The following is a 57,671-nucleotide window of genomic DNA, read 5'->3' on the forward strand; positions in this document are numbered from 1 at the left end:
GAAATCTTCAGCATGTGTTTGAGCGTGAAGTTTCAATTTCGGTAGCGAATTTTCTTTTGCATACGCTTCAAGCGAATCCATAATAATTTTTCCGATGCCTTTTTTACGATGGGAATTTAGCACGCAAATGCGTTCCATTTTTCCTATACCATCAAGGGTGCGAAAACGTCCAGCACCAACTGGAACATCATTGTCATATATAACAACGTGTGTTGAAGTTTCTTCAAACTCATCGTACTCTTCTTCAGCAGAGACACGTTGTTCATTTACAAACACTTGTTTACGTACAGAGAATGCATCTCTTAGTTGTTCGTCCGTTTGTACAATCTGTGCGTGCAAATTAGTTGTTCCCCTTTCCAAGACGGAATGTTTCGTGTACAGTCCATGTTCCATTTTCTAATTGATATAGAAGATGGAAACGATCAATTGGTTGTTCGTAATAGAAATCTTTCATACGTAATCGGCCCAACACATCAGCATGCTCTGCATCTGATAAGCCTTGTCCGATTGTTAAATGAGGTACGAAAGCATATTCGCGTTCTTGCGTGAATAACCCGCTATGCATTTCTTCATTTAAGAAAGTAAGTTCAGGTGTTTTTTCTACTTTAAAGTAAAGGACGTTATTAACAGGTGCGAATGAACCAACTTTCCCAACATGAAGGGTGAAAGGGTTCGTTTTACTTGCGATTGTATGTAACTCGTTTACAATCGACTCTAATTGTTCATCTTGCGCCTCAAAGGGTGTTTTCAATGTAATATGTGGCGGAACTAATGCGTAGTGCGGGTCATAACGTTTACGCAATCCGTTCGCTTTATCTTGAATCATTTTAGATGGAAAAATTACAATGCCTAATTTCATGTTCCAATTCCTCCCTTTGTAAGTCTAGTTAGATTTTGAGATAAATAAATCTCTTTATCTATTATATCAAATTATTCTGAATACTGCTCTCTATTATTTCATTGATAGAATATGAGAGAAGGCTTTCGGTAAATCAGTCTGCCAATATTTCCAAGTATGATTGCCTTCAAATTCCTCATAATGCGTGATGAAGTTTCTATCTGTAAGAAGCGTATTTAACTCACGGTTCGGCCCTACGAAATCAGATACTTGTCCATCAGTACGCTTTACAGCCGTTTCTTCTGTACCGATGACGTGATACAGTTCTAACGCCTGTGGATCTTTGAATTCTTTTGCTAAGTTCATCACTGTCTCATCCACAAATGGTGATTGCATAACGACTTTACCGAATGTATGCGGATACATAAGTGCAGTCATAAAGGAAACTGTTCCGCCAAGAGAATCACCAATTAAAACACGACCTTTTCCCATTTGGTACGTTGGATAATTTTCATCAATATATGGTGCAAGTTCATGAGCAAGGAAACGAATATATGCAGCATTTTTTACTTCATTTGGGAAATATTTTTCTTTACGATCATGTACATTTTTATATGGAATACCGACAATAATTGTACGGTCAATTTCTTCGGTTTCACGAAGGCGCTCAATTACACGGTGCGCTTTACCAAGCTGAAAATAATCTCTACCATCTTGTGCAATTACAACTGTATGTTTGTGCAGTGGTGTGTAATTTACTGGTAAATAAACGAGAAGTGTAACATCTTCTTGAAGTGATGCGCTATAAAATGAAATTTCTTCAATTCTCCCTATTGTTTGACTCATGTAGATCCCCCTAAATAAAAATTTACTGTAACGATTGTAAGAGCGACGCTTGTAGTGAAAAGGAAAGAAATATTCACTAATTGGTGCCTTAATTTCTATTTTACCATAATGGTACGAAGAATCTAAAAAATTAGTATTTAAGTTGCGAAAGAAAACGGATATAATGAAGTGGGATTTTTGACAGGTGAGAGGGGAGACAGGATTTGAAACAAGAAAAATCAATCGCACTACCATTAGCAATTTCTATAATTGCCATTTCCTTTGCAGCAGTTTTTGTAAAGATGTCCTCAGCACCATCTTCAATATTAAGTATGTACCGCTTATGGATTATCGTACTTATTATGCTGCCTATCGTATGGAAAAAAAGAGAGGAATTTAATAGGATTCAAATGAAAGATTGGGGCTTTTTAATTGGATCTGGTTTCTTTTTAGCACTGCATTTTCTTTTATGGTTTGAATCTTTAAAGCATACAACAGTTGCTAGTTCAACAATTATTTTGGCACTTCAACCAATCGTATCTTTAGTTGGAGGTTTTTTTCTATTTAAAGAAAGAACAACATATTCAGCCATTGCAACGATGGGAATCGCTATTTTAGGAGTAATGTGCATTGGTTGGGGAGATTTAGGTTTAAGTAAGCAAGCAATTTATGGTGACATATTATCCTTTCTAAGTGTAATAGCGGTTGTCGGTTATTTATTTATCGGGCAAACGACAGTGAAGAAAGTATCGCACTGGATTTATAGCTTTACAGTCTTTGCGTTCGCAGGTCTTTTTATGGGGATTTATAATGTTATATTACAAGTACCCTTTACAGGTTATACGAAGTGGGATTGGACTGTTTTTCTTTTACTTGCGGTTGTGCCGACAGTGTCACATGTAATTAATAACTGGCTATTAAATTATGTAAATGCAACGACAATTTCAATGAGTATTTTAGGAGAACCTGTTGGAGCATCTATACTTGCGTTCTTCTTACTTGGAGAAAAATTAAATGCAATGCAAATGATCGGTAGCATGCTCGTATTGTTTGGTGTACCTGTTTTCTTAATGCAGCAACAAAAGCGAACAGCAAAAAATGTCGTAAACGAGCCAGTGTATACACAGGAATTATAGTGTTAGGGGAGAAAAGAGAAGTTATGATACTTCTCTTTTTGTTTTATAGAAATGCGGGCGTAGAAGGGGGAGGAAAATGGAAGAGATATTAAAGAAGTATATGAATAGATTTACAACACTAAGTGAAGAAGAGCAGCAAATGATCCTCAGGGAATTACAAATTGAAGAATATAAAAAAGGAACAGTGCTCCTAAGACAAGGAAATGTTCCGTTAAAATGTTATTTTGTATTAAAAGGATGCGTTAGGCAACATAGTATAGATGAAGCAGGGAAAGAAGTTACATCAAATTTTTATACAGAAGAACAGGCAATTTCGAATTTCAACCATCATAAACAAGATAAATCTTCATCATATACGTTAACGTGTTTAGAAGATTGTACTGTAGTTGTTGGTGATCTACATAGTGAAAAGGACATGTATAATAAGTATTCACAATTAGAAGAAATGACGCGTAAAATGATCGAGTACAATTTCGGTGAAGTACAAGATGAACTTGCTGTATTTATCTCATCGACACCAGAAGAGCGATATAAAACATTGTTACGAAAACGCCCGTATTTAATTCATCGCGTTCCACAATATCAGCTAGCAAGCTATCTTGGCATGACACCAGAATCATTAAGTAGAATTAAGAAACGGCTTAATTAGAGTGTTTACCACCTTTCAATAGTAGCCATATCACAAGTCCTAATTCACCTGCAATCATAGGTAATTGGAATAGTGATTGTATGAGTGAAATCATTGTATCGTATTGTGTAAACATTGTATTCATGACGTGAATTAGCATATAACCGGTAGCAGCAATGAACAGCAGTATACTAATAAACTTTGGTATCTGTTTAGAGAGAAAAGCTACATAGCCTAAAACGAAAAGATGCAATCCAAAAATGATCAATCCTACAGACCAAATGTATTCGAATGCACTGAGAAACAACATTGTATATGTTTCTGGATTTGCAATTGTATTTTTTGAAAGTAATAATGCCAATATTAGATTGAATATAGCAATCCCAAGTATAGCTGTATACATAAGACGAAGCAAAGCGGCTAGTAATGAGAGGCTAGTATGAATTGGTTTTAGAAAGAAATAAAGAGCCCACGCAGCGACAATATCAGTGATAAAAATGATAATCCACCCAAAAACTTCCGCTTTGAAAAGTGAATTTGAAGTTTGGATATTATGGAATGTTGTACTCGCATCTCCTTGTATAACGAGGTTTCCATGAACAAAACCGTAAGAGAAAAATGCAATGAATGCCATAACAAGAAGAGATGTGCTAGCAAATAAGGCGTACTTTCGTTCAGTCATAATATGTCCTCCTTTTCTAATATTGTTTTCATTGTAATAGGGAAGAGAAGGAGATTCATTGACTTAAATCAAGACGGGGAAAGTTTAGTAGAATTTCCATCAAAAAAAATGTATGGTTATATCCAATTTTTTATTAACCTTGTAAAAAGTAAAAACTAAAATATTGAAATCAAGTAAAAGAGTGGCTACGAAGCCACTCTTTTACTTTGGATTTGTCATATAAGGTTGTACATGAATGACACATAGGTCACGAAATTTGCCTTCAGCAGTTGTGACAATTACGACTGCTTTACCTGCACTTTTTCCAGTAATCGTCACGGTGTCACCTTTTGGATATATGGTGATGATATCAGAATTCATATTTGACCAAATAAGCTCTTTATTCGTTGCTTGTATTGGTAAAATGGAAGCTGATAACACAATGTTTTGTCCCGTTTTTATTTTTAATTTATGTTTTTCCATATGAACACCGATGACTGAAATAACAGAAGGAGCAATTGAAATTTTAGGCGGGTTAGGTTGCATGTTTAAACAAGACGCAGAAGTATTTGTGATAGGTGAAAATTTTCGTGTTTGTTGTTGCTGGAAAGCTGCTAACATGTTGGAGTCCCCTTTCTGTATAAGTGCTGATACTCATACTATAAAGGAGTAGTGTTATGTTAAATTTAACGAAACATAAAGAATTTGTTAAATTTGATAAAAAGATTGTCGAACTGTAAAAAATCTCTGCTGTTATGATAACAGCAGAGATTTTTTTATAAATTATGACGATGTTGTTTTTCGAAATCCTCAAATTGCTCTTTAACTTCTTTTGAAGGTTGTGTTAGTAAACTAACAATTACGATGGCTAGTAAACTAATAGCGAAACCTGGAATCATTTCATATAAGAAATCTTTTAAGAATTTGAATTGAGTCCATATAATAACAGTAGCGGCACCAGAAATCATACCGGCAAGTGCGCCCCACTTCGTCATACGTTTCCAATATAAGCTTAATAAAATAGCAGGTCCGAATGAAGAACCAAATCCAGCCCAAGCGTATCCAACAAGAGCTAAAATCGTATCATTTTGTTTAAACGCTAATGCGCACCCAACTAATGCAATAACAAGTACAGCCATACGACCGACAAATACAAGTTCTTTATCAGATGCAGAACGTTTGAAGAATGTACGATATAAATCTTCAGTTACAGCACTAGAAGTAACGAGTAGCTGTGATGAAATTGTACTCATAATCGCTGCTAGAATGGCTGCTAATAAAAATCCAGTAATAAGTGGATGGAATAAAATTTTCCCAAGTTCAAGGAAAATTGTCTCTGGATTAGATAATGTCAACTCTTGTTGTGAATAGTAAGCAATACCAATAAGACCAGTAAACATAGCTCCAACAACAGAGAAAATCATCCAGCTCATACCAATTCTTCGTGCACTTTTAAGTTCTTTTACAGAAGAAATTGCCATAAAGCGTACGATAATATGAGGTTGTCCGACATAACCAAGGCCCCATGCGAATAGAGAAATCATTCCTAAAGTAGAGGCACCTTTAAAAATATCTAGACGTGTTGGATCTACAGATCGAATTGTATCAAATGCAGGTCCAAGTCCGTTCGAATTCATAATTGTTACGATAGGAACAAGAATAAGAGCGACCACCATAATGATTCCTTGTACGAAGTCTGTCCAACTTACTGCTAAGAAACCACCAAATAATGTGTAAGCGACAACAACGCCTGCAACAATGAATAATCCAACATGATAGTTCATGCCAAATGAATTTTCAAATAATACAGCGCCTGAAACTAATCCTGAAGCTACATAAAAAGTAAAGAAAATCATAATAACAAGTCCGGATACTAAGCGTAGCATATGAGATTTGTCGTGGAAACGGTGTTCCAAAAATTCTGGAATAGTAATAGAGTTATTTGCAATTTCTGAGTAGGTACGTAAGCGAGGAGCGACATAAAGCCAGTTTGCGTATGCGCCTAGTGTTAGGCCGATCGCAATCCAACTACTACTTAATCCAACGCTAAACATTGCACCGGGTAATCCCATTAAAAGCCAACCACTCATATCGGATGCTCCAGCACTTAATGCTGTTACTGCGGGGCCTAGTGTACGCCCGCCAAGCATATAATCTGTTAAGTTGGACGTTCGTTTGTAGGCGAAATAGCCGATTACTAACATCCCGAGCATGTAAATAGAGATAGAAGTTAAAGTTAACATCTGCGTACTCATGTAGTTCCCCTTTCTTTTGTCAGGTCTTTTGATGCGTTATGCATATTTATCCCGCATTAACGGGCAGCAAAACTCCCACCTTAAAATTGGCTGGGCAAGGAAGTTAGGTGGGAGATCAACTGTCCGTTAATGCCCGATTGATTCAACTAATAATCAGTGGGGATGAACACCCTCTACTGATTAAAGTTTCACTTTATAATCTATCATGATTATTCTGAAAAATCCATATAGAAATACGAATTTTCAGAAATGTAAGCGTTTTTTGGTGTCATTTTACTTTTTTAATATATAATATTCATACAAAAAACCTTATTTTTAATAGAGTATTTATTATATTTACATAAAAAGAGGTTGTTTTGTCAATATAATATTGAAAGGAAAGAAAAATAAAATTTTTAAAAAAGTATTGACTTGTGAAAAAAGTCAGGTCTATAATGAGTGCAACTTAAAAAAATGCAAGCGTTGATGAAGAAGAGTACACATGATGAACATGTCAGAGAGCTGATGGTTGGTGCGAATCAGTATGGAGTTGATGTGGAATGGGCTTCGGAGCTTCCAAACCGAAACGAAAGAAGTAGGCTTTGGCGACATGATCTCATCGATACAAGAGACACGTATTGTTTTTGATACGGTAAAGTGCGTTACATTTGTAACGAATTAAGGTGGCACCACGGGAGTACCCGTCCTTTCTATAGGATGAGTACTCCCTTTTTGTGTATAAAAAATTAAATAAATGAAATCGTTTAAGTAAGAAGAGTACGTATATTGGAGACGTTACAGAGAGCCGGGAATAGGTGGGAGCCCGGTACGGTGCCATATACGGAATGGGCTTACGAGAGGTATGCTGAACAATTATTTTTAGTAGGCAACCCGGGTTCCGCCGTTACAAGGATAAGGTATAAAATTTGTACCTGAACAAAGCGGGATGCTTTTGCATCCAACACGAGGTGGTACCGCGGTATATTTATCGTCCTCTACATATTTTCGATATGTAGGGGACTTTTTTATTTTTCAGGGTGAGGTGAAGGACATGATGACGAAAGAAGAATTTATAAAACAAAAAAGAGAGAGAAAGACATTTTTAGTAATCACTGAAGAAGAAGGAGATAGCATTACGCCAATTTCTTTATATAGACGTATGAAAGGGAAGAAGAAATTCTTATTAGAAAGTTCACAGCTTCATCAAGATAAAGGGCGTTATTCTTACTTAGGATGTAATCCTTATGGAGAAGTGAAAAGCGTTGGTACGGAAGTGGAACGAACGATTTACGGCCGGGCAGAAAAGTTACAAGGTAACGTACTGCAAGTGTTAGAAGAAGTAATCGTACCATCACAAGTAGACAGTCCATTTCCATTTTGCGGAGGAGCAGTTGGTTATATTGGATATGATGTCATTCGACAGTATGAAAACATTGGAGCGGATTTACACGACCCATTAAATATTCCGGAAGTACACCTTTTACTATATCGTGAGTTTATCGTTTACGATCATTTACGCCAAAAGTTGTCGTTTGTATATGTATGCAGGGAAGATGATTCAACAGATTATGAGGAAGTATACGAAAGGCTACGAGTATACAAAGAGGAAGTGCTACAAGGAGAAGAAGCTGAAGTAAATGCAATACAATCCACATTATCATTCACTTCTTCTATAACGGAAAAAGAGTTTTGTGAGATGGTAGAAATTGCGAAAGAATATATAAGAGCGGGAGACATATTCCAAGTCGTACTATCACAGCGTTTACAAAGTGAATGTATTGGGGATCCATTCGGGTTATACCGAAAACTTCGAATTGCAAATCCATCACCATATATGTTCTATATCGATTTTCAAGATTATGTTGTACTCGGTTCTTCGCCGGAAAATTTACTATCAGTAAGGGAGGATAAAGTGATGACGAATCCAATTGCTGGTACAAGGCCGAGGGGGAAAACGAAGAGGGAAGACGAGGAAATCGCAAAAGAACTGTTAGGCAATGAGAAAGAGCGAGCAGAGCATATGATGCTTGTAGATCTTGGGCGAAACGATATTGGTAGAGTGAGCGAAATCGGCTCGGTTACGATAGATAAATATATGAAAGTAGAAAAATATTCTCACGTTATGCACATTGTATCTGAAGTTTACGGAACATTGCGAAAACAAATGGGCGGATTTGATGCGTTAGCGTATTGCTTACCAGCAGGGACGGTTTCTGGAGCTCCGAAAATTAGAGCGATGGAAATTATAAATGAACTAGAGAATGAAAAAAGAAATGTATACGCTGGTGCAGTTGGATACGTTAGTTTTTCAGGAAATCTTGATATGGCGCTCGCTATTCGAACGATGGTCGTAAAGGATGAAAAAGCATACGTTCAGGCAGGAGCAGGAGTCGTTTACGATTCAGATCCAGTAGCTGAATATGAAGAAACATTAAATAAAGCGAGAGCGCTTTTGGAGGTAATGAAATGATTGTACTTATCGATAATTACGATTCGTTCACATATAACTTGTATCAACTGTTAGGCGAACATGAAGAAGAAATTGTAGTTGTAAGAAATGATGAAATAACGATAGAACAGTTAGAAGAGATGAATCCAAGAGGAATTGTACTTTCACCAGGACCAGGAAAACCAGAGGATGCTGGCATTTGTATCGACGTCATCCGTCATTTTTATAAGAACGTTCCCATATTAGGGATTTGTCTTGGCCACCAAGCGATCATAGCTGCATTTGGAGGAGACATTGTTAGAGCAGAACGTATTAAACATGGAAAAACATCGCGTGTGAAACATAACGGAATGTCAATCTTTTCATACGCTACACAGCCGCTAACGGCGATGCGCTATCATTCCCTTGTTGCAGAGCAAACGAGCTTGCCAAAGTGTTTTGACATATTAGCGACAGCGATGGACGACGGAGAAATAATGGCAGTCCGTCACAATTATTATCCGCTCTTCGGATTACAGTTTCATCCGGAATCAATCGCAACAGAAGAAGGCGGAAAGTTAATACGTGCCTTTTTAACAGAAGTAAAAGAGGAGGAAAGAGTATGAATAACTATCTTCGTAAATTAGTTGAGGGTCAACATTTAACAGAAGAGGAAATATATAAAGCAGGATTACTTTTATTAAGTGAAAACATATTAGAAAGTGAAATTGCAGCTTTCTTAGTCTTACTGAAAGCGAAAGGTGAAACTGCAGAAGAAATATACGGTCTCGTTCGAGCTCTTCGCGAAAAGGCATTGCCATTTTCGAACCATATACAAGGAGCAATGGATAATTGCGGGACGGGTGGCGATGGTGCTCAAACGTTTAATATTAGCACAACATCAGCATTCGTACTGGCAGGAGCAGGTGTAAAGGTTGCAAAACATGGTAATCGTGCTGTTTCTAGTAAAACAGGAAGTGCAGACTTATTAGAAGAACTAGGTGTAAATATTAGTAGTACGCCAAACGAAATTGATTATTTACTAGAGCATGTAGGTATTGCATTTTTATTTGCACCAGCGATGCATCCAGCACTAAGGCGCATTATGAAAATAAGAAAAGAGTTAAACGTGCCGACGATCTTTAACTTAATTGGCCCTTTAACAAATCCAGTGAATTTAGAAACACAATTTGTCGGTATTTATAAACGAGATATGTTATTACCAGTTGCACAAGTATTACAAAAGTTAGGCCGGAAACAAGCACTTGTCGTAAATGGAAGTGGTTTTTTAGATGAAGCATCATTACAAGGGGAAAATCACGTAGTCCTTTTAAAAGATAATGAAATAGTAGAAATGAGTATTGATCCAGAAAAGTATGGTTTTTCAAGAGTGAAAAATGAAGAAATTAGAGGGGGGAATTCAAAAGAAAATGCAAAGATTACGCTTGAAGTATTGAGCGGAGAAAAGAGTGTTTACCGCGATACCGTTTTATTAAATGCAGGTCTAGCTCTTTTCGCAAATGGAAAAACGGAAACGATTGAAGAAGGAATTAAACTCGCGGCACATAGCATCGACTCTGGAAAAGCATTAACCAAATTAAACTTATTAATTGCAGCAAGCAACGAAAAATTAGAAAGGGTGAACTAAAGTGGGGACGATTTTAGATAAAATTGTAGAACAGAAGAAAAAGGAAGTTGCGGAGTTATATGAAATATATACACCAGTAAAAACAAAAAGAAAGGCACATTCACTTGTAGAAGCGTTACAGCAGTTTACTGTCATTGCAGAAGTAAAGCGAGCATCACCATCAAAAGGAGATATCAATTTACACGTTGACGTACGAAAACAAGTGGGAACATATGAGAAATGTGGTGCAGGAGCAGTTTCTGTTTTAACAGATGGTCAATTTTTTAAAGGATCGTTTCACGATTTACAAACAGCAAGAGAAGAAAGTAACATTCCGCTTTTATGTAAAGATTTCATAATCGATAAGATTCAAATCGATAGAGCGTATGAAGCGGGAGCAGATATTATTTTACTAATTGTAGCAGCGTTAACGAAAGAGAAGTTAAAAGAGTTGTATAGCTACGTGTTAGAAAAAGGATTGGAAGCGATTGTTGAAGTTCATGATGAACAGGAATTAGAAACTGCGATTGTATTAAATCCGCACGTTATTGGTATTAATAATCGTAATTTAAAAACGTTCGAAGTAGATTTAAGCCAAACTGAAAAGCTTGGAAAAAGATTGAATGAGGAGAAACTACTTTGGATTAGTGAAAGCGGGATTCATTTAAAAGAGGATATTATTCGTGTTAAAAAAGCAGGAGCAAAAGGTGTATTAATTGGAGAGGCACTTATGACATCATCTTCTATTAGTAACTTTTTTGAAGACTGTAAGGTGAATATATGAAAGTGAAAATTTGCGGCATCACTGATATGGAAACAGCAAAACGTGCTTGCGAATACGGCGCAGATGCACTCGGATTTGTTTTTGCAGAAAGTAAGCGGAAAATCACTCCAAAGAGAGCGGAAGAAATCATTCAGGAGCTTCCAGCCAACGTGTTAAAAATCGGTGTTTTCGTAAATGAATCAGTAGAAGTGATCCAGAAAATTGCAGATGAGTGCGGGTTAACACATGTACAACTACATGGAGATGAAGATAATTATCAAATTAGAAGATTGAATATTCCGTCTATAAAATCACTAGGAGTAACTTCAGAAAGTGATATGAAAAACGCTCAAGGGTATGAAACGGATTATATATTATTTGATAGCCCGAAAGAAAAGTTTCATGGAGGAAATGGAAAGACATTTTCATGGGAACTACTTGGGCATATGCCAAAAGAATTGCGAAAGAAAACGATATTAGCTGGTGGATTAAACGCTCTTAATATAGAAGAAGCAATTCGAACTGTTCGGCCTTATATGGTCGATGTGAGCAGCGGAGTAGAGACAGAAGGAAAGAAAGATGTAGAGAAAATAAAACAATTTATTATAAAAGCGAAGGAGTGTTCCAAATGAACTACGCATATCCAGATGAAAAAGGACATTACGGTATATACGGAGGACGATACGTTCCAGAAACGTTAATGCAATCTGTACTAGAACTAGAAGAAGCATATAAAGAAGCGATGCAAGATGAGGCATTTCAAAAGGAATTAAATCATTATTTAAAAACGTACGTCGGAAGAGAAACACCGCTTTATTTCGCTGAAAATCTGACGAAGTATTGCGGAGGTGCAAAGATTTATTTAAAACGTGAAGATTTGAATCATACAGGAGCTCATAAAATTAACAATACAATCGGTCAGGCACTACTTGCAGTGCGAATGGGCAAGAAAAAAGTTGTCGCTGAAACAGGAGCTGGACAACACGGAGTTGCAACAGCTACTGTATGTGCTCTTCTCGGATTAGAATGCGTCATTTTTATGGGAGAAGAAGATGTAAGACGTCAAAAATTAAATGTGTTCCGAATGGAATTACTCGGAGCGAAAGTAGAAAGTGTAGCGGCAGGTAGTGGTACATTAAAAGATGCGGTAAACGAGGCGCTTCGTTACTGGGTTTCACATGTGCATGATACGCACTACATTATGGGATCTGTTCTCGGACCACATCCATTCCCGCAAATTGTACGTGATTTCCAAAGTGTAATTGGAAATGAAACGAAAAAACAATATGAGGCGTTAGAAGGAAAGTTACCAGAAGCAGTCGTTGCTTGTATTGGAGGTGGTAGTAATGCAATGGGGATGTTTTATCCGTTCGTACACGATGAAGAAGTTGCTCTTTACGGCGTAGAAGCAGCTGGAAAAGGCGTTCATACAGAAAAGCATGCAGCAACTTTAACGAAAGGAAGTGTCGGTGTTTTACACGGATCGATGATGTATCTTCTGCAAAACGAAGAAGGACAAATTCAAGAAGCACACTCTATTTCAGCAGGACTTGATTATCCAGGTGTTGGTCCAGAACATAGCTTGCTAAAAGATATTGGCCGCGTTTCTTATCATTCGATAACAGACGAAGAAGCATTAGAAGCATTTCAATTATTAACGAAAAAAGAAGGCATTATCCCGGCGCTAGAAAGTTCACATGCTGTCGCATATGCATTAAAATTAGCTCCGAAAATGAAGGAAGATGAAGGACTTGTTATTTGTTTATCTGGCCGTGGTGATAAAGATGTAGAGAGTATAAAACGTTATATGGAAGAGGTGTAAAAAATGGGAGTAGAAAAAATTAAAGCAGCGTTTGAAAATGGCAAGAAAGCATTTATTCCGTACGTAATGGGCGGAGATGGCGGCTTTGAAAAATTAAAAGAAAGAATTCGTTTTTTAGATGAAGCAGGAGCGAGCATCGTTGAAATCGGCATTCCTTTTTCGGATCCAGTCGCAGACGGTCCAACGATTCAAAGAGCAGGGAAACGAGCGCTAGATAGCGGTGTAACAGTAAAAGGTATTTTTCAAGCATTAATAGAGGTAAGGAAAGAAGTGCAAATTCCGTTTGTACTCATGACATATTTAAATCCAGTACTTGCATTCGGAAAAGAACGATTCATCGAAAACTGTATAGAAGCAGGGGTAGACGGCATCATCGTTCCAGACCTACCATATGAAGAACAAGACATTATTGCACCGCTCCTTCGAGAGGCAAACGTTGCGCTAATTCCACTCGTTACCATCACGAGCCCAATTGAGCGAATCGAAAAAATTACGAGTGAATCAAAAGGATTTGTTTACGCAGTTACAGTAGCGGGCGTAACAGGAGTACGTCAAAACTTTAAAGGTGAGATTCATAGTTACTTAGAAAAAGTAAAATCACATACGCATTTACCGGTAGTGGCAGGGTTCGGTATTTCAACAAAAGAACATGTAGAAGAAATGGTTACAATATGCGACGGAGTTGTCGTTGGAAGTAAGATCATTGAGCTTTTAGAAAATGAAAAGCAAGAAGAAATATGTGAATTAATATATGCAACAAAACAAAAAGAAGAGGCGTAGTCTCTTCTTTTTGTTTTGCGTAATAAATGTTAAAATATACAGAAAATACATATAATTTAGAGGGTGAGAAGGCATGCTAAGACGTAAACTACTATATCTATTCTTAACTGTACCGCTATACGCTTGGCTCATTAGCATGACGAAAATAGAGTTAATGGCTCTATTTTTAGGGTATGTATTCATCTTTTCCAACTTAAATCGCATTCAAGAACAGTCTATTTTAGAAATATGTCTATTTTCGATTAGTATAGAATTATTTAGTATCGTTTCGATTGTATTATTAAACGAATTATTTCTACGGATTCATTCATTTACATTAATGAAATTTTGGAATATTATATTGCAAGCAATATGTACTTACATTGTGTTTGTTGTGTTGAAAGAAATAGTCGGAAAGCAGACAGTTTTTCAGGATAATAGAAAATGGGAGTGAATGAAAGGAGCCGTTTGGTTCCTTTTTTGAATCTGTTGTAAAAATAATTGAAAATTATAGTATCTGTTATATAATAGTTAAAAATTGTATTTTAAACGAAATGAGATGATAACATGGCCATATTGTTGGCACTTATCCCAATTATGATGATTTTCATTTGTTTATTTTTATTTAAACAAACGTCATTAAGGTCCTCGTTAATTTCTTATGCTGTGTCTGTTGGAATCGTTTTACTCTCGCCAATGTTTCAATTAGGGATAAGTGAAACTGTGCACGCAACGATTAAAGGATGGTTAATTTGTTTTATTGTAGGGTACGTTTTATTTTTCGGTATTTTTTTATTTCACCTCATGAACAAAATGGGGTACATCGATCAAGTAGCACGTTTTCTAGAAGCAGTTATTCAGGATCGCTTATTACAAATGCTGCTTATGTGTTTTGGCATTTGCCCGCTTATTGAATCAGTAAGTGGATTCGGTATTGGCTTCATGGTTGCAGCACCTATTTTTCTTTCACTAGGATATAAACCATTTCAAGCTGTACTACTCTCATTCATCGGCTTACTAGCTAGTTCATGGGGCGCAATGGCAACTGGTACGATTATCGGTTCGCAGCTAATAAATATGCCTCTTACAACACTTGGCACAAATACAGCGCTATTAAGTATTCCGATGTTTGCTTACTTCGTTATTCTTTCTTTACACGTTGTTGGCGGCTGGCAAGCGGTTATAGAAAAGTGGAAAGAAGGAGTAGGGTTCTTTCTATTATTTTCTCTCGGAATCTATCTTTCTAATGCGTATGTAAGTGTTGAACTAGCCGGGATATTAAGTTCTATCGTTACGATTACCTTTGGCTTTTTTATCATTAAATTAAAAGGAAAAAGTGGGCAAAATCTTATAACAGAACATGCGGCTGCAACGGAGAGAGAAGTATCCATTATAAAAATTATTAGCCCTTATATATTTCTAACAGTTTGTATTTTACTTTCTCGCCTCGTTCCAGCATTACATGATTTGTTCAGATCATATGCGGTTCTTGATTTGAAATCATACTCTTACAAACTAGAGTTACTATATTCACCAGGATTTTGGCTCGGTATGACTTGCTTATTTACTATTATTTTCTTCCGCATCCCGTCTAATATTATTAAACAATCACTCTCACAAACGATTAAACAATGGATTCCATTTGCTATTACGACGACAATGTTTATCGCCATTTCAGAACTAATGGGTGCATCTGGCATGCATTCATTACTCGCAAAGACAGCTGGTGAAACATTTGGAACCTTTTTCGTTTTCGTTGCTCCGTTTATTGGCGCTATTGGTGGATTTTTAACAGGTAGTAACGCAGGATCAAATGCAATGTTTATAAAACTACAAATGCAAACCGCACAAAACGTAGCACTCCCGTGGCAATATGTCACAACACTTCAAAACACCGCATCATCAGTAGCGACAATTGCTTGTCCATCACGGATTACACTAGGTGCTTACTTATGTAATATCCCTTACCGTGAAAATGAACTATTAAAGAAGACGACGTTAATGATCTTTGGTGCGGTTTTGCTTGTAGTGGTAGAAGTTATTGTTTGGTATATGTTGAGAAATTAAAAATCCTCCTAACATAGGAGGATTTTTTTTATGAGTGGATAATGATTTAAATATGAATAGCTTCTACTAAATGAATAGGAGATGAAATGTATGCCCCTAAAAAACTACGGTGTGTTAAAAGGTACAGTTATACAATCAAAGATTGGAAAAGGGAAAACACCTCATTATCAAGTTCATTTACAGGGCGAGACAGGAGTAAATTATCGTATTGCAATTAACGTAAAATCGCAAAGCTATCCGTCAGAAGTTTTATATTTTGCGAGTAACAATATTAAGTCAGAGGCGATTCATATTTTACCGACATTACCATTCGGTTTTACAGAAATAAAAAACAATGAACCGAAAGTAGCTTTAGATTATGTAAGAGGAAATCTATTTGACTCAAATCAAATGATTCCTTTGCCTCCCGAAAAAGCAGGAGCAGATAATGATTTAAATGAAAAAATAGAACGTTATATAAAACGAGCAATAGAAGAAAAAGCAATTATTTACGCGTTTGGTGAAAGATGGGGACCAGAAGAAAATACACCAGATTCCTATTTTCATTTCAAACCAGGAAACGGTATACATGATATTCATATGAATCAAGGGAATGTAGAAAAATGGCAAGGTGATGATGGCATATGGCAAGATGGAGGAATACTCATTCACTTTGAAAAGGAAGAAGAATGGATTGGTATCTTTCTTGCATTCCAATCACAGTCATGGTGTACCGATGAAGAAGGGCATGCTCGTGTGCCTGTTGAGCATTGTGATTATAAGGGGAATAATTAATAAGAAGAGGGCGTTTAAAAAGAACGCCCTCTTCTTATTTTATAAAACGAAAAACTAACAAGTGTAGAAATACAAGAGAAAAGCAGTGCTACACTAGAAAACGCAATGAGATACATATTATATTTCATAACCTGTCCAATTAGCTGGTTACTGTCGTATTGAAACAGTCCCGCGATGATGTTGAATAAAAATAAAACGATAAACATGACGATAACACCGTCTATTGATCCTTTAATGTCTGGTTTACTTAAAGCGATATGTGCGGAAATGCAAATGGAGATAAATAAAAATAACCAAAAGGAAGGATTCAATAAATTGCCGATTGTAAATAAGCTTTTCAATAATACAAACGTCGACAAGAGCATGTTTTGGATCATTTCTACATTAATAGAAGTAGAAGTAATCGTTTTTTCGAGAGTTGTATTAAATAAAAAATATGATTCTGGTACGAAATAGCGCATTAAAAGGATTAGTGCAGTAATACCAGAAATAATAGGCCCAATGCCGATGAAGAAATTCCCAATCCGTTGATACACACTTTTTTGATTGTATTGATGTTGTACGTAACCTAAAGCCCCTTGACTTGTATCTGTCGGGAAGAACTGCGTTGCTACAATCTTATGACGGAACAGCACGCACATAATGGCATGTCCAAGTTCGTGAATAGGAACACCGATCCAAGCCGTTAATAGGAATCCTTTTCGTCCAAAAGCTCTCGACCAATACATCCGTGTGAGAGATTCTAAATAGCCTAATAGAAATCCAATTACAATGATAACGCCAATTAAAGATAATAATTGGATTACGCTTGTAAGGAGTATTTGAAAAATTGAGTTTACCAATTCCATTTTCTTTCATCCAATCTGTTAAAAATATTATTTATTCTGTTTCATAATAGCATTTTTTTTCAAGATTACTAGCACATATATTTTCTTTCGGAAGAAGGATTTCAGAATCTTTTTCTTGTAGTCATGTTTTATGTACAAATTCATATATTGAATTTGTAACACCCTATACGGTATATCCTTAAGGAGGGATAAGAGAATGAAATGTCCGTCATGTCATACAGAAAATGCAGCGGAGGCAAAATTTTGCGGGAATTGTGGACATTCGTTAACGGAAGAAGTAGTGGCAAGTAGTGGCCAAGAAGAAGGGCCGGAACAAGCACGTGCGGCACAAGCAAAGGAAGCTCGGCAAAATGAAACGGTAGAGCAAGCGAAGCGGTTTGCGAGCGGCTATTTTCAATTTTTTAAACATGCATTACAAGCACCGACAGCGATTATGCAAAGCGGCGCTATTGAAGTACGAAATGGAATTGTAAGTCTTGTTCTTATTTGTTTTTTAGGAGCATGTATTTTTTATAGAATGATGGGTGCAGCATCAGCAGTTACGAGAACATTTGCACCAGATATATCTACTCCCACGTTTTTTGTAGAATCTATAACGGTCTTTTTCTTTTTATTAATTTTAACTTTATTTGTCGGATTTATTATTTTTGTAAGTGGTAAGATGATGAAATCATCTTTTTCGTTTCTTGAAGTATTCGGTATATGGGGAACGATAGCGACGCCGGCTATTGTCATATTAGTCCTTTCTTTTCTTTTTAGTTTCTTATTAATCTTTTTCTTACCGATATTATTATCCGTAGCTGCAACTTATATAGGGATTAGTATAACTGTAGCCGTATTAAAGCTAGACAATGGCGGATTAGATCTCGTTTACACACTTATTATTGCAAATGTTTTAATTGGAATTGCAACATTCATTGTACTTTGGTCTTACATTAGCACGATAATTCAAGCCTTAACACAGGGAATAACTGGCTTCTAATGAAAAGGTGGTTGACTGGATGAATGTATGTACAAAGTGCGGAATTCAGTTTGAAGATGGTGTGCAATTTTGTCAAAACTGCGGGATGAAGAGGGGAAGTCCTGTAGTAAAGAAGAACATGAGCGGTGGTACAAAAGTTGGCATTACACTGTTAGCACTATTTGTTATAACGATTATTGGATTGTATTTGTACGGATCATCGTATTATACGCAGGTGGCACAAGTAGACCGGATGATTACGATTTTACAAGAGCGGGACGGAGAGAAATTAGCTGAGATCGTTACGGCAGATGATCCATCGGTTATGATAACGAGAGAGAGTTTAACGCCTCTATTTTCATATATAAAAGAAAATCCATCTTACGTAAATGAATTAAAAGGATATTTGAGACAAGGTGAAAAACAACGGGACGGAATAGAAAGAGCTGATTTTTCATTAACGAAAGACGGAAAGTATTTCTTTATATTTGATCGGTATAAATTGAAAGCGAAGACGTACTATACAACTTTGCTTACAAATGAAAAAGGCGTATCGTTAAAAATGAACGGAAAAGAAATTGATAAGACAGATGACAAAAAATTTGAGAAGCAATATGGGCCATTTCTTCCGGGAAATCAAGTGTTTCAATCAGAATATAAAAATGACTATGTAAAACTATCACGTGAGGAAAAGGTTGTACTTATGAAACAAAGCCAAAATAACGTAACGATAGATTTAACGTTGCAAGGTCAATATATTACAGTTCAAACGAACGCGCCTGGTGCAACATTGTACGTAAATCAAAAAACAGTTACAGCGCTGGCAGGAGAAGAAATTACATGGGGGCCTGTAGCGACTGATGGAAGTGCGACGATTTATTTAGAACGAAATGGAGAAAGTGGACGGGAAACGACAAAAGTAGAGACGGTAACGGCACTTTCGTCTTATAATCTTCCATTTCAAAAGAAAAGTACAGAAAAACCAGTTGTTTATAATGTTACTCCAACGCCCGCGACTGAGTATGTATATAATGGTTTCATCTTTCCTGATAGTGATATTCGAAAATTAACGAGCGCAGATTTAACATATTTATCGAAAGAGCAGTTGAAAATTGCTAGAAATGAAATATATGCAAGGCATGGACATATTTTTCAAACGAAAGATATGCAAGTGTATTTTGCAAAACAGTCTTGGTATAGAGAAAATCCTTATTTTACAGGAAAGTTAACAGATATCGAAACTTATAATATTGAACTAATCAAATCAAGAGAATAGAGCGCGTGAAAAAGGTACAGTGTATATTGCTGTACCTTTTCTATCGTTATTTGGCTGGACGAGGTTCCCTAGAGAAAAAGATATGAAAGAGAAATGTGACTTTACTTGCCCCTCCTGATGTACTGGCTTGCACATCAGATAAAGAACTAGACGTTAAAGCAGCTTCAGAATGAGGAGGGACGATTATTTTAAGAGCATCATCTGATTCTGAGGATGCAGTAACTGTTATTGTATCGTCAGAAAAATTTAAAATTTTAACAGTACCGACTGGAAAGATGGCCTTGCGAGCATGTGATGCAGAAGCGAAGCGGGTAGCTTTCCAAATAGTTTGTGAGAAAGTGTCATTGTCAGATAACCAAGCACGAGCACTGTATAAAGTTACACTAACGGTAAACTCCTGTTCAAGCGGGAGGGCGGGTTTCGGTTCTATCGGTTCCTCTGGAAGCTGGACGAGAAGGCCGGCGCACATGTATGTTTCACCTACTTTCAATAGCTACTGTTATAGCATATTAAACATGTTGTATATAAGACACGACAGGTACCTATTCATACATAAGTTTGTGCACAAAATTTGAAGATGAAATTCTCTTTCTTTACAATGGAAGTAGGTGTTATTTCTATAAAATATGGAAAACGTAAAGAGTATGTAAAAAAGAAGGAGTGGTAAAGTGAACTATGTCATTATTGGCGGAGATGCAGCTGGTATGAGTGCAGCTATGCAAATTGTTAGAAACGATGAAAATGCAAATGTTGTAACTTTAGAAAAAGGTGAAATTTATTCATACGCTCAGTGTGGATTACCGTATGTCATTAGTGGTGCTATCGCTTCAACTGAAAAGTTAATCGCGCGCAACGTAAAGACGTTTCGTGAGAAATATGGAATTGATGCGAAAGTGCGTCATGAAGTAACGAAAGTAGATACGGAAAAGAAAATGGTGTACGCAGAGCATACGAAGACGAAGGATGTCTTTGAGTTTCCATATGATCGATTATTAATTGCGACTGGAGTGCGTCCTGTTATGCCAGAATGGGAAGGACGGGAATTACAAGGCGTTCATCTTTTAAAAACAATTCCTGATGCTGAGCGCATATTAAAAACGTTAGAAACGAATAAAGTTGAAGATGTAACGATTATTGGCGGTGGTGCAATCGGACTAGAGATGGCAGAAACATTCGTCGAACTTGGTAAGAAAGTAAGAATGATTGAGCGAAATGATCATATCGGTACGATTTATGATGCAGATATGGCTGAATATATACATAAAGAAGCAGATAAACACAATATTGAAATTTTAACGAATGAAAATGTAAAAGCATTTAAAGGAAATGAACGAGTAGAAGCAATCGAAACGGATAAAGGTACGTATAAAGCAGATCTTGTTTTAGTGTCGGTTGGAGTGAAGCCGAATACTGATTTTCTTGAAGGGACAAATATACGTAAGAATCATAAAGGAGCAATCGAAGTAAATGCATATATGCAAACGAATGTGCAAGACGTATATGCAGCCGGTGATTGCGCAACACATTACCACGTTATAAAGGAAATTCATGATCATATCCCGCTCGGAACGACGGCCAATAAGCAAGGGCGACTTGCTGGACTGAATATGCTTGATAAACGAAGAGCTTTTAAAGGTACGTTAGGCACAGGCATTATTAAATTTATGGATTTGACACTCGCAAGAACAGGCTTAAATGAAAAAGAAGCGAAAGGGCTACACATTCCGTATAAAACGGTCAAAGTAGATTCTACAAATATGGCGGGCTATTATCCAAATGCAAAACCACTTTACTTGAAATTACTATATCGCTCCGATACGAAACAATTATTGGGCGGGCAAGTAATTGGAGAAGAAGGCGTAGATAAACGTATTGATGTGATTGCGATGGCGCTTTTCAATAAAATGAGCATTCATGATTTAGAAGACGTCGACTTAAGTTATGCACCACCATATAACAGCGTGTGGGACCCAATTCAACAAGCGGCAAGGAGAGCAGAATAGCACTTTTTAAAGTGCTATTTTTTTGTTAAAGGGGAATTATCATTTTTGTCGAATGAAGAGGATCAGGAAATAGTTACATATGAGGAAGGGGAGTTTTTTTATGATTGTAGCACTTCAAAAAGTTGAAGAATCAGAAAAAGAAATATTACGTAATTTGTACGCATTATATCTTCATGATCTTTCTAAGTTCACTATGAATATAACTATCGGAGCCAATGGTTTTTTTGGATACAAAGATTTGCATATGTTTTGGAAAAATGACGGAATCACGCCGTATTTTATAAAAGTTGATCATAGTATTGTAGGATTCTTATTACTACTGGAACGTCCGTTTTTGAAGAAGGAAAATGATTTTGGTATTAATGATATTTTCATATTGAATCAATATAAAGGAAAAGGAATCGGTAAACAAGTAGTTGAGAATTTACTAGAAGAGAAAAGAGGACAATATTTCGTTATCGAACTTCTAAAAAATGTACCAGCAGTGTCGTTTTGGAAGAAAGTATATAAAAAACTGAACATAGAATTTGATGAGAGAGCGCAGCTAATTGATGATGAAGAATGTCTCGTTCAAACGTTTAAAATTTAATGAAATTGGTGTTCCTTTTATATTACTTTGAAATTTAACTTTATCCTGCTATTTACGGGCAGTAAGACTCCACTGATTAAAGTTTCACTTTATTTTGAATATACCGTTTCCCCTTGAAAACATATTACGTATCGCTTATATTTTCATATAGTATTTATTTTTTAAACGAAGCAATGAACGAACCAGGGGGCGCAGTATGGCAATTAACATGAAAACAATCGAAGAATGGATTGCTGAATCAAATGCAAGACATGAAGAAGACTTTGGACACGTTGTGGAAGAAATGAAAGAAGTATGTGTCGGACTTGATAACGCGACATTAATTTATACGAAAAATGTATTTTGTTTCGGTAAAAAAGTAGAAGTCTTTTTCTTCTTCCAAGACCATGTCGTGATTGGACAAGAAAAAGACGAATATATTGAGATTGAAAAATTAAAGTATGATGCCATTACAAATAGTAACTTAAAAACAAATGACAAAAATACTACGTTAGAATTAAAGTTTGCTAACGGACAATCTATCAATTTAGATAGTTTAAATGATAACTACGGTACGAAAAATTGGTTATTTGCTAGACAAATTAAGAGTATTTTTAAGTTAATCTAGTAAAAAAGCACGCCGTCCATCGGCGTGCTTTTAACTATGCAAAGCCCCTTTTAACCAATTCCGCGCCCGATATGCCCCAACTGGAACTTGAATAAGAGATGTTTCATTCCCAGCATCTATTCCGTACAATTGATCACATGAATTTGTATCAAAACTAAGTAAAGGATGCCCGCCCATCCCCATCGCGGTCGCTGCAAAAACGAGTTTATGAACGAGTATACCTGCTTCCATTTGATGGATACGGTACCCTCTATAGCCTAGTGCATTTGTATAATAATCTTTCTTTCCGACTACATGTAAGCAAAGTGGTACTTGAAAAAGGTTTACGTTATCCATCGTCATACTAGACTGAAGTGGGTGGCGAAGGTCTCCATACCGAATTGGTTGTATGGAATGTGTTTTACTGTTATAAGCGTAAGCTCCGTTTTCAATATTTTTCACGTTATAAAAACATCCATATAAGGAGACGCGTGTATTTTTATTTGTATACTTACCGTCAAGGTCGTTGTAATAGGGGAAGGAGAGGCTCGCTTCTTGTAGTAAAGTAGCGAGCTCGGCTGCATCCCATTTCGTTAAAATAAAGTCCGCATCAGGAGAATATCGTTTTTTACAAAGTTGTAGGAAATCATACGATAACCGTTCTACTTTCGGTAGCTGTACAGCGTACGCATTATGTTGATAGTGCTCTTCATGATGTAGTGTTTGGAAGTGTGCTGTCGATTCGATTATAGAAGCCGCATTTATTTTTGTTATCATCGGATGTTCATCTACATGTTTTGAGCGAACGAAATGTTCATGTGCGAGCGGCGGAATTTGTTGCAACAACTCATGAGAAGTAACTATTTTATTTTCACGGTAATCATTGTGAAACCAATTAGTTTCTGGTTCTGTACTTAAAGGAATAACGGCATACACACTTTCTTCACCTTCTGACAATCCGAGTAAATGGTTCAGTGCACGGTCTAGAAATTGAAAATATACGCCGTTCGTATAACCGAACTGTTTTGCACATTCTAGCAATTGTCCAATGAGAACCCCGCTATCTAATCCTTGAAGTCGATATGAAAAGTTATTGTATTTAAAGAAGTTTTTCCAAAACATAGTGGATACGAATGCAGCACCGAAACAATCCTGTATGTTACAGCGATTACCGAGTGCGTCTGCTAAATAAGAATCGAAATTTCCTTCGCGAAGTAAAATAAGTCGGTGATGCGCGGCGTCATAATGGTAAATGCCGTCTGGATAATCGTCAATCTTTAAATAGATATACAATTCATTCGGATATAAAGCACCACCCGAAGGAATAGATCTTCGTAATACATTTCTCTCGCTATTTAGCTGACATAATTGTGTTACACCAAATGAATACCAAAGGTAGTGACCAATCTCATCTAAAGTAGGTGTAGTAGAAGAGTTCGGTAAAGATAATGGGATTTCTAAGGAGAGCGGGATGGTAGGTAAATTTCGATATAATTTATAAGGAAGCGGTGCGTCTTTCCAGTCCACCTCATGATTCGGCATAATTTCATCGATAGAGAAATGGAGATGATGTAAAAAAGTATCTAGCTGCATGAAATCCCTCCTTTACTATGGAAACGGATGTGGATGCGGATTTAATCTTTCATTCGTTAAAGGTTCGTCTGTATATCCAAGTGTCATCGGTACGGTATATACCCGGTCCAGTCCTGTAACTCGAGTAAGATGGTGACCAAACGTCATCGGTAGCATGCCTGGAATAATAACTTTTACACAATGTAATCCATTCTTTCCTATGAGGGGAACGGTTTGATCTACAACGATTATTTCAAGATTAGATTGATGCAAACGATTTAAAAGTTGGTGGAGATCGGATGTTAAATCCATATCAAATGATTGTGATACATTCATTTCTTGGAACGTTTGCACCGGTGCATCTTCCCGTAAAAGGAAGTGAAGACGTTCTTCTGTTTCTTTCAATCCATACAGCATACTATGGTCTTCCATTTTATTAACGAAATAAGGATCTTGTAAGCATTTTTCGTAGTATTCTCTTTTGTGCTCGAGCTCATCGTCTGTTATAAGTAACATGCCTGCTATTTCTTGAATGGCGCTTTTTAAGGCTCGAATAGGATCTAAATGAGCGCCTCCTGCACAAACAACGTTCATTCCATTTTCACGCGTATTTTTTGCAATTACCCATAAGCTAGGAATGCCGTGTTCCATCGTCGCGTTAAAAGCGTGTAATTCATATCCGGTAATCGTACGTAACCGCTGAATCATTAATTGTAATTCTGTATCATTTGCTGAACTAAGATCAAGGCGGGGAAGAGGTAATTCGGCATACCAAGTGAGTAAGAAGGCATCACGCTCTACTATTTCTAAAATGCCGTGAAAAATCGCTTCTTCTAAACTACCGCCAATTGCACATCCATTTGATGTTTCATACACGAAAGCATCTCGATGACCAAGGCTATAATAAGCAATTGATTCAGGAACTAAAAGCGGTCTGTTTTGTGATAAAGAATATCCCCATACCCAGTTTTGCTCATAATCAGGATCAAACGGCTTGAATGGAAAGTTATCACGATTGTAATGTTCATTTGTATGGACACCGAGTGTGAGGGGATTTAGTGCATGTTCCTCTAAATCATGAAAACTACCATGCACATTTGTCTTTTTCCCTCGAGGCGACATACCGCAATATCGTTCTAAACCTTCTAAAATAGCAGTTGCTTCACTCACTGCAAATGAATGAGTTCGTCCCGCAACACCTTCATTTCCGAACATTAATGGCATGTTTATAATGACGTCAGCGAATGGTAATACAGAATGCTGCATTTTTCCGTTCAACATACCGACCCGATAATCTAAATAGTCTCTCGTTAAAAATGTGTTTAGCTCATGAATGGAACGGCAGCGATACGTTTCGGTGCTTACTTTTAAACTCGGTTGTAAAGAAACTTCCGCCGCATCCGCAGTATCATCAGGTAAATTACTACATACAGGACAGAGAGGATCTGGAAGAAAAGAATGCCGCGTACATTGTAATGTTTGTAAGTTTAGTAAAATAAGTTCATTTTCTAAAGAAGAATGGTTATGAGTTAATATTTTTCCTGTTTCTGCGCAAATAAGATGGCACATTTGCAACATTCCATTTTGGGTGGCGCGTACATCACGTCTCGTTACATTATCTGCTTTAAAGGCATATTTCCGCTGTAGTTCCCACATTTCTTTTTGATCAAAGCCAGCGATAAAACGGCGTCCATCAGAACAATGGGAACATCCAGGCGTAAGAGGATGAATGTAAGGACCGATAATACCTTCGCCAAATGAAGTAAAACCACGAAGCCATGGAATATGATTTGAGCGAAAAATAAGTTCGGCATCATGATGAATAGTAGAAGGAGATCCGTCATGTAATACGAGAGCGAGATGAATATTTTCAGGAAGTTCTTCTGTAAGGGTCTGCTGACGAATGATGGAATATTGTTTGCATAATTGATCATGTACATAGTCTGCAAGTAGGCCATCTCCTATAAGCAATATATTTTGAATCATAAACCGTCCTCCTTTGCAATTAATACCCCATACACACCGTCTAGGTTTTCTTTCAAAAATGGTTCGATTGCTAAATCGAACACGAAGGGATAAAAATTATGTTCTTCTAAATGCTGTAAGGCAAGCTGTAAAGATTGCACACTTGGAATTTCTTCTTCCGCTTGTATTTCCACTCTAAAAGAATCCGTGTCATATAAAATAATAGAGGATTCAGGCAAGATATTAGCTCTGTAAGGAATTTCTTCATTTTGAACGTGAAAGAGTGATAGTTGTAGTGCGTTTCGTAACGCTAACGTCATATTAATATTAGATGCACCGTACCATCTATCATTTATACCAACCCAAACGACTGGAAAACTGAGAATCTCTTCACTCATTGCGATTTTAGGTGTTTCATGGATTGTAGAGAGAGCATCGTAATAAAATCTACAATGTTTATCTTGAATATCAATTAAATCAACAGTTGTAAGTTCCTCTAGAATATGTGACTGCCGCTCATACAGTTTATTGTTTAAATGTTGTTGTAGTGCCCGGTAAAATCCTTCTGTCATCGTTTCTCCAGCACCGATACCGATATTGTTATGTTCAGGAATAAGGCGGTGAATGATTTCTGCTACATATGTTTCAATTCCTGTTAAACCAGCTTCTCGGCGTGCTTCATTATGAGTCAATCCACTACGAGTCATAAGAGGCAGAAGGGGAGCTGGGCCATCTGATAGTGGAGTAGCTACTTGAATATAGCATTGTGATAATGGTAATTGATATGAATCTTGTTCATCCCATACATGGAATATACCGGCTTCTTTAGAAGTTAATGAGTCGAAAAAGCGGAATATATCAGTTGAAGTATGTTGGCCATACCGATGCTCAAGTTTTTCAGAAATATTTTCTATCGTATCAATTGTAAAACTTTCATCAGTTGCAAGAGGGTGTTTTATAAAAGGATGCCACGTTCCTTCAAGTGTTTCATAGTTTAATAAAAAGAATTGTGATTCTTTTTCACGATATGAATCATCCGCGACATGTTTAAACAATTCAAAAACGATTACATTTGCTAACATGGCAGATGTAATTGGTGAGAAGGAATCCGATGAATTTTCATTTTGTAAAGTCGTTTCATGTAGCCGATGCCATGCGGATTCCCAGCATTCATCACGATTTTCTGTTACGACAGGTCCAGCTATACCGAGTGTTGATAAACAAATAGCTGGTATGAAATTCTTTTTCGTTTCTCTACAAATAGTGTGAACTGTTTTTAAACCGTCAATGTCTCCGTTTTGAGAAACATATAAAATCCAATCAAAAGGTTCGAATACTTCACGCAAGGGACGGTCAATTGTAGTATCGATTTCTTGAAGGAGTACACTGTTATCAACTTCATATGCACGTTCTATTAGCTCATGTATTCTGTCATAGTTTGTTTCATCCCGATCTGTAACGAGGTAATGAAATGTAGGTAAACCAGATTCTAATAAAGAAGAAACTAAGGAAGTGAGCATATCCCCAGAACCAAGTACAAGGACATTTGCTCCGCGGTATGTTTCAAATTTTAAAGCACCTGAATGAGAATCAGCTTCTAAAAATTCAATTTGTGAAGCATATCTGTCGAGTAATGTACTGTTTAATTCATGAGGTGCATCTTGATTTGCATCGCGAACGAAACCATTTTCATATAAAATCTCTCCAATTTCAAATACACGGTTTTGATAGGGGAGAGGGAGGCCATCGGTTATTTCGGCTAAAGAATAATTCCCGTTAAACATTGGCATTAATTTTTCAATCCAATCATAAATTCCATCACCGTCCATACGAAATGAACTGGCGTTATTTCGAAAATAGACACCCCCGTTTGAATCGGGGAGGAAGAAAGTATCCTTATTTACTTTAAGTTTTGCATGAATTGGAAGGTTATTCATTTTAATCCTCCTTACGTTTAGGCATACATTATTACCTTATGTCATGAAATTTGTCCCGTATGAACACAATAAAAAAAGGCTGTAGAATGATTCATTCTACAGCCTTTAATAGATTTTTAATCTATCACCCTTCTAATAATAATGACTTTGGATCTTCAAGCATATCTTTAACAGCAACAAGGAAGCTAACTGCTTCTTTACCATCAACAATACGGTGATCGTAAGATAAAGCAATGTACATCATTGGGCGGTTTTCCATACGCTCGTTATCAATTGCAACTGGGCGTACTTGGATTTTATGCATTCCTAAAATACCAACTTGTGGGCTATTTAGGATCGGTGTTGACATTAGAGAACCGAACACACCACCGTTTGTAATTGTAAATGTACCACCTTGTAGTTCTTTTAATGAAAGTTTGTTGTCACGTGCTTTTTTACCTAATTCACGAATTTCACTTTCAATTTCAGCGAAATTTAATTGGTTGGCATCGCGTACAACTGGAACAACTAATCCATCTGGAGCTGCTACTGCAATACCGATATCATAGAATTTTTTAATGATAAGCTCGTCACCTTGAATTTCAGCATTTAATAATGGGAATTGTTTTAATGCTGCAACAACTGCTTTTGTGAAGAATGACATGAAGCCAAGACGTACATCATGTTTTTTCTCGAAAGCATCTTTGCGTTCTTTACGTAATTCCATGATCGCACTCATATCAACTTCGTTAAATGTTGTTAACATTGCAGATGTTTGTTGAACTTCTACAAGACGTTTTGCAATTGTTTGACGGCGGCGGGACATTTTCACGCGCTCAACTGGTTTTTCGAATTCCGTTTTTGCAACTGGAGCAGGAGCTGGACTCTTTGGAGCAGCTGGTGCTTCTTTTGGTGCTGCAGCATGAGCTTGTACATCATGTGGTCTCACGCGTCCAAGTGGATCTGTGCTACGTACGTCGTTTAAGTCGATTCCTAATTCACGAGCCATTTTTCTAGCAGCTGGTGATGCGATAGGACGGTTTGTATTTGGTAAACCTTGTAGTGTTGCAGTTTGCTCAGCATTTGGTGCTTCAGTCGTTTCTTGTTTTGGTTGCTCAGCCACTGGTGCAGGTGTACTTACTGCAACTGGTGCTCCATTAGCATCTAAAATTGCGATAGTTGCGCCAACTTCAACTGTATCCCCAGGTTCGCCTAGTAACTTCGATACAATACCTGAATCTTCTGCAATGATTTCTACATTGACTTTATCAGTTTCAAGCTCAACAACGCTGCCACCTTTCTCAACTTTGTCGCCTACGTTGATAAGCCATTGTGAAATAGTTCCTTCAGTAATAGATTCTGCAAGCTCAGGTACTTTAATTTCGATCATTTTAAATGTCCTCCCCTTATTTGCCTAACGGTGTGTTTTTTCTTCTTTTGTCTTCGGTAATCTCCATTTGTTAGCCTGGCCTTGGGCAGAATATCTGCCCAAGGAACAAGCAAGAAAGCTTCATTGTTACTTTTTAGTTGCTGTAAACTTCAATTTCTTGTTTATCTTGACGGAAGTTATACTTTACATCTAAAGCATGTGCAACGATTAGTTCTTGCTCAGCTTTGTGAGCGAATGGATCGCCGCCAGATGGACTAGAGCGATCAGGACGTCCAATGTAGCCTGTTTTCACTTTATCTCCAGCAAGTTCGAACAGAATTGGAGCCATGTAATGCCATGCGCCCATATTACGAGGTTCTTCTTGAACCCAAATGATTTCTTCTAAGTTTTTAAAGCGTTTAATAATAGATTGAACTTTCTCAGCAGGGAATGGGTACAATTGCTCAATACGAACGACATGAACTTCGTCTAAGTTGTACTCATGTTTACCAGACTCGATTTCTGCTGCTAAGTCAATCGCCATTTTACCTGTGCTTAAAACAAGACGTTTTACTTTATTTGGTTTCATGCCAAGGTTTTCTTGTTCTAAAGCAGGTTGGAAACGTCCTTCGCTTAACTGACTAGCAGTTGAAAGCGTAAGTGGGTGACGTAATAAACTCTTCGGCGTCATCAATACTAATGGTCGAACAGCTTCTGTTCCTAAGATAGATGCTTGACGACGCAGGATATGGAAGTATTGAGCCGCGCTCGTTAAGTTTGCAACTGTCCAGTTATTCTCAGCAGCTAACTGTAAGAAACGCTCTGGACGTGCACTAGAGTGCTCTGGTCCTTGACCTTCATAACCGTGTGGTAATAGAAGAACTAAGCCAGATTTTTGACCCCATTTTGCTCTTCCAGCTGAAACATATTGATCAAATAATGCTTGCGCAGTATTTGAGAAGTCACCATATTGCGCTTCCCACATAACAAGAGTTTCTGGAGCGAATACGTTATAACCATATTCGTAACCAACAACAGCAGCCTCTGATAACGGACTGTTATGAACAGAGAATGAAGCATTAATGTTTGGTAAGCGATGTAATGGTGAATATGTTTCATTTGTATCAGTATCGTGTAATACGATATGACGGTGTGCGAATGTACCACGCTGTGAATCTTGACCAGTTAAACGAATTGGCGTACCTTCTTGTAAAATAGAAGCGAATGCTAATGATTCAGCAAGTGCCCATTCAATTTTGCCGTTCTCTTCAAGAGCATCTTTACGGCGCTCAAGAATTTTCTTCACTTTCGGATATACGTTAAAGCCTTCTGGCCAAGATAGTAGACCTTCATTAATTGCACGAAGTGAGTCAATCTCAACGCCAGTATCAATTGACTGAATACCTTTTGCAACAACATCTGGTACTTTAACGTGAATTGTTGCATCACTCGTATCAGCTGGTGGTACTTGTGCATAGTCGGATTTTAATTGCTCTTGTATAAACTGTGTAATTGTTTCAACCTCATCTGCATTTAGAACACCAGCAGCTTGTAATTGATCTGCATAAATTGCTCTTACAGTTGGATGGTTTTTAATTTTTTTGTACACTTGTGGTTGCGTAACTGCCGGGTCATCCATTTCGTTATGACCGTAGCGGCGGTAACCAATTAAATCGATTAAGAAGTCTTTTTTGAACAACATGCGATATTGAATCGCAAGGTTAGCAGCTGCAAGACAAGCTTCCGGATCATCAGCATTCACGTGAACAATCGGAATATCGAAACCTTTTGCAAGGTCACTTGAATATTTCGTAGAACGAGAATCATAGCTATCAGTCGTAAAACCAACTGCATTGTTTGCGATAACATGAATCGTTCCGCCTGTTTGGTACGCGTTCAATCTGCTTAAGTTGAGTGTCTCAGATACAATACCTTGACCAGGGAATGCAGCATCACCATGAACTAAAATTACGAATGATTTTGAAGTATCTTGATCTGGAAGACCAGATTTTTTACGATTCTCTTGAGCCGCACGTGCGAAACCTTCTACTACAGGATTCACGAACTCAAGATGACTCGGGTTATTTGCTAATGTAACGCGAGTACTAACTTCTTCGTTACTAACGACTTGTTCTCTACCTAAATGGTATTTCACGTCGCCAGTCCAGCCAGAATTAGCCACTGCGCCTTCTATTTTTGCATGTTTGAACTCAGCAAACATGTGGCTATATGGTTTTTCTAATACGTGAGCAAGTACGCTTAGGCGACCGCGGTGAGCCATACCAATCATGACATCCTCTACGCCGTTCTTAGCACCTTCTAGAACAATTTCATCTAAAACAGGTACAAGCATATCAACGCCCTCGATAGAGAAACGTTTTTGCCCAACGAATGTTTTATGCAAGAATTGCTCGAAACCTTCAACAGCTGTTAAACGTTTTAAAAGAGCAGTTCGTTTTTTATTTGATAGTGGTTGACGCAATGAATTTGATTCCACCATTTGATGCAACCACGCGCGTTCTTCACTATCTTGTATATGAGAAAATTCATAAGCTAAAGATTTTGTATAAACGTCTTTTAATCTATGAATTACATCAAGTGCAGTGTGAATACCTTCTGGTGCATCTTGCCATACCGTTTTCGCTGGAATCGCTTTCAAGTCAGCATCGCTCAGTTCGTTCATTGCTTTCTCAAGAAGAGATTGTCCATTTGCAGCATCTTCCATCGGGTTGATGTGAGCCAACGTGTGCCCGAAAGAACGAATCTGCTCAACAAGTTGAACGACTTTAAGAATTTTTTCAATGTTACCTGTGTTTTGAGGAGAAAAATGTGTTGCTGTGTTGTCCCCTGTTACGACATCATCTTGAAACGAAGGAGCTCCAAAAATTTCAAAAAGCTCTTGTAATTCCGGATCAACAGAACCTGCTCCAGTTACGTAAAGATCATACTGCTCAATAACATAACCAAGGTTCGGACCGTGGAACTTGGCCCAAGGGTTTGTCGTTGTATTCTTCCTCGTCATTTGTTTAAACCTCCCAATGCATATAATCCTTTTCCATACAAAGGTGCATTTTGCTCTTTTTCAATAAGTAATGAATCAATAATCAATGTAAATGTTTTTCTTTACTCTTATGTTATTACAATAATTTACATAATACCAAACACTATTACTTATCTGTTTTGTAAAAAAACATTCACAATAACTTATCACCCAAGTTAATCTTTCATGTTATAAAGTAATTTTACAGAAAAATGGGGTGGATATATTTGGTATGCCTATACTAATAGCTATAATTGTTGCATTTAAATATAGGTATAATAGTTAGAATGTTTCGATAAAAACAGTTTGAATTATGTATATTGAAATAATAAGCGCTTTCATAGATATTATACAACAATATAACGGAATATAGTATAAAAAATAAAAAATTATGAATTTATCGTAAACTTTATTTAGATAGTGTTAAATATTGAAAGGAAAGTGAAGGATTTCTACAAAAAAAGTTGCTAAACATAAAAAATGCTCCATAAACAGTTAGTTTCTATAAATATGACGAAAAACACCGTAAAACAAATAACGCATTTCGTGAAATAAAGAAATAAATGAAATATTTTAAAAGGATAAAACAAATATGGAGATATTAAATTTTAAAAAAAGAAGTGAGGAGATATAGTAACAGTTATTTACAGTGTTCCGTGTTTCGCTTCAAAATAGACGTGCTGAAATTTAAAAAAGTTTCTTCTATATTATTGAATATACTTATGGCACTTACAATGAGTACCGTCTTTATCTCATTTGTTGTTTTAGCAAAAAGATATTAAGATGGAGGAGAGAAAGGAAGATTAACATATGCAAATGATGTATGCTTTTGGCATTGGGCTTGTATTATTTTTAGCCGTATTCTTATTTATTCGTAAAGACGTTCAAGGTGGGACGTTAACGAAGCGAGGATTTTATAAATTAATCGGCTGTTTAGTTGTTATGCTTATAGCAATTATTGTAATGATCGTATTAATTAATCAGTCACTATAGAATGTAAAAACGAAACCTTACTTCGGTAAGGTTTTTCTTTATTGTTAAACCTAAAAATTACCACTAAATCCATTTACTATAAATAACTTGTATTATATAATCCAATGAAATGATAGATAAGGAGTGTAGTATATGAATAAAAAAACTATCTTCTATTTATTAACTTGTATACTACTTGTAGCTAGTACTACTTATATAATATGTAACAAAAGAGAACAAGTGCCACCTATATTAGTATGGAACGAACAAGAATACTATGTTACGAATGAACCTGCCAAAGTAGAAGAAGTTGGGCAAAAACTTGGCGAAGTAACAAAGAAAATTAAAACAAGTAAAAAACCTACTAAAAATAGAGAATCTAATACATTACAAGAGAAAACAGAAGTATTCATAATGATTGAGGAAGAAAAAAGTGATTACCCGCCTTTAATCATAAAGGAAGCTTATAGTGATGAATATAGGGTAGTGAGGCCGATGTTGAAGCAAGTATTATGATGAAAAGGGGATTCATATGCAGACAGTAACTTTGTATCCGTGGTCGTTAAGAAAAATATTTGTCTTTTTCCTCCTATCGGTGCCGCTTACATTTTGATGAATAGAGGAGCAATACAAAAGAGAGATTACATTTTATATTTATTATTTGCTGCTATTAATATATCGCTTTGGTTATCGCTTATGATCTTTGATCGGAGTATGTGGATGGTAGCAGGGCATTATGTGTTTGGAGCAGTTGTTGTTGTTTCGAATATGAATAAGAGATAAGCCAGCAACCTCAAAGTTGCTGGTTTTTATTTTGCTATTTATAATAAAGAAACAAATTTTTAATAGAGAGTAGTGGGTGTTATGAGATGGAAAGAGGGAACGTTTGAAAAAATAGACACGAATGACTCACCTGTTGAGCAACTTATAAACACGTTTAAGGAACAAAACTTAATTGGTGGAGCAATAATAAGCTGTTTTAAAGTGCATAACGAAAATTTTTTTAAAGAAATACCACATTCGAAAGATGGACATGAGCACTTCTTTAGAAGAATCTTCAACTCTTTAGACATAATCAATAACTTAGAAGAGTTAAAAATACATACATCAGACAAATATAAGTTTTGTTTTAAAGAGCAGCTCGCAGTCATGCTTGATGGTAGCATTGCTGCGCAAATTTTGTGGGGCGGAGCATATGAAGGGTTTAAGGAACGACCAGTTATCGCAAAACAATTAGCAGTCAATGTATGTCAATATATGTTCCAAGATCGATACGAAGATATTAAAGTGTTCGAAAGCTATCGCCCTTGGACAGATTGGTTTTACGATGTTGCGTGGGGTGTTACTTGGATGGTGTTAGATAGTAGGGAACAGAAAATGTGGTTCATTTGTGCTACGGATACAGATTGATAGAAGCCGGGCCTTGTAGGAATGCTGCAAGGCCCTTTATCTTTTGGGAATTAATAGAAAACGAATCATATAAATGATATACTAAAAAATGTTTGTAATGTCAGTTTCATACTATTATATAATGCTGACTTACTAGAAAAGATAAGAGGAGAATGAGCGTGCAAAAGATAAAGAGATTATTGCTATTAATGATGGTAGTAGGATTAACAGCAGTTGTTTTAGCAGGGTGTGCAAATCCGAAAGATACTACAGAAGAATTTTTAACAGCGATACAAAAAGGTGATGTAGAAAAGGCTCGTACATTTGTTGAGAGTGACAAGGAATTTAATAAACTAAATGAAAAAACAGATGATGCTGAGGCAAAAGCAATGCTAAGTGCAATTACAAAAACCTTTAAATTTGAAAAGCTAGAAGAAGTATCGAAAAAGGATGACAAAGCAGAAGTGAAAGTGAAAATTACATCTGCTGATCTATCCGTTGCTGTAACAAAAGCAGTGGGAGAAGTTATGCCAATGGCGTTCGCTAGTGCCTTTAGTGAAGACAAAGAACAATCTGAAAAAGCAATCGAAAAAACAATGACATCAACTATCGTCAAAAACTTAGCAGATAAAGATGCAGCAATGGCAACTCGCGAAGTTACATTGAACTTAAAGAAAGACAAAGATGGCGACTATAAAATCGTTGCTGACGATAACTTGAAAGAAGTATTGTTTGCCAATGCGAAGTCTTTGGAGAAGATGTTTGGTGGGAAGTAATTGAATTAGATAAAAAGAGACACCATATCACGTAGAAGGTTGATATGGTGTCTCTTTTTTATATGACCCCGGAGAGGCTCGAACTCACGACCTCCACCCTGTCAAGGTGGCGCTCTCCCTGCTGAGCTACGGGATCCCAACTATAAATGTTACCATCAGCAATGTATTTTCATTTCATTCGTGTAATCGGAGAATTTGTACAATTTGTTGAGTATTGTAACATTTGATGTATTCCTATAATAGCAACAAACTTTAATGGTGTAAAGGTATAATTTTCTGAATATTCATATTCTAATTTTTGTATAAAAAAATAAGCCCCGAAGAGCTTATTTTAATAATAATATCAACGCAATTATCAATGATATTTTCAAAAATACAATCATAAATAATGGAGCTTGTTCATAAGCTATCGTCCTGTAACTGTCATTCCTGCTGTGTAAATTGTATCAATAGAACAGTCAGCGCCTTTTATTTCGACTTTATAACGATATGTTCCATCCTCATAAATATCATCGCCATATCCTGTGAAAGTTGCAATTTCATCATTGCTTCCAGCTGGGACCCATTGATTTTGCCAACGGAAGTTGGTTTCAAATTCTCCCCATCTATCGCCATATTTCTTTTCAAGGCTGACATTGTAATGAATTTCTTCAGCTCGGTCATTTGTAATTCTTGCAATTACGCTGTTACCAAAAGTAACTTGTGTAGAGTGTACCTGAACTGTAACACCGTTCACCGTTTCACCAGGACCACAAATGTAATGACAACCATCCCATTCGTCAGCATGTGCTTTTGGTGTTTCAATGTTCATAACCGTTAAACCGCCTAAAGCTAATGCGCCAGTTAATAATACTTTACCAAATGTTTTCACTTGAAATTCCCCCTAAGTATATTCTCAATTCGTTCGATAGATATCACATTAAGTAGTTTTATAACATTAATCTAATTGACCGCTTTTTTCCTCGAGTGTATTCGCTATGAATCTTTCATCTTGTAGTAATCTAACCTCTACATAAAATTTCATAGTTTTGATTCCGTATATGTATCATGATTTACATAGAACAAATCTGTTAATACGTTTTGGTTATTTACTTATCACACGTCTCTCTATTACCTTTTATTGGTAAAACATTGGTTTTATTATATACCATTATTATCTATTTACAAGAGAAAATAATACTGTATGCAAAAATGCATAATATAAAACACTGCTTGTATTCTGAATTATAGAATACAAGCAGTGTTGGGTTTCAATTAATATTTGATTGGAACCTAATGCTAATTTTCTATACTTAACAGTATACATATATCACTTTTTTTAGTCATAATTGATAAACCTTGTCCAGGGGACGCTCTTCTTGCTGAGCTACGGGATCTTCAAAAGGGAAAGTATAAGCCGATTATGCTAGTAATGTATGAAGGAATAATGATGAGAAGCGAATTTAGTAGAAAGTAGTCTTTGGATGTAGTGGTTATATTATTTACGATACCAATCCAAAGGACCTTCAGCACTCAAATCAACAAGAAAAGGGAGTAAGAAATGTAAAGGTAAGCTTATAAGTTCTGGCATAGCGTTCACCGTTTTCTTTGATAGATATTGTCTCATAAAACAATACGGACAATCCTTTTCAAATGTCACGAGTATTGCCCATACATCTTTTATTGTCCACTTCGTTTTACAATACGTACAACGCGTCATGAGGTTCCTCCTCATTTTAAGTTTTCTTCTAGTATACTCCATTCCATTGTAAGAAAGTCATTTGTATTTGGTGTGGTAAAATGTAAGTTGTTTTATTTTTATGTGAATCTATTTAGTCATTTATGAACAATTACATATCATTTGATATTTTTGCAGAATGATAGATTTTCAGTTTCAATATGCCAATTGGCCAATATATCCTTTTTACAATTTACTGAAAATCATGTATAACAGAGATACATGATTATTTTATCTCGCTATTTGCGGGCAGTAAGATCCCTTACCTCGAAATTCAGCAAAAGTAAAGAAGTTAGGTTCGGGTCGGAATGCCCGTAAAAGTCCGATTCGTGAGGGTTGATGAAAGTTTCACTTTATAAATATTCAGAAGTAGAGGGAGAAAAGTTGTAATGGTAAGAAAAACGTTCAAGATGCGCGTGTCTAAAAATAGAACGATTTCGATTAATGGATCGATTCTTGATGTGGATGTTACACATGATGAATTTTTACAAGAGTTTGTTGAGTGGGTTGATTCTAAAGGTTGGTCGTTTATGGGAATAACAGATGAGATTACGCCCGAGGAAGCTAGTCAAAAGTTAATAGATTCGTTGATTGATGAGAAGGATAAGAAAGAGTAATTCCTTCTTATTTTTATTGTATATTTATGTTCTTTATCGTAAAAGTATGATATAGTAAAAAATAGTGAAAATTCTTCCAATATAATACAAATTACATATGATTGGTAGATTTATTATTTTGTTAAGGAGTAAATGGAAAAGGGAGAGTCATATGGTAAATTTTAAGAAAATTTTGGTTTTTATTACAGTTATTTGTTCGTTTTTTTTGACGCCCATAACATTGCGGGCTGAGACGAATATTGGAGTAAATCCAGAACAAGTTGCACCACCACCTGCGGAAGGACCGAATGTTTTTAGTCAGTTTGCAACGACAATTGATGCAAAAACAGGAGATGTTTTGTATGACAAAAACGCATATCACCGAGCATATCCTGCTAGTACGACGAAAGTGTTAACAGCGATTTTACTCATGGAGCATACAAAGCCAGAGGACCAATTTACATTTTCACAATTAGCATTAGATCAAGAGAAGAGTAATTATCAAATTGAGTTTCAACCTGGAGAGACAATTAATAGAAATACTGCGCTTATGATTTTAATGGTGCTGAGTGCGAATGATGTGTCGTATGCGATTGCGGAGCGGATTGGCGGGAGTGTTGAGAATTTCGCTAATATGATGAATGAGAAAGCGAAGCAATTAGGAGCGAAAGATAGCCACTTTGTAACACCGAATGGATTGCATGATCCGAACCATTATACGACGCCGTATGATATGGCTATGATTACGAAGGGTGTGCAAAAGTATCCTGAAATTTTACAAGCGATGAATACGAAAAGAACGACAGTTACGACGTCTAGGCAGACGGTGTCTATTTTTAATAAATCTAATTTTTTTGAAAATCCATATAGCATTGGCGGTAAGACAGGGTTTACGAATGAAGCACGTAATACACTTGTTTTATTAAATGAGAAAGATGGAAATCGTATTATAAGCGTAGTAATGGCTTCTCAAAGACCTGAAATTTATGAAGATTTGAAGCAGATGGCGGAATATTCTTTCGGTCAATTTACGAAGCAAATGGTGCTTGATAAACATAATTGGCATCAAAAAACAACATATTTAAATAAAGATGTTAATTCTGAGTTGGAACAAAGTGCGGAGCTTATGCTTAAGAAAGATGAAGGGAAAAATGTGAAAACTATTTTCCGGGCGGCTTCATTAGATAAAGAATCTTTATATCATAAAGGAATACATCGTGGTGAGGTAGTTGGTGCAGTTGATATTACGAAAAATAATCAAACAATTGCGACGGTAAATGTTCTTTCAACAGAAGATGTCACTTTTACGATGCCTAAAAAAGATACAACTATGCCTGAAGTAAAAGACTCAAATGTGAAAGTAATAAGTGTTGGGATAGGTGCGATTATATTATTTGGAGCAATTTTATATGTAGTGTTGCGCCGAAATACAAAAGGAATGAAATCAGAAGGTAAATAAATTACTAATAAAAAGACTGTGTAAAATTTTGGCACAGTCTTTTTTCTATATTTTAAATAACTAATAATTGTAAATTTTCTTATTGCAATAACTTAAAGTTCGTTATATCATTTACTTGTGTTCTTGTTAAAGAACACAAGTGGATATTGCATACTTCAAATAATATAAAACAACGGAGAGGGAGAGAGACGATGAAATTAATATGGAAGATAATTAGCAACGCGATCTCATTTGTTTTATTTGCATTGATGGTTTTTTTAGCTTTTGTAGTTATTTCTTCAAAAGCAAGCGGTGGTGATCCGACAGTGATGGGATATCAATTTAAGAGCGTTCTTTCAGGATCAATGGAGCCGACGTTTTTAACAGGATCAATCATTGCAATAGAACCAAACAAAGATGGTTCTAAATATCAAAAAGGTGATGTTATTACCTTTAAAGAGAAAGATCAAAAAATTATCACTCACCGTATTATCGGTGTGAAAGATACAAATGGAAAAGTAATGTATGAAACAAAAGGGGATAACAACAACGGACCAGATTTAGAGCCAGTACTTGCAGAAAATGTAGTTGGAAAGTATGCAGATATTACAGTTCCGTATGTTGGTTATTTACTGAATTATGCGAATTCAAAAGCGGGAGCAGCATTACTTCTTATTATTCCAGGAGTCTTTTTACTTGGGTATTCCGCGATTTCTATTTTTGGTGCTATTCGTAGCATTGACGGAGAAAAGAAAGATAAAAAAGTAGAACAATCCGTCTAGTTCGTTTGGTTATACTTTCCGTTTAGGAAGTTAACAAATATATATTAAGGGGATATGGACATGACTTTAAAGAAAAAATTAGGAATGGGTATTACATCAGCAGTATTAGGAGCAGCTTTAGTTGGTGGAGGAACATTTGCATTTTTCAGTGATAAAGAAGTGTCAAATAATACATTTGCGGCTGGAACACTGGATTTAGCATTAAATCCATCAACAGTTGTTAACGTATCGAATTTAAAACCTGGGGATACAATTGAAAAAGAATTTAAACTAGAAAATAAAGGCTCTTTAAATATTAAAAAGGTTCTACTGAAAACAGATTATAATGTAGAAGATGTAAAGAAAGACAATAAAGATGATTTTGGTAAACATATTAAAGTAACATTCTTAAAAAATGTAGATAAGCATGAGACAATTGTGAAACAAACTACTTTAGATAAATTAAAAGGTGACACACTTACAGCTGTAGATAATGATTTATCGGCTTGGTTCTGGGATGAAAAAGGTATTTCAGCAGGTAAATCTGATAAATTCAAAGTGAAATTTGAGTTTGTTGATAATGGAAAAGATCAAAATCAATTCCAAGGCGATAAGTTACAATTAAATTGGACGTTTGATGCACAACAAACAGCAGGTGAAGAAAGATAATAAGAAAAAGGGCTATCACATGGATAGCCCTTTTTCTATTTTTCTAGTATTTGTCTATCAATTTTAATAGTTCTTTACTATAATATAGATAATGTTCTGTATAAAGAACGTAATGTTCGATGGGAGAGATTAAGATGCTGAAAAGACCGCGTAATTTTAAAAAGATGCTTATATTGCCGTGTATGTGTTCTATTACGTTTTATTTAGGCTCTCAAATTATGACGCATACAGAAGCGGCGTTCATTCATGAAACGAAAGTAGAAGCGACGCTTTCTACAGCAATTATATTTCCGAAAACAGTTAATACGTTAAAAGAGCAATCTGAGAAACATAAACAGTTTATTGAGCGTGAGTATGGAACGATGAAGGGAAAATCGAAAGCAACTTCTATTGAAGAAATAAAACAGGCGATTTCTGTATGGCAACAAGGGCGTGAGAAAATTGTTGCTGAGAAGGAAGCCCTGCAAAATGTATATACTGAAATAGAAGCTCCTTACAATCAAATACAAGAAGAATTAAAGGTAAATAAAGATGAGTCGATGCAGCAAGTGTCCATATATGTAAATGAAGGCTTCCGCAGTATCAAAGAGAAGCGTGACTATATTGAGAAAGAAATTAGCTTGAAAGCTATTGATGAGCAAATTCAGGCTCTTCAGCAACAATTAAACGTTGCAATTGAAGCGGAAGGACAAAAGAAAGCAGAAGAACAGAAGAAAGCAGAAGAACAGAAGAAAGTAGAAGAACAGAAGAAAGCAGAAGAACAGAAGAAAGCAGAAGAACAGAAGAAAGTAGAAGAACAGAAGAAAGCAGAAGAACAGAAGAAAGTAGAAGAACAGAAGAAAGTAGAAGAACAGAAGAAAGCAGAAGAACAGAAGAAAGTAGAAGAGCAAAAGAAAGCGGAAGAACAGAAAAAGCTAGAAGAGCAGAAGAAAGCGGAGTAACTGCTTTAGTGAAACAGCCGGAAAACAAGAATGTGGTGTAAGAGAGAGTGAACGAATAAGCAAGACTAGTAATATTTATACGAGTGTGAGGGAACGTTAGCCCTCACCTCTTTGTTTTTCTTTTTTCTTATAGTATTAAATGATTTGAGTGTGAAAAAAGTTATAAATTATCATTGTTTTTTCTGAAAAGTCTAAATGATATTGAGAAATAAAAATAACTGAAAATATTAATAAATATGTGTTGTGTTTATATAGGTTTGTTCGTTATAATGAACATAAGGTTTTTAAAAAAGAACACATATTAGCTAAGCTAATATAGTTTTCTTTACATCTCTTATTGAAAAATAAGTGATAAAAATATAAAAAAAAGCTAGGGGGAATTGATTGTGAGTCTGAAAAAGAAATTAGGTATGGGAGTTGCATCAGCAGCATTGGGGTTAGCTTTAATTGGTGGAGGAACATTTGCATTCTTTAGCGATAAAGAAGTATCAAACAATACATTTGCAGCTGGGACGTTAGACCTTACATTAAACCCTAAGACGCTTGTAGATATTAAAGATTTAAAACCAGGGGATTCTGTTAAGAAAGAGTTCTTATTACAAAACAGCGGTTCGTTAACTATTAAAGACGTTAAATTAGCAACAAAGTATACTGTTAAAGATGCAAAAGGTGATAATGCTGGTGAAGACTTTGGTAAGCACGTTAAAGTAAAATTCCTTTGGAACTGGGATAAACAAAGTGAGCCTGTATACGAAACAACTTTAGCAGACTTACAAAAAGTTGATCCAGATCTTTTAGCTAAAGATATCTTTGCTCCTGAGTGGGGAGAAAAGGGTGGATTAGCAGCTGGTACAGAGGATTATCTATGGGTACAATTTGAATTTGTAGATGATGGAAAAGACCAAAATATCTTCCAAGGTGATACATTGAATTTAGAATGGACATTCAATGCTAACCAAGAAGCTGGGGAAGAAAAATAATAAAAAAAGCGGGTATTCCCGCTTTTTTTTATAAAGAAAAAGAAGTGCTGGTTGTAAGCACTTCTTTCTATTATTATTTTTGATTTTGCTTCCACTTTGTAAATTCAAGAAATTCACGAAATTGTTCTTTGGAGACACCAGAGTTCATTGCATCTTTAACGAGTTGTGTCCATTCGGAGTCTAGGTTAGTTTCCTTTGTTGTTTCATCATGAAGTAAAGTATCAACTGGAATTTGTAGAACTGCTGCGATCTTTTCAAGAAACTGAATGGAAGGGTTTTTTTGTAAATTTCGTTCTATAGAACTAATGTAAGATTTAGCAACGCCAGCTTTTTCGGCAAGTTCAGTTAATGAAATCCCTTTTTGTAAACGAAGGCGTTTTATACGTTCTCCAATCATATTTGCGCACCTTTCTATCAATATGTAGTTGTCTTATGATGTCATTATTATAACATAAACTTCGTTAAAAAGAACAAACCTATTGAGCCTGACTGGATGGCTTCATACGTTGGAAAAATTGCTCGATGTCTTGCATGGCGATACCAGCATCTAGAGCTTCAAGTATTAAATCAATCCATTCTTGATCCAGTGCGTCTGTCTTATCTTTGTACAAATGTAATTCCTCCCTAATTATCGGTCATAATTGCTGCTACAGAATACATGATAATGAAATCCGATTTTGTGTTTTATATAGTGAATTATCAAATATTGTGTAGATGAAACAAAGATAAAATCCCCATTAAACTCCCTCTATGGAAATTATAAATTGTTCGATAAAAACTTTCAATATTTTCAGAAAACATTGTTGAATTGTGATATATTCGTATGCTAACTATGAAATTTTTACAAATATATTAAAAACATTACATAATATGACTAAATATTGAAAAAATATTGAATTTTTAATAAAATTTAATTTGTAATACATATTATTTATTAGGGGAGGAAATAAGGGATGAACAAGAAACCGTTCAAAGTTTTGTCATCAATCGCATTGACAGCTGTATTAGGCCTTTCATTCGGAGCTGGCACTCAATCTGCATATGCTGAAACGCCTGTGAATAAAACAGCTACGAGCCCAGTGGATGATCATTTAATTCCGGAAGAACGTTTAGCAGATGCATTAAAAAAACGTGGGGTAATTGATTCGAAGGCTTCAGAGACAGAAACAAAGAAAGCAGTCGAAAAGTATGTAGAGAACAAAAAGGGTGAAAATCCTGGGAAAGAAGCAGCGAATGGGGACCAACTTACGAAAGATGCATCTGACTTTTTAAAGAAAGTGAAAGATGCGAAAGCAGACACGAAAGAAAAATTAAATCAACCAGCAACAGGCACACCTGCAGCGACAGGCCCAGTTAAAGGCGGTCTAAATGGTAAAGTACCAACTTCTCCAGCGAAACAAAAAGACTATAACGGTGAAGTTCGTAAAGACAAAGTACTCGTTTTACTTGTAGAGTACGCTGACTTTAAACATAATAATATCGACAAAGAGCCTGGATATATGTATTCTAACGATTTTAATAAAGAACATTATGAAAAAATGTTATTCGGCAACGAGCCATTCACATTAGATGATGGAAGTAAAATTGAAACGTTTAAACAATATTACGAAGAGCAATCTGGTGGTAGTTATACTGTAGACGGAACAGTTACAAAATGGTTAACAGTTCCTGGTAAAGCTGCTGATTACGGTGCAGATGCTCCGGGCGGAGGCCATGATAATAAAGGACCAAAAGGGCCACGTGATTTAGTAAAAGATGCATTAAAAGCAGCTGTAGATAGTGGTATTGATTTATCAGAGTTCGACCAATTTGATCAATACGATGTAAATGGTGATGGGAATAAAAATCAACCAGACGGTTTAATCGATCACTTAATGATTATTCATGCGGGTGTTGGACAAGAAGCAGGCGGTGGTAAATTAGGCGATGATGCAATTTGGTCGCACCGTTGGACAGTTGGACCAAAGCCATTCCCAATTGAAGGTACACAAGCGAAAGTACCATATTGGGGTGGAAAGATGGCAGCATTCGACTACACAATTGAACCAGAAGATGGAGCAGTTGGTGTATTCGCACATGAATATGGTCACGATTTAGGTCTTCCAGATGAGTACGATACACAATATAGTGGTCAAGGTGAGCCGATTGAAGCTTGGTCTATTATGAGTGGCGGAAGCTGGGCTGGTAAAATCGCTGGAACGACGCCAACGAGTTTCTCACCACAAAATAAAGAGTTTTTCCAAAAAACAATCGGTGGTAACTGGGCAAATATCGTAGAAGTAGATTACGAGAAATTAAATAAAGGTATCGGTCTAGCGACATATTTGGATCAAAGTGTTACGAAATCAGCAAGACCAGGTATGATCCGTGTTAACTTACCAGATAAAGATGTTAAAACAATTGAGCCAGCATTTGGAAAACAGTATTACTACAGCACAAAAGGTGACGATCTTCATACGAAGATGGAAACACCGTTGTTCGATTTAACGAATGCAACGAATGCAAAATTTGATTTCAAGTCATTATATGAGATTGAAGCAGGTTATGATTTCCTTGAAGTACACGCTGTAACAGAAGATGGTAAACAAACGTTAATTGAAAGACTTGGTGAGAAAGCAAATAGTGGAAATGCAGATTCGACAAGTGGAAAATGGATTGACAAATCATATGATTTAAGTCAATTCAAAGGCAAGAAAGTAAAATTAACATTTGATTACATTACTGATGGTGGTTTAGCATTAAATGGATTCGCTCTTGATAATGCTTCATTAACAGTAGATGGTAAAGTAGTATTCTCTGATGACGCAGAAGGTACACCACAATTAAAATTAGATGGTTTCGTTGTATCTAACGGAACAGAGAAGAAAAAACATAACTACTATGTTGAGTGGAGAAACTATGCTGGGGCAGATAACGCGTTGAAATTTGCTCGCGGTCCAGTATTTAACACTGGTATGGTTGTATGGTATGCAGATTCAGCTTATACAGATAACTGGGTTGGTGTACATCCAGGACACGGTTTCCTTGGTGTAGTTGATTCTCATCCAGAAGCAATTGTTGGTACTTTAAATGGTAAACCAACAGTTAAGAGTAGTACACGATTCCAAATCGCTGATGCAGCGTTTTCATTTGACAAAACGCCAGCTTGGAAAGTCGTATCTCCAACGCGTGGAACATTTACGTATGATGGCTTAGCAGGCGTACCGAAGTTTGATGATTCTAAAACGTATATTAATCAACAGATTCCAGATGCAGGACGTATTTTACCGAAGCTTGGTTTGAAATTTGAAGTAGTAGGACAAGCTGATGATAATTCTGCAGGTGCTGTTCGTTTATATCGTTAATACTGTAAAACTACCGAGAGATTTTCTTTCGGTAGTTTTTTTGTGAGCAATGAATTTTATATAGCTGAAAAAGTCATATATAATGTAACCTTAAGAATAGAAATTTGTTATATATGAAGTTTATATAAATAATGAAAGAATTGGATAAAAATAGTGGGAGAAGGTGAGTGAATGAGTATTTCCTCTATTGTAAGTAGGCAAAAGGAATATTTTTTAAAAGGGCATACGAGAAGCATCGAAATGAGAAAGAATAATTTGAAGAAGCTTTATGAAGGCATTCAGCGTTTTGAAGAAGAAATATTTCAGGCATTGAAATTAGATTTAAATAAGTCAGTTCACGAGTCGTTTACAACGGAAGTTGGATATGTATTAAAAGAAATTTCCTTTCAATTGAAACATATGTCATCGTGGAGTAAACCGAAACGAGTTCGAACAGCACTTACTCATTTTGGATCAAAAGGAAAAGTAGTGCCAGAACCGTATGGTGTGACGCTTATTATTGCACCGTGGAACTATCCTTTTCAATTAGCAATTGCACCACTTGTAGGAGCACTGGCAGCTGGAAATACAATCGTTTTAAAGCCGTCAGAGTTAACGCCAAGCGTTTCAAAAGTGCTTAAGAGAATGTTAGATGAATTATTCCCAGAAGAGCTTGTAGCGGTAGTAGAAGGTGGCGTTGAAGAGAGTACATCTTTGCTGAGGGAACCGTTTGATTATATTTTCTTTACTGGTAGTGTTGGCGTTGGAAAAGTTGTAATGGAAGCAGCAGCGAAACAGTTGACGCCGCTCACTTTAGAACTTGGCGGGAAAAGTCCTTGTATTGTACATAAAGATGCAAAGATAGAGATGACAGCAAGAAGAATTGTTTGGGGTAAGTTTTTAAATGCAGGGCAGACGTGTGTAGCGCCTGATTATATGTACGTGCATTCTTCCGTGAAAGAAAAGCTAATTGAGGCACTGCGACATGAAATTACAGAGCAGTATAGTAAAGAACCTTTACAAAATGAAAATTACGTGCGTATTGTAAGTGAGCGTCATTTTGAACGATTATGTGGATTCTTACAAGATGGTCAAGTCGTAATTGGTGGAAACTATGAGAAAGATACTTTACATATTGAACCGACAGTACTAGCGGATATTACATGGCAAGATGCTGTTATGGAAGATGAAATTTTTGGTCCGATTTTACCAATCATAGAGTACGACAATATAGAAAATGTAATTGGCACAATCCAGCAACATCCGAAGCCGTTAGCGTTATATGTATTTTCTGAAGATAAAGAAGTACAAAAGAAAGTGACGAGTAATATTTCATATGGTGGAGGCTGTATTAATGATGTTGTCTATCACCTTGCTACGCCATATTTACCTTTTGGGGGTGTTGGAAGTAGTGGATTAGGGGGTTATCATGGGAAAGAAAGTTTTCGGACTTTTTCACATTATAAAAGCATTTTAGCCCAATCTACAGCATTCGACATGAAAATTCGTTACTCTTCTACAAAAAGTGCTTTAAAATTCATACGAAAGTTGTTAAAATGATGATGGTGTTTATCAGTAGGCGTAGCCGTATGATAATAGCCCCTTCGCAATGGAAGGGGTTTTTCTGTTCGACGTTATGTATCAGGCGAAAATGAATCAAACATACTACATAAAGAATAGAAACGAACGCTTGCTAAATAACCATTTTTGTTTGGATCGAAACAAAAAATAGTCTATAGAACATAAATATTTATTCATGAATATAAAAATTTAAAATTTAAGGTAGATAGGACGGGAAAATGAAAAAGATTATTAAAGTTGAAGCAGTTGAAAAACATTTTGGAAATCAAGTGATTATCCCACCTCTTTCTTTAGATATTAAAGAGGGAGAGTTTTTAACAATTTTAGGGCCGAGTGGCTGCGGGAAAACGACGTTACTTCGTATGATCGCAGGATTTGAAACTCCAACTAAAGGGAATCTTTTATTAGATGATGAAAGAATTAACGATTTGCCGCCATATAAGCGTCATATGAACCTAGTGTTCCAACATTACGCACTATTCCCACATATGACAGTAGAGAAGAATATTTGTTTTGGTATGAAAATGCAGAAAGTATCAGCAGCAGAGCAGAAAGAGCGTGCTGAAGAGGCAATGCGTTTAACGCAGTTACTTGAGTTCCGTAATCGTAAACCTGCGAAGCTTTCTGGTGGACAACAGCAGCGTGTTGCAATTGCAAGAGCGATTGTAAATAATCCGCGTGTATTACTATTAGATGAGCCACTTGGAGCGCTTGACTTTAAGTTACGAAAAGACTTGCAACGTGAATTGAAAAACTTACAACGTAATTTAGGAATTACGTTCATATACGTAACGCACGATCAAGAAGAAGCAATGAGCATGAGCGATCGTATTGTAGTTATGAATAAAGGACATATCGAACAAATCGGAACACCGAAAGAAATTTACAATAAGCCGAAAACATTGTTCGTTGCGACATTCATCGGTGAAAATAATATTGTGAAAAACGGGGAAGGCTATGTAGCAATTCGCCCTGAAAATGTAAAAGTACGTTCGGTTGAAGAGTCAATTTTAAAAGAATACCATCTTGGACATATTGAAGATATCGAGTTTGTCGGAAATATGGAGAAGCTTTATGTACGTGATGAGAAAACATCAGAATTACTAATGGCATATCAAACTGCTGAAGAGGCAGCACAGTGGAGCATTGGAGATAATGTATATGTAGGCTGGGAGCAAGAGGACGAGGTGACCTTAAATTGAAAAAAGGGAAATTACTCGCACTACCTACAGTCGCGTGGCTGTTAATTTTCTTCCTAATCCCGCTCGTATTCGTATTAGGATTCGCCTTCATGCAGCGCGGAGCTTACGGGACAGTAGAAATGCAATTTACGCTGGAGAATATATCCCGTGTGTTTGATCCATTATACTTAGGAACGTTATGGGAAACTGTTAAAATTGCAGTTATTACAACAGTAATATGTTTATTAATTGGTTATCCGTTTGCGTATACAATTACAATTGTTGACCGCAAATACCGCTCTATTCTTTTATTATTGGCAACGATCCCGTTTTGGATTAACTTTCTTGTTCGTTCATACGCATGGATTGTTATTTTACGTTCACAAGGTCTTGTGAATACGTTGTTATTAAAGCTTGGCATTATTAGTGAACCGTTAAATTTATTATATAATACTCCTTCTGTAATACTCGGAATGGTCTATTCTTTATTACCATTTATGATTTTACCAGTGTATGCAGCAATTGAGCAGTTGGATAAGCGTAAGCTAGAAGCGGCTTATGATTTAGGAGCAACACCAATAAAGGCATTTTGGAATATAACAGTGCCGATGACGATGTCAGGAATTGCGACTGGTTCTATTTTAGTATTCGTTTCTTCTATCGGAATGTTTGTTGTATCAGACGTGATGGGCGGATCGAAAGTAGCATTAATTGGAAACGTTATTCAAAATCAATTCTTAGGTGCACGTGACTGGCCGTTTGGATCTGCGTTATCGATTATCGTTGTTCTATTCTCTGTTCTGTTAATTTACTTATATTATCGTGCAACGAAAGTATATAAATATAATGAGAACGGAGGGGAATAGGCAAAGATGAAGAAGTTTTTAGTTTCTTATTCTTGGTTAATTTTGTTATTCTTGTATTTTCCAATGATGGTTTTAATGGTCTATTCTTTCAACGACTCTCGCATTAATGCGGAGTGGGAAGGTTTTACATTCCATTGGTATACAGATTTATTTCAAAAACAAGATGTTATTGATGCATTTGTAAATAGTATTACGATTGCAGTTATAACAACGATTGTGACAACGGTACTTGGTGTATTCTTTGCAATCGCTTTACATCGTTATAAATATCGTTTTGAAGGGGCTATTAATGGCCTTGTATATTTACCAATTTTAATTCCTGATATTTTAATGGGATTATCTTTACTAATTCTTTTCAGCCAGTTAGGAATGGAACTTGGACAAACAACGATTATTATTGCACATATTACATTTAGTATTTCGTTTGTTGTTGTTATTTTAGCTGCGCGTCTTTCAAGTATGGGACGTGACTTAGAAGAAGCTGCAAATGATTTAGGAGCAACGCCTTGGCAAACGTTTCGTTATGTAACGTTCCCAGCAATTGCACCGGGAGTTATTTCGGCAGCATTATTAACATTCACATTATCAATTGATGATTTTGTAATTAGTTTCTTCGTATCAGGACCAGGATCAACAACATTGCCACTATACATTTACAGTATGGTTAAGCGCGGAGTATCACCAGAAATCAATGCTCTTTCTACAATTTTAATTGTTGCTATCGTAGGATTAATGGTTCTATCTGAAATCTTCCGGAATAAAGGTGCAGATGGTGAAGAAAACTCTGGAGGACACCTTCCTTTATAATACGAACGATATAGAAAGTACAAGGGGGTAATAAACCGATGAAATTAATGAAAAGAATAGCTGGCGCAGCAATTAGTTTTAGCCTTGTTGCTGGTGTGCTTGCTGGTTGTGGTGAAAAGAAAGAAGAATTAAATATTTATAGCTGGGCTGACAATTTTGATGAGCAAGTGCTAAAAGATTTTGAAAAGAAATATAATGTGAAAATTAACTATGACAAGTACGCAAGTAATGAAGAAATGCTTGCGAAATTACAAGCTGGTGGCGCAAAGTATGACTTAATCCAGCCGTCTGATTACATGGTTAAAACAATGGCGAAAATGGACTTATTAGCGCCGTTAGATAAAAAGAATATCCCGAATATCGAAAATATGGTTTCTAATTTCAAAACACCTGCGTTTGATCCAGAGAATAAATATTCTTTAGTGTACACTTGGGGTGTAACAGGGATTGCATACAATAAAAAGTATGTGAAAGAAGCACCTACAAGCTGGGCGGACTTATGGAATGAGAAATATAAAGGACATGTAACGTTACTGAACGATTCTCGTGAAGTATTAGGAGTGGGTCTTAAGAAGCACGGGTTCTCAAACAGTACGAAAGACGATGCACAATTAAAGACAGCAGCAGATGATTTAAAGAAGCTGCTTCCAAACTTATTAGCATTTGATACAGATAACATTAAACAAAAATTCATTACAGAAGATGCTTGGATCGGAACAGTTTGGTCTGGAGATGCAGCATTTATCGCAAAAGATAATAAAGATGTAGAATATGTTGTACCGAAAGAAGGCGGCACAATTTGGGCTGATACGTTAGCAATTCCAAAAGGTGCAAAACATAAAGAGCTTGCTGAGAAATTTATGAACTACTTACTAGATGAAAAAGTAAGTGTGAAAAACTACGAGTCAATTGGTTACAGTAATCCAAATGAAAAAGCTCATCCTCTTCATAGTAAAGAATACCGTGATAATCACATGATTTTCTTAACGAAAGAAGAGTTAGATCGTACAGAATGGCTTGTTGATGTAGACGATAAGTTAAAAGACTATGATCGTTACTGGACAGAGCTAAAAACAAAAGGTAAATAAGTAAGGAAATGCGGTTTCTAAAGTAGAAATCGCATTTTTTCATAGTAGGAGGAAATCGTTTGAAGAAGAAGTTACATCAGTATGAGGTAATGTGTATCGGTTTGTTATTTGCTGTATTTGGTATTGTTGCTTGGCGCGTACATGCAGGTGGCGTTACAGTGATGGATACATATGTCCGTGGATTAGTAAGAGGGCTACAAACGGAAAGTTCTCTTATATTTTTCTCGTACTTTACAAAATTGGGATCAGCAATTGGGATAGTCACTACGCTCGTTATAAGTTTGCTTGTTTTTTGGAAGAAGCGTTATTATGCTGCGATGATTGTATATCCAATGGGGATTTTAATAACACATCTTGTGAATAAAGGGATAAAAGAGATTGTAAAGAGAGAACGTCCGTCATTAAATGAAGCGCTAGATGCACTTGGATATAGTTTTCCTAGTGGACATGCAATGCTATCGATTATGACATTTGGATTTCTTACTTATATCATTGCTGCTAATTTGAAAAGCGTAGCTGGGAAATGTGTCACAACGATTTTGATGGGTATAGTAATTTTATCGATTGGATTAAGTAGAGTCATTTTAAATGTACATTACCCAACTGATATTTTAGCTGGTTACTGCGTAGGTGGTATTTTGTTAATTATCGCGATTTACTACCATCGTTTACTTACTGAGAGATTAGGGCTTAATAAAGAGAGATAGAAAAACGTCTGGAAAAACTATTATTATAGTTTTTCCAGACGTTTTTTGTTTATATCAAGATGTGATACAGTATAAGTGACAATTGAATTATTTAAAGTAGGTGAAAATGTGTGAAGACAAACGTACATAAAGTTGATAAGTGGGGGAAGTTAGGAGCCTTTTTGTATCAGTTTCGTTATACAGTAATTGTAGCGTTACTGTTGCTCGCAATCGCACTTGGGATTTTTGCTCCAAAGCTACCGGGAGTATTAGGTGGTGACGGTTTCCAAACGGAAGGCGACTATCAAAAAACAAAAGAAATTTTAGATCAAGATTTTAAGAAGTCTCAAGATACGCTTCTGCTCGTTTTTGAGAAAAATAAAGATGCTTCGCATGAGGAATTTAAAAAGCGAATAGATGAAATTGTAAAGAATGTTCAAGAGAAAGAGAGCTATGAATCTTTCCATCACCCAATCCAAAATAAAGAAATGCTACAAGATGACATCGGTTATGCGACAATTTTATTTTCCGGGAAAACAAATAAAGAAAGAATGGAAAAGACATTACAATTTGCTGATGAGATTGAGAAAGAAAGTAATGTAGCATTAAAAGTAACACCTACAGGATTTCCGAAAATTAATCAAGAGATTAATGAAAGAACGCAAAATGATTTAAAAGTAGCAGAAATGATTGGATTACCAATTGCGTTTCTTGTATTACTATTTTCGTTTGGTAGTCTTTTGGCATCAATTTTACCGATTTTGAATGGGGCGCTTAGTGTTATTAGTACGATGGGGATATTGTATTTCATCGGTGTTGATAAAGAACTATCTATTTTCGTGTTAAACGTTGCACCGATGATTGGACTTGCATTATCTATTGATTTTGCGCTATTATTTGTGAACCGTTTTCGAGAGGAAGTTGCTAAACGAACGGTAAAAGAAGCGATAGCAATTACATATCAAACGGCAGGACGTGCGATTGTATTTTCAGGATTATGCGTATTTGTTGGGTTATCCGGTTTGTTTTTCTTTAAGATAGATTATATTCAATCTGTCGCGATTAGCGGAATGATTGTTGTCATTATGAGCATTTTATTCTCACTCACACTTCTTCCAGCACTATTATCGTTAATAGGTAAAAGAATATTAAAAAAGAATCAAGTAGCACATACGCCGGCAAAAGCATGGCGTAAATTTGCACAATTTGTGATGAAACATCCAATTGCAATGATTATTGTTGTTACAACATTTATTGTTATTTGCTTATTACCGTTACGTACAGCTAATTTGCAGTTCCCTGGTGTTGAAGCTTTACCTGAAAAGAGTGATACAAGGATTGCATATGAAAAGTATGAAGAAGCATTTAATGAAACTGTCAAAACACACGCTGATGTTACGTTAGTTGTAGAGACGAAAAAAGATATGAAAGAAAAAGAAAGTCTACAAAAGATAGAAGAAGTCGTTCGAAAGTTAAAAGATGATAAGAAAGTACATGAAGTAAGAAGCTTATACGACGGGTTAACTGGAATGAAAGCAGATCAAGTTGTTGGAATATTGCAGTCGCCAGAATCAGCGAAACTAACTCCTGTATTTGAAGCATACACGCAAGGGAATAAGACGACGATAGAAATCTTTTTGAAAACAAAACCACGTACAGAGACTGCAAAACAGTGGGTACGTGACTTTAAAAAGAACTATAAAGAAACGGATGTTACGTATTATCTAGGCGGAATGACGACGTTTCAACAAGAATTAGAAGATGAAATTAAAGATAAAGTTGTAATTGGTATGTCTGTTATATTTGGATCGACCTTTGTTATATTATTATTTGCATTCCGATCTATACTCATTCCAATTAAGGCAATTGTTATGAATATACTTAGTTTAAGTGCAACCATTGGAATTGTTGTTTGGTTATTTGAAGGTGGTCATTTCGGTTTAGAAGCGAGTCCGGTTCTGTTTGTCTTACCAATCTTCATTTTTGGCCTCGTATTTGGGCTTAGTATGGATTATGAAGTATTTCTTATTTCACGTATTCATGAGCTCTATGAAGAAACAGGAGATAACGATCAAGCAACGTTAGAAGGGCTCGTTTCAACAAGTAGAATCATTACATCAGCTGCTTTAATAATGATTGTTGTAACTGGTGCATTCGCCTTTACTGATATTTTACCAGTAAAGCAGATGGGTCTTGGCGTTGCATTAGCAATATTTCTTGATGCAACAATTATTCGTCTTATGCTCGTACCAAGCTTAATGAAGTTATTTGGAGACTGGAACTGGTGGTTACCATTTCGAAAAAAACGAGAAAAATCATCATAAAAAATGCTCATCATATTGATGAGCATTTTTTATGAATAGCAAAGCCTACATTTTGCAAATAGTATGTGATAAGAACATTACATAATAAGTAGGTGAAGGCAATGTTTCGTTATTTTAAGTTTAAGTTAAATGATACAGTACAGTTTGCCGAGAACGATGGGCATATGTATCGCATTGTCGGTTATCGGTTAGAAAAAGGATTTTATCCAAAAGATGAATGGACTCATATCATTTATGAACTACTTAGAGAATTTGACGGGTATACGATGGATGCAGAAGAGGAAGAACTTGTAAAGGTCGTTCAAGTAGAGGATGAGTATTACAAAATACAAGAAGTATCAGGTTATCGCTATCCAGTAAAAATGAAACAAAAACAACAAGTGATGAAAATAGAAAAGATGGACGATTTATTAGATGCTTACAATGATTATAAAAGGTTGGCGGATTTCTTTAAAGATTTATCGTATGAACAAAAAGCTGAAGAAGTATTATTAGAAATGAAAAGACTTAGAGCTTGAGGGGCAGTCTATTATAAGACTGTCCTCTATTTTTGACAGTGCATCAAAGTGTGTTTTCCGTTACAATGAGAGAATCAATAGAAATAAGGTGATAAACAGTATGGAAACAAAGAAAAAGGGCGAATGGTGTGAAATTATCGTTCCAGCTAAATGGAATGGTATAAGTATTGAATCGGTATTAAAAGTAGAATGGGAAATACCGAAAAAGCTATTACATCAGCTTCGTATGGAAAAAGGTGTTACGGTTAACGGGGAACAAAGAAGATGGAATGAGCTTTTAAAAGAGAACGATAAGTTACAAGTCCATATGTTTGCGGAGGAAGAGTACGGTGTAGATCCAGAATATGGTGAATTACATGTAGTATACGAAGATGATCACGTACTTATCGTAAATAAACCAGAGCAAATGGACACACACCCTGCTGAAAAAGGTGGAACCGGGACGCTTGCAAATCTTGTTGCTTTTCATTTTCAAATGCAAGGTTTAGAGACGAAGGTGCGTCATATTCATCGTTTAGATAAGGATACGACAGGTGGTGTCGTGTTTGCTAAGCATAGAATTGCTGGTGCAATTATGGATCGTCTATTAATGGAAAGAAAAATTAAAAGAACGTACGCAGCGCTCGTTGAAGGGAAAGTAAAGAAGAAACAAGGAAAGATTGATGCTGCTATCGGAAGGGACCGCCATCATGCTACAAGGCGTCGTATTTCTCCAAAAGGTGACCAAGCTATCACATATTATAAAGTAGAAAAGTATTTTAAGAAGCAAAACACGACTTTCGTAACGTTACAATTAGAAACGGGTAGAACACATCAAATTCGTGTTCATATGAGTCATAATGGTAATCCACTAGTTGGGGATGTATTATATGGTGGACAAACAAAATATATGTCCAGTCAAGCATTGCATGCGATGAAGATAAATTTCTTGCATCCAATTACGAAAGAAGCAATTGAAGTTGATGTGCCGTTTCCTACAAAGTTAAATAAAAAAATAAAAGAATTTCAAAAAGAAAATGCGTAAAGTATAAGTTTTAACTTGAAAAAAGTAGATTTTTGCAGGGATTTCTCTAAAAGAAGCGAAGCCGTTAAGAGAAAAGAGAGGTGAGAATCACTTGATCAAATATAAGTATGTACTTGGAATATTTTTCGCTTGTCTTTTACTTACTCTATTTCTCTATCCCTATTTACCAAATCGTATGGCAGTACATTGGAATGTAAATGGTGAGCCAAACGAGTTTATGAGTAAACAAGTTGTTGTAGCATTTATTCCTTGTTTTATTATTTTTTCATATGGATTTTTGTATATTATTTCACATAATATATTTAAGTTTAATGAAAGAGAGCATGGTATTATAGGCGGATTTATAAAGAAAATTACGTTATTTATGTTGTTTATTCATATGCTTATCCTCTTTATTAATTTTGGGGATTTGATATCCTTTCAAACAGGATTAACGATTGGGATTAGTATGTTTCTTTTTATGCTGAGTAAAGAATTTAAGAAAATAAAAGGCAAAGAAAAAGATCCAATTAAATTACAAAAAATTCGTTTAGTAAGTAGACGAATTTTTCAAGTGATGGCATGTGGCATATTGTTTTCATTGTTTTTGAACTTAGAGTGGGGATTTTATGTATTGCTTAGTGTAATAAGCTGTGGATCTATGTTGTTTATGTTATATATTTTCTATTCATACATAATAGAAAGCTATGAAACTTAAAAAAGAGTCTTCTCATGAGAAGACTCTTTTAATCTATTTATTTCGTAATAAATTGTTGTGTCCAGTAGTTGCCGCTTTCTACATAGCCAACACCGATGTGAGTGAAGCCGTTATTTAAGATGTTTGCACGGTGTCCAGCGCTGTTCATCCAAGCTTGTACTACTTCTTCAGGTGTACGTTGGCCTTGAGCGATGTTTTCACCTGCAGATGTATAAGAAATACCAAATTTCTTCATCATATCAAACGGAGATCCGTATGTAGGACTGTTATGATCAAAGTAGTTGTTTTTTTGCATATCTTCAGACTTAATACGTGCTACTTTACTTAATTCAGTATCGATTTTTAGTGCTGGTAAGCCTTGTTTTGCACGCTCAGCGTTTGTTAATTCAACAACACGTTGTTCGAACTCGCTTAAAGATTTTGCTTCTTCAGCAGGCTTTTGCTCAGCTGGTTTTTGTTCAGCAGGTTTTTGAGTATTGTTGTTTTCAGCAGGTTTTTGAGCTTCTGGTTTTTGAACTTCTTCAGCAGGCTTTTGCTCGGCTGGTTTTTGTTCAACTGGCTTTTGAGTTTCTGGCTTAGCTGTTGGTTGCTCAGTTACAACATTTTCAGTAGGTTGTTGACCAGGAATGAAGCAGTTTGGTTGGAAGTTT

At 36.1% G+C, this 57,671-nt stretch carries 56 protein-coding genes, 1 tRNA gene, 2 pseudogenes and 2 other annotated features (2 of these 61 only partly in view); of the genes and pseudogenes, 40 read left to right on the forward strand and 19 right to left on the reverse strand.

Going from position 1 to position 57,671, the window contains the following annotated elements; genetic code table 11:
• The 3 genes from DN407_RS06140 to DN407_RS06150 all read right to left on the reverse strand — a co-directional run.
• On the reverse strand, positions 1-339 hold the 5' portion of the coding sequence (locus DN407_RS06140) for a GNAT family N-acetyltransferase (RefSeq protein WP_000543306.1). 84 nt of this gene lie to the left of the window's left edge; 339 of the gene's 423 nt are visible here — the first part of the coding sequence; its start codon is at positions 337-339; its stop codon lies beyond the left edge, outside the window.
• A 1-nt stretch (position 340) separates the two neighbouring features.
• Positions 341-859, reverse strand: a complete 519-nt coding sequence (locus tag DN407_RS06145; protein WP_000765863.1) for a YjcG family protein — start codon at positions 857-859, stop codon at positions 341-343.
• Between the two features lie 93 nt (positions 860-952).
• Entirely contained in the window at positions 953-1,684 is a 732-nt protein-coding gene (locus tag DN407_RS06150; RefSeq protein WP_000084013.1) for an alpha/beta hydrolase, read from the reverse strand.
• Between the two features lie 203 nt (positions 1,685-1,887).
• On the opposite strand from DN407_RS06150, the gene DN407_RS06155 reads away from it, so the two are divergent.
• Entirely contained in the window at positions 1,888-2,799 is a 912-nt protein-coding gene (locus DN407_RS06155) for a DMT family transporter (RefSeq protein ID WP_149216109.1), read from the forward strand.
• 76 nt (positions 2,800-2,875) lie between these two features.
• A complete protein-coding gene (locus DN407_RS06160; RefSeq protein ID WP_070757200.1) occupies positions 2,876-3,448 on the forward strand; it encodes a Crp/Fnr family transcriptional regulator in 573 nt (190 codons plus the stop codon).
• Here DN407_RS06160 and DN407_RS06165 read toward each other — a convergent pair.
• From DN407_RS06165 to putP, 3 genes are all read right to left on the reverse strand, one after another.
• Entirely contained in the window at positions 3,441-4,109 is a 669-nt protein-coding gene (locus tag DN407_RS06165; RefSeq protein WP_149216110.1) for a DUF4386 domain-containing protein, read from the reverse strand. The genes DN407_RS06160 and DN407_RS06165 overlap by 8 nt on opposite strands.
• A gap of 201 nt (positions 4,110-4,310) precedes the next feature.
• Positions 4,311-4,709 carry an Ig-like domain-containing protein gene (locus tag DN407_RS06170; RefSeq protein ID WP_000878734.1) on the reverse strand — a complete coding sequence of 133 codons (399 nt, stop codon included), beginning with the start codon at positions 4,707-4,709 and terminating at the stop codon, positions 4,311-4,313.
• 155 nt (positions 4,710-4,864) lie between these two features.
• Positions 4,865-6,343, reverse strand: a complete 1,479-nt coding sequence (putP, locus tag DN407_RS06175) for a sodium/proline symporter PutP (protein WP_000107211.1) — start codon at positions 6,341-6,343, stop codon at positions 4,865-4,867.
• Positions 6,344-6,796: 453 nt separating this feature from the next.
• Positions 6,797-7,034: a binding site (T-box leader), on the forward strand.
• Between the two features lie 42 nt (positions 7,035-7,076).
• Positions 7,077-7,321 (forward strand) — a binding site (T-box leader).
• A 52-nt stretch (positions 7,322-7,373) separates the two neighbouring features.
• On the opposite strand from putP, the gene trpE reads away from it, so the two are divergent.
• From trpE to DN407_RS06225, 10 genes are all read left to right on the forward strand, one after another.
• Complete coding sequence (gene trpE / locus DN407_RS06180) at positions 7,374-8,792, forward strand: anthranilate synthase component I (RefSeq protein WP_149216111.1); 1,419 nt, start codon at positions 7,374-7,376, stop codon at positions 8,790-8,792.
• Positions 8,789-9,376 carry an aminodeoxychorismate/anthranilate synthase component II gene (locus tag DN407_RS06185; RefSeq protein ID WP_000636318.1) on the forward strand — a complete coding sequence of 196 codons (588 nt, stop codon included), beginning with the start codon at positions 8,789-8,791 and terminating at the stop codon, positions 9,374-9,376. The genes trpE and DN407_RS06185 overlap by 4 nt, the downstream gene beginning before the upstream one ends.
• Positions 9,373-10,398: an anthranilate phosphoribosyltransferase gene (gene trpD / locus DN407_RS06190; protein ID WP_149216112.1), complete on the forward strand. Its 1,026-nt coding sequence runs from the start codon at positions 9,373-9,375 to the stop codon at positions 10,396-10,398. Before DN407_RS06185 ends, trpD begins: the two co-directional genes overlap by 4 nt.
• A 1-nt stretch (position 10,399) precedes the next feature.
• Positions 10,400-11,161 (forward strand): indole-3-glycerol phosphate synthase TrpC, encoded by a 762-nt coding sequence (trpC, locus tag DN407_RS06195; RefSeq protein WP_000536696.1) that lies wholly within the window; start codon positions 10,400-10,402, stop codon positions 11,159-11,161.
• Complete coding sequence (trpF, locus tag DN407_RS06200) at positions 11,158-11,772, forward strand: N-(5'phosphoribosyl)anthranilate isomerase (protein WP_000865118.1); 615 nt, start codon at positions 11,158-11,160, stop codon at positions 11,770-11,772. The genes trpC and trpF overlap by 4 nt, the downstream gene beginning before the upstream one ends.
• Positions 11,769-12,962: a tryptophan synthase subunit beta gene (gene trpB, locus DN407_RS06205; RefSeq protein ID WP_001105015.1), complete on the forward strand. Its 1,194-nt coding sequence runs from the start codon at positions 11,769-11,771 to the stop codon at positions 12,960-12,962. The genes trpF and trpB overlap by 4 nt, the downstream gene beginning before the upstream one ends.
• Before the next feature lie 3 nt (positions 12,963-12,965).
• Positions 12,966-13,742 carry a tryptophan synthase subunit alpha gene (trpA, locus tag DN407_RS06210; RefSeq protein ID WP_098280537.1) on the forward strand — a complete coding sequence of 259 codons (777 nt, stop codon included), beginning with the start codon at positions 12,966-12,968 and terminating at the stop codon, positions 13,740-13,742.
• Between the two features lie 73 nt (positions 13,743-13,815).
• Positions 13,816-14,175: a DUF4029 domain-containing protein gene (locus DN407_RS06215; protein ID WP_000946131.1), complete on the forward strand. Its 360-nt coding sequence runs from the start codon at positions 13,816-13,818 to the stop codon at positions 14,173-14,175.
• 113 nt (positions 14,176-14,288) lie between these two features.
• Positions 14,289-15,788 carry an L-lactate permease gene (locus DN407_RS06220; RefSeq protein ID WP_149216113.1) on the forward strand — a complete coding sequence of 500 codons (1,500 nt, stop codon included), beginning with the start codon at positions 14,289-14,291 and terminating at the stop codon, positions 15,786-15,788.
• A gap of 90 nt (positions 15,789-15,878) precedes the next feature.
• Complete coding sequence (locus DN407_RS06225; RefSeq protein WP_001128613.1) at positions 15,879-16,562, forward strand: DUF2278 family protein; 684 nt, start codon at positions 15,879-15,881, stop codon at positions 16,560-16,562.
• Positions 16,563-16,576: 14 nt separating this feature from the next.
• Here the strand turns inward: DN407_RS06225 and DN407_RS06230 are convergent, their stop codons facing one another.
• Complete coding sequence (locus DN407_RS06230; protein WP_098570749.1) at positions 16,577-17,410, reverse strand: hypothetical protein; 834 nt, start codon at positions 17,408-17,410, stop codon at positions 16,577-16,579.
• Between the two features lie 196 nt (positions 17,411-17,606).
• Between DN407_RS06230 and DN407_RS06235 the strand changes: the two genes are divergently transcribed.
• The gene (locus DN407_RS06235; protein ID WP_149216114.1) at positions 17,607-18,392 is read left to right on the forward strand and encodes a zinc ribbon domain-containing protein; all 786 of its coding nucleotides are present in this window, start codon (positions 17,607-17,609) and stop codon (positions 18,390-18,392) included.
• A gap of 19 nt (positions 18,393-18,411) precedes the next feature.
• Entirely contained in the window at positions 18,412-19,647 is a 1,236-nt protein-coding gene (locus DN407_RS06240) for a TcaA 3rd/4th domain-containing protein (protein ID WP_149216115.1), read from the forward strand.
• Positions 19,648-19,693: 46 nt separating this feature from the next.
• Here DN407_RS06240 and DN407_RS06245 read toward each other — a convergent pair whose 3' ends face one another.
• Positions 19,694-20,116: a hypothetical protein gene (locus tag DN407_RS06245; RefSeq protein WP_000332420.1), complete on the reverse strand. Its 423-nt coding sequence runs from the start codon at positions 20,114-20,116 to the stop codon at positions 19,694-19,696.
• A gap of 199 nt (positions 20,117-20,315) precedes the next feature.
• On the opposite strand from DN407_RS06245, the gene DN407_RS06250 reads away from it, so the two are divergent.
• The 3 genes from DN407_RS06250 to DN407_RS06260 all read left to right on the forward strand — a co-directional run bounded on the left by DN407_RS06250 (position 20,316) and on the right by DN407_RS06260 (position 22,846).
• A complete protein-coding gene (locus DN407_RS06250; RefSeq protein WP_001110235.1) occupies positions 20,316-21,650 on the forward strand; it encodes a CoA-disulfide reductase in 1,335 nt (444 codons plus the stop codon).
• 100 nt (positions 21,651-21,750) lie between these two features.
• Complete coding sequence (locus DN407_RS06255) at positions 21,751-22,239, forward strand: GNAT family N-acetyltransferase (protein ID WP_149216116.1); 489 nt, start codon at positions 21,751-21,753, stop codon at positions 22,237-22,239.
• 196 nt (positions 22,240-22,435) lie between these two features.
• Positions 22,436-22,846 carry a DUF3908 family protein gene (locus DN407_RS06260; RefSeq protein WP_061883904.1) on the forward strand — a complete coding sequence of 137 codons (411 nt, stop codon included), beginning with the start codon at positions 22,436-22,438 and terminating at the stop codon, positions 22,844-22,846.
• 30 nt (positions 22,847-22,876) lie between these two features.
• Here DN407_RS06260 and DN407_RS06265 read toward each other — a convergent pair whose 3' ends face one another.
• The 5 genes from DN407_RS06265 to odhA all read right to left on the reverse strand — a co-directional run bounded on the left by DN407_RS06265 (position 22,877) and on the right by odhA (position 32,669).
• Positions 22,877-24,418 (reverse strand): SagB family peptide dehydrogenase, encoded by a 1,542-nt coding sequence (locus DN407_RS06265; protein ID WP_098280127.1) that lies wholly within the window; start codon positions 24,416-24,418, stop codon positions 22,877-22,879.
• Positions 24,419-24,433: 15 nt separating this feature from the next.
• On the reverse strand, positions 24,434-26,383 hold the full coding sequence (locus DN407_RS06270) for a TOMM precursor leader peptide-binding protein (protein ID WP_098280128.1): 1,950 nt from the start codon (positions 26,381-26,383) through the stop codon (positions 24,434-24,436).
• Complete coding sequence (locus tag DN407_RS06275; RefSeq protein ID WP_098280129.1) at positions 26,380-28,299, reverse strand: putative thiazole-containing bacteriocin maturation protein; 1,920 nt, start codon at positions 28,297-28,299, stop codon at positions 26,380-26,382. The genes DN407_RS06270 and DN407_RS06275 overlap by 4 nt, the downstream gene beginning before the upstream one ends.
• A 124-nt stretch (positions 28,300-28,423) precedes the next feature.
• The gene (odhB, locus tag DN407_RS06280) at positions 28,424-29,668 is read right to left on the reverse strand and encodes a 2-oxoglutarate dehydrogenase complex dihydrolipoyllysine-residue succinyltransferase (protein WP_098294325.1); all 1,245 of its coding nucleotides are present in this window, start codon (positions 29,666-29,668) and stop codon (positions 28,424-28,426) included.
• Positions 29,669-29,801: 133 nt separating this feature from the next.
• A complete protein-coding gene (gene odhA, locus DN407_RS06285) occupies positions 29,802-32,669 on the reverse strand; it encodes a 2-oxoglutarate dehydrogenase E1 component (RefSeq protein WP_000197136.1) in 2,868 nt (955 codons plus the stop codon).
• Positions 32,670-33,394: 725 nt separating this feature from the next.
• Between odhA and DN407_RS32905 the strand changes: the two are divergent.
• From DN407_RS32905 to DN407_RS06305, 6 genes and pseudogenes are all read left to right on the forward strand, one after another.
• Positions 33,395-33,469: pseudogene (locus DN407_RS32905) on the forward strand (permease); the annotation flags it as partial.
• A gap of 28 nt (positions 33,470-33,497) precedes the next feature.
• Positions 33,498-33,680 carry a DUF3976 domain-containing protein gene (locus DN407_RS06290; RefSeq protein ID WP_001178294.1) on the forward strand — a complete coding sequence of 61 codons (183 nt, stop codon included), beginning with the start codon at positions 33,498-33,500 and terminating at the stop codon, positions 33,678-33,680.
• 132 nt (positions 33,681-33,812) lie between these two features.
• Entirely contained in the window at positions 33,813-34,175 is a 363-nt protein-coding gene (locus DN407_RS06295) for a hypothetical protein (protein WP_061654703.1), read from the forward strand.
• A 16-nt stretch (positions 34,176-34,191) separates the two neighbouring features.
• Positions 34,192-34,442 (forward strand): annotated as a pseudogene (locus DN407_RS31530) (hypothetical protein).
• 81 nt (positions 34,443-34,523) lie between these two features.
• Positions 34,524-35,069, forward strand: a complete 546-nt coding sequence (locus DN407_RS06300; protein WP_149216117.1) for a hypothetical protein — start codon at positions 34,524-34,526, stop codon at positions 35,067-35,069.
• 158 nt (positions 35,070-35,227) lie between these two features.
• Positions 35,228-35,824: a DUF4878 domain-containing protein gene (locus DN407_RS06305; RefSeq protein ID WP_001169504.1), complete on the forward strand. Its 597-nt coding sequence runs from the start codon at positions 35,228-35,230 to the stop codon at positions 35,822-35,824.
• A 63-nt stretch (positions 35,825-35,887) separates the two neighbouring features.
• On the opposite strand, the gene DN407_RS06310 is transcribed toward DN407_RS06305, so the two are convergent.
• From DN407_RS06310 to DN407_RS06320, 3 genes are all read right to left on the reverse strand, one after another.
• A tRNA-Val gene (locus tag DN407_RS06310) sits at positions 35,888-35,960 on the reverse strand.
• 270 nt (positions 35,961-36,230) lie between these two features.
• A complete protein-coding gene (locus tag DN407_RS06315; protein WP_149216118.1) occupies positions 36,231-36,695 on the reverse strand; it encodes a hypothetical protein in 465 nt (154 codons plus the stop codon).
• Positions 36,696-37,301: 606 nt separating this feature from the next.
• Positions 37,302-37,523 carry a hypothetical protein gene (locus DN407_RS06320; RefSeq protein WP_000196288.1) on the reverse strand — a complete coding sequence of 74 codons (222 nt, stop codon included), beginning with the start codon at positions 37,521-37,523 and terminating at the stop codon, positions 37,302-37,304.
• A 407-nt stretch (positions 37,524-37,930) separates the two neighbouring features.
• Here DN407_RS06320 and DN407_RS06325 point away from each other — a divergent pair, with 407 nt between their 5' ends.
• The 6 genes from DN407_RS06325 (at position 37,931) to calY (ending at position 42,926) form a co-directional block, all read left to right on the forward strand.
• Positions 37,931-38,158: a hypothetical protein gene (locus tag DN407_RS06325; RefSeq protein WP_000251856.1), complete on the forward strand. Its 228-nt coding sequence runs from the start codon at positions 37,931-37,933 to the stop codon at positions 38,156-38,158.
• A gap of 151 nt (positions 38,159-38,309) precedes the next feature.
• Positions 38,310-39,596 carry a D-alanyl-D-alanine carboxypeptidase family protein gene (locus DN407_RS06330; protein ID WP_000247031.1) on the forward strand — a complete coding sequence of 429 codons (1,287 nt, stop codon included), beginning with the start codon at positions 38,310-38,312 and terminating at the stop codon, positions 39,594-39,596.
• Positions 39,597-39,787: 191 nt separating this feature from the next.
• Entirely contained in the window at positions 39,788-40,357 is a 570-nt protein-coding gene (gene sipW, locus DN407_RS06335) for a signal peptidase I SipW (protein WP_000767792.1), read from the forward strand.
• Between the two features lie 60 nt (positions 40,358-40,417).
• Positions 40,418-41,005: a CalY family protein gene (locus tag DN407_RS06340; protein WP_000172854.1), complete on the forward strand. Its 588-nt coding sequence runs from the start codon at positions 40,418-40,420 to the stop codon at positions 41,003-41,005.
• Positions 41,006-41,139: 134 nt separating this feature from the next.
• Entirely contained in the window at positions 41,140-41,946 is an 807-nt protein-coding gene (locus tag DN407_RS06345; RefSeq protein WP_149216119.1) for a DUF4047 domain-containing protein, read from the forward strand.
• Positions 41,947-42,332: 386 nt separating this feature from the next.
• Complete coding sequence (gene calY / locus DN407_RS06350; RefSeq protein WP_000053713.1) at positions 42,333-42,926, forward strand: biofilm matrix protein CalY; 594 nt, start codon at positions 42,333-42,335, stop codon at positions 42,924-42,926.
• Between the two features lie 73 nt (positions 42,927-42,999).
• Here the strand turns inward: calY and DN407_RS06355 are convergent, their stop codons facing one another.
• On the reverse strand, positions 43,000-43,323 hold the full coding sequence (locus DN407_RS06355; RefSeq protein ID WP_000578885.1) for a helix-turn-helix domain-containing protein: 324 nt from the start codon (positions 43,321-43,323) through the stop codon (positions 43,000-43,002).
• 79 nt (positions 43,324-43,402) lie between these two features.
• Positions 43,403-43,537 (reverse strand): anti-repressor SinI family protein, encoded by a 135-nt coding sequence (locus DN407_RS06360; protein WP_000276219.1) that lies wholly within the window; start codon positions 43,535-43,537, stop codon positions 43,403-43,405.
• A gap of 342 nt (positions 43,538-43,879) precedes the next feature.
• Between DN407_RS06360 and inhA1 the strand changes: the two genes are divergently transcribed.
• The 11 genes from inhA1 (at position 43,880) to DN407_RS06415 (ending at position 57,021) form a co-directional block, all read left to right on the forward strand.
• The gene (gene inhA1, locus DN407_RS06365) at positions 43,880-46,270 is read left to right on the forward strand and encodes a M6 family metalloprotease immune inhibitor InhA1 (protein ID WP_149216120.1); all 2,391 of its coding nucleotides are present in this window, start codon (positions 43,880-43,882) and stop codon (positions 46,268-46,270) included.
• Positions 46,271-46,441: 171 nt separating this feature from the next.
• Entirely contained in the window at positions 46,442-47,809 is a 1,368-nt protein-coding gene (locus DN407_RS06370; protein ID WP_149216121.1) for an aldehyde dehydrogenase, read from the forward strand.
• A gap of 239 nt (positions 47,810-48,048) precedes the next feature.
• The gene (gene potA, locus DN407_RS06375) at positions 48,049-49,032 is read left to right on the forward strand and encodes a spermidine/putrescine ABC transporter ATP-binding protein PotA (RefSeq protein ID WP_000720336.1); all 984 of its coding nucleotides are present in this window, start codon (positions 48,049-48,051) and stop codon (positions 49,030-49,032) included.
• Entirely contained in the window at positions 49,029-49,877 is an 849-nt protein-coding gene (gene potB, locus DN407_RS06380; RefSeq protein ID WP_000715500.1) for a spermidine/putrescine ABC transporter permease PotB, read from the forward strand. Before potA ends, potB begins: the two co-directional genes overlap by 4 nt.
• Positions 49,878-49,883: 6 nt before the next feature.
• The gene (gene potC, locus DN407_RS06385) at positions 49,884-50,684 is read left to right on the forward strand and encodes a spermidine/putrescine ABC transporter permease PotC (RefSeq protein ID WP_000714192.1); all 801 of its coding nucleotides are present in this window, start codon (positions 49,884-49,886) and stop codon (positions 50,682-50,684) included.
• 38 nt (positions 50,685-50,722) lie between these two features.
• On the forward strand, positions 50,723-51,772 hold the full coding sequence (gene potD, locus DN407_RS06390; protein WP_000772485.1) for a spermidine/putrescine ABC transporter substrate-binding protein PotD: 1,050 nt from the start codon (positions 50,723-50,725) through the stop codon (positions 51,770-51,772).
• 59 nt (positions 51,773-51,831) lie between these two features.
• The gene (locus tag DN407_RS06395; protein WP_000727790.1) at positions 51,832-52,479 is read left to right on the forward strand and encodes a phosphatase PAP2 family protein; all 648 of its coding nucleotides are present in this window, start codon (positions 51,832-51,834) and stop codon (positions 52,477-52,479) included.
• Between the two features lie 110 nt (positions 52,480-52,589).
• On the forward strand, positions 52,590-54,782 hold the full coding sequence (locus DN407_RS06400; protein ID WP_149216122.1) for an MMPL family transporter: 2,193 nt from the start codon (positions 52,590-52,592) through the stop codon (positions 54,780-54,782).
• A gap of 101 nt (positions 54,783-54,883) precedes the next feature.
• A complete protein-coding gene (locus tag DN407_RS06405; RefSeq protein ID WP_000490301.1) occupies positions 54,884-55,300 on the forward strand; it encodes a hypothetical protein in 417 nt (138 codons plus the stop codon).
• A gap of 100 nt (positions 55,301-55,400) precedes the next feature.
• Positions 55,401-56,324, forward strand: coding sequence for an RluA family pseudouridine synthase (locus DN407_RS06410; protein WP_000448320.1), 924 nt, complete (start codon positions 55,401-55,403; stop codon positions 56,322-56,324).
• A gap of 91 nt (positions 56,325-56,415) precedes the next feature.
• Positions 56,416-57,021 carry a DUF1648 domain-containing protein gene (locus DN407_RS06415; protein WP_000598995.1) on the forward strand — a complete coding sequence of 202 codons (606 nt, stop codon included), beginning with the start codon at positions 56,416-56,418 and terminating at the stop codon, positions 57,019-57,021.
• Positions 57,022-57,058: 37 nt separating this feature from the next.
• Here DN407_RS06415 and DN407_RS06420 read toward each other — a convergent pair whose 3' ends face one another.
• Positions 57,059-57,671 carry the 3' portion of a CAP domain-containing protein gene (locus tag DN407_RS06420; protein ID WP_000747588.1) on the reverse strand. Its footprint extends 215 nt past the window's final position, so 613 of the gene's 828 nt are visible here — the last part of the coding sequence; its start codon lies beyond the right edge, outside the window — the gene reads right to left on this strand; the stop codon is at positions 57,059-57,061.

The sequence above is a fragment of the Bacillus sp. JAS24-2 genome (assembly GCF_008274905.1).
GTDB lineage: Bacteria > Bacillota > Bacilli > Bacillales > Bacillaceae_G > Bacillus_A > Bacillus_A cereus.

Coding starts and splice junctions, on each gene's coding strand:
- DN407_RS06145 (WP_000765863.1), bottom strand. CDS start 859: ATGAAATTAGGCATTGTAATTTTTCCATCTAAAATGATTCAAGATAAA.
- DN407_RS06150 (WP_000084013.1), bottom strand. CDS start 1,684: ATGAGTCAAACAATAGGGAGAATTGAAGAAATTTCATTTTATAGCGCA.
- DN407_RS06160 (WP_070757200.1), top strand. CDS start 2,876: ATGGAAGAGATATTAAAGAAGTATATGAATAGATTTACAACACTAAGT.
- DN407_RS06165 (WP_149216110.1), bottom strand. CDS start 4,109: ATGACTGAACGAAAGTACGCCTTATTTGCTAGCACATCTCTTCTTGTT.
- DN407_RS06170 (WP_000878734.1), bottom strand. CDS start 4,709: ATGTTAGCAGCTTTCCAGCAACAACAAACACGAAAATTTTCACCTATC.
- putP (WP_000107211.1), bottom strand. CDS start 6,343: ATGAGTACGCAGATGTTAACTTTAACTTCTATCTCTATTTACATGCTC.
- trpE (WP_149216111.1), top strand. CDS start 7,374: ATGATGACGAAAGAAGAATTTATAAAACAAAAAAGAGAGAGAAAGACA.
- DN407_RS06185 (WP_000636318.1), top strand. CDS start 8,789: ATGATTGTACTTATCGATAATTACGATTCGTTCACATATAACTTGTAT.
- trpD (WP_149216112.1), top strand. CDS start 9,373: ATGAATAACTATCTTCGTAAATTAGTTGAGGGTCAACATTTAACAGAA.
- trpF (WP_000865118.1), top strand. CDS start 11,158: ATGAAAGTGAAAATTTGCGGCATCACTGATATGGAAACAGCAAAACGT.
- trpB (WP_001105015.1), top strand. CDS start 11,769: ATGAACTACGCATATCCAGATGAAAAAGGACATTACGGTATATACGGA.
- trpA (WP_098280537.1), top strand. CDS start 12,966: ATGGGAGTAGAAAAAATTAAAGCAGCGTTTGAAAATGGCAAGAAAGCA.
- DN407_RS06215 (WP_000946131.1), top strand. CDS start 13,816: ATGCTAAGACGTAAACTACTATATCTATTCTTAACTGTACCGCTATAC.
- DN407_RS06220 (WP_149216113.1), top strand. CDS start 14,289: ATGGCCATATTGTTGGCACTTATCCCAATTATGATGATTTTCATTTGT.
- DN407_RS06225 (WP_001128613.1), top strand. CDS start 15,879: ATGCCCCTAAAAAACTACGGTGTGTTAAAAGGTACAGTTATACAATCA.
- DN407_RS06230 (WP_098570749.1), bottom strand. CDS start 17,410: ATGGAATTGGTAAACTCAATTTTTCAAATACTCCTTACAAGCGTAATC.
- DN407_RS06235 (WP_149216114.1), top strand. CDS start 17,607: ATGAAATGTCCGTCATGTCATACAGAAAATGCAGCGGAGGCAAAATTT.
- DN407_RS06240 (WP_149216115.1), top strand. CDS start 18,412: ATGAATGTATGTACAAAGTGCGGAATTCAGTTTGAAGATGGTGTGCAA.
- DN407_RS06245 (WP_000332420.1), bottom strand. CDS start 20,116: ATGTGCGCCGGCCTTCTCGTCCAGCTTCCAGAGGAACCGATAGAACCG.
- DN407_RS06255 (WP_149216116.1), top strand. CDS start 21,751: ATGATTGTAGCACTTCAAAAAGTTGAAGAATCAGAAAAAGAAATATTA.
- DN407_RS06260 (WP_061883904.1), top strand. CDS start 22,436: ATGGCAATTAACATGAAAACAATCGAAGAATGGATTGCTGAATCAAAT.
- DN407_RS06265 (WP_098280127.1), bottom strand. CDS start 24,418: ATGCAGCTAGATACTTTTTTACATCATCTCCATTTCTCTATCGATGAA.
- DN407_RS06270 (WP_098280128.1), bottom strand. CDS start 26,383: ATGATTCAAAATATATTGCTTATAGGAGATGGCCTACTTGCAGACTAT.
- DN407_RS06275 (WP_098280129.1), bottom strand. CDS start 28,299: ATGAATAACCTTCCAATTCATGCAAAACTTAAAGTAAATAAGGATACT.
- odhB (WP_098294325.1), bottom strand. CDS start 29,668: ATGATCGAAATTAAAGTACCTGAGCTTGCAGAATCTATTACTGAAGGA.
- odhA (WP_000197136.1), bottom strand. CDS start 32,669: ATGACGAGGAAGAATACAACGACAAACCCTTGGGCCAAGTTCCACGGT.
- DN407_RS06290 (WP_001178294.1), top strand. CDS start 33,498: ATGCAAATGATGTATGCTTTTGGCATTGGGCTTGTATTATTTTTAGCC.
- DN407_RS06295 (WP_061654703.1), top strand. CDS start 33,813: ATGAATAAAAAAACTATCTTCTATTTATTAACTTGTATACTACTTGTA.
- DN407_RS06300 (WP_149216117.1), top strand. CDS start 34,524: ATGAGATGGAAAGAGGGAACGTTTGAAAAAATAGACACGAATGACTCA.
- DN407_RS06320 (WP_000196288.1), bottom strand. CDS start 37,523: ATGACGCGTTGTACGTATTGTAAAACGAAGTGGACAATAAAAGATGTA.
- DN407_RS06325 (WP_000251856.1), top strand. CDS start 37,931: ATGGTAAGAAAAACGTTCAAGATGCGCGTGTCTAAAAATAGAACGATT.
- DN407_RS06330 (WP_000247031.1), top strand. CDS start 38,310: ATGGTAAATTTTAAGAAAATTTTGGTTTTTATTACAGTTATTTGTTCG.
- sipW (WP_000767792.1), top strand. CDS start 39,788: ATGAAATTAATATGGAAGATAATTAGCAACGCGATCTCATTTGTTTTA.
- DN407_RS06340 (WP_000172854.1), top strand. CDS start 40,418: ATGACTTTAAAGAAAAAATTAGGAATGGGTATTACATCAGCAGTATTA.
- DN407_RS06345 (WP_149216119.1), top strand. CDS start 41,140: ATGCTGAAAAGACCGCGTAATTTTAAAAAGATGCTTATATTGCCGTGT.
- DN407_RS06355 (WP_000578885.1), bottom strand. CDS start 43,323: ATGATTGGAGAACGTATAAAACGCCTTCGTTTACAAAAAGGGATTTCA.
- inhA1 (WP_149216120.1), top strand. CDS start 43,880: ATGAACAAGAAACCGTTCAAAGTTTTGTCATCAATCGCATTGACAGCT.
- DN407_RS06370 (WP_149216121.1), top strand. CDS start 46,442: ATGAGTATTTCCTCTATTGTAAGTAGGCAAAAGGAATATTTTTTAAAA.
- potA (WP_000720336.1), top strand. CDS start 48,049: ATGAAAAAGATTATTAAAGTTGAAGCAGTTGAAAAACATTTTGGAAAT.
- potC (WP_000714192.1), top strand. CDS start 49,884: ATGAAGAAGTTTTTAGTTTCTTATTCTTGGTTAATTTTGTTATTCTTG.
- potD (WP_000772485.1), top strand. CDS start 50,723: ATGAAATTAATGAAAAGAATAGCTGGCGCAGCAATTAGTTTTAGCCTT.
- DN407_RS06405 (WP_000490301.1), top strand. CDS start 54,884: ATGTTTCGTTATTTTAAGTTTAAGTTAAATGATACAGTACAGTTTGCC.
- DN407_RS06410 (WP_000448320.1), top strand. CDS start 55,401: ATGGAAACAAAGAAAAAGGGCGAATGGTGTGAAATTATCGTTCCAGCT.